General features: G+C 70.9%; 54 protein-coding genes and 1 pseudogene (1 of these 55 cut by a window edge). 20 read left to right on the forward strand and 35 right to left on the reverse strand.

Translation table 11 applies throughout. The annotated features are described in order from the left end of the window. Positions 1-2,498, forward strand: a 2,498-nt coding sequence (topA, locus tag VF139_10000; GenBank protein HEX6851722.1) for a type I DNA topoisomerase, incomplete at its 5' end; no start/stop codon positions are given. A gap of 75 nt (positions 2,499-2,573) precedes the next feature. On the opposite strand, the gene VF139_10005 is transcribed toward topA, so the two are convergent. Then, positions 2,574-2,963 (reverse strand): RNA-binding protein, encoded by a 390-nt coding sequence (locus VF139_10005; GenBank protein ID HEX6851723.1) that lies wholly within the window; start codon positions 2,961-2,963, stop codon positions 2,574-2,576. 283 nt (positions 2,964-3,246) lie between these two features. After that, positions 3,247-3,921, reverse strand: coding sequence for a response regulator transcription factor (locus VF139_10010; GenBank protein HEX6851724.1), 675 nt, complete (start codon positions 3,919-3,921; stop codon positions 3,247-3,249). Between the two features lie 132 nt (positions 3,922-4,053). On the opposite strand from VF139_10010, the gene VF139_10015 reads away from it, so the two are divergent. Continuing rightward, positions 4,054-5,667, forward strand: coding sequence for a hypothetical protein (locus VF139_10015; GenBank protein ID HEX6851725.1), 1,614 nt, complete (start codon positions 4,054-4,056; stop codon positions 5,665-5,667). Beyond that, entirely contained in the window at positions 5,667-7,646 is a 1,980-nt protein-coding gene (locus tag VF139_10020) for an LTA synthase family protein (GenBank protein ID HEX6851726.1), read from the forward strand. The genes VF139_10015 and VF139_10020 overlap by 1 nt, the downstream gene beginning before the upstream one ends. Here the strand turns inward: VF139_10020 and VF139_10025 are convergent. From VF139_10025 to VF139_10050, 6 genes are read right to left on the reverse strand one after another with little or no spacing between them, the layout of a single operon-like run. Continuing rightward, positions 7,609-8,010, reverse strand: a complete 402-nt coding sequence (locus VF139_10025) for a DUF302 domain-containing protein (protein ID HEX6851727.1) — start codon at positions 8,008-8,010, stop codon at positions 7,609-7,611. The two genes, VF139_10020 and VF139_10025, sit on opposite strands and share 38 nt — an antisense overlap. Beyond that, positions 8,007-8,207 carry a DUF2892 domain-containing protein gene (locus VF139_10030; GenBank protein ID HEX6851728.1) on the reverse strand — a complete coding sequence of 67 codons (201 nt, stop codon included), beginning with the start codon at positions 8,205-8,207 and terminating at the stop codon, positions 8,007-8,009. The genes VF139_10025 and VF139_10030 overlap by 4 nt, the downstream gene beginning before the upstream one ends. 41 nt (positions 8,208-8,248) lie before the next feature. Continuing rightward, positions 8,249-10,552, reverse strand: coding sequence for an apolipoprotein N-acyltransferase (gene lnt / locus VF139_10035; protein HEX6851729.1), 2,304 nt, complete (start codon positions 10,550-10,552; stop codon positions 8,249-8,251). A 15-nt stretch (positions 10,553-10,567) separates the two neighbouring features. Further along, entirely contained in the window at positions 10,568-11,218 is a 651-nt protein-coding gene (locus VF139_10040) for a lysophospholipid acyltransferase family protein (GenBank protein ID HEX6851730.1), read from the reverse strand. 19 nt (positions 11,219-11,237) lie between these two features. After that, entirely contained in the window at positions 11,238-11,507 is a 270-nt protein-coding gene (locus VF139_10045; GenBank protein HEX6851731.1) for a zf-HC2 domain-containing protein, read from the reverse strand. After that, positions 11,504-12,088 carry an RNA polymerase sigma factor gene (locus tag VF139_10050; GenBank protein HEX6851732.1) on the reverse strand — a complete coding sequence of 195 codons (585 nt, stop codon included), beginning with the start codon at positions 12,086-12,088 and terminating at the stop codon, positions 11,504-11,506. Before VF139_10050 ends, VF139_10045 begins: the two co-directional genes overlap by 4 nt. Positions 12,089-12,145: 57 nt before the next feature. On the opposite strand from VF139_10050, the gene VF139_10055 reads away from it, so the two are divergent. The 4 genes from VF139_10055 to VF139_10070 are packed head-to-tail and all read left to right on the forward strand — an operon-like array spanning position 12,146 to position 18,017. Further along, positions 12,146-13,465 (forward strand): TolC family protein, encoded by a 1,320-nt coding sequence (locus VF139_10055; protein ID HEX6851733.1) that lies wholly within the window; start codon positions 12,146-12,148, stop codon positions 13,463-13,465. Next, positions 13,462-14,535 carry an efflux RND transporter periplasmic adaptor subunit gene (locus VF139_10060; protein ID HEX6851734.1) on the forward strand — a complete coding sequence of 358 codons (1,074 nt, stop codon included), beginning with the start codon at positions 13,462-13,464 and terminating at the stop codon, positions 14,533-14,535. The genes VF139_10055 and VF139_10060 overlap by 4 nt, the downstream gene beginning before the upstream one ends. Beyond that, positions 14,532-17,687 (forward strand): efflux RND transporter permease subunit, encoded by a 3,156-nt coding sequence (locus VF139_10065; GenBank protein HEX6851735.1) that lies wholly within the window; start codon positions 14,532-14,534, stop codon positions 17,685-17,687. The genes VF139_10060 and VF139_10065 overlap by 4 nt, the downstream gene beginning before the upstream one ends. Before the next feature lie 15 nt (positions 17,688-17,702). Further along, positions 17,703-18,017, forward strand: a complete 315-nt coding sequence (locus VF139_10070) for a DUF971 domain-containing protein (protein HEX6851736.1) — start codon at positions 17,703-17,705, stop codon at positions 18,015-18,017. On the opposite strand, the gene VF139_10075 is transcribed toward VF139_10070, so the two are convergent. The 3 genes from VF139_10075 to VF139_10085 all read right to left on the reverse strand — a co-directional run bounded on the left by VF139_10075 (position 18,014) and on the right by VF139_10085 (position 20,833). Next, positions 18,014-18,487 (reverse strand): UPF0158 family protein, encoded by a 474-nt coding sequence (locus VF139_10075; protein ID HEX6851737.1) that lies wholly within the window; start codon positions 18,485-18,487, stop codon positions 18,014-18,016. The two genes, VF139_10070 and VF139_10075, sit on opposite strands and share 4 nt — an antisense overlap. A gap of 91 nt (positions 18,488-18,578) precedes the next feature. Further along, complete coding sequence (gene alr / locus VF139_10080) at positions 18,579-19,715, reverse strand: alanine racemase (protein HEX6851738.1); 1,137 nt, start codon at positions 19,713-19,715, stop codon at positions 18,579-18,581. 8 nt (positions 19,716-19,723) lie between these two features. Further along, the gene (locus VF139_10085) at positions 19,724-20,833 is read right to left on the reverse strand and encodes a hypothetical protein (GenBank protein ID HEX6851739.1); all 1,110 of its coding nucleotides are present in this window, start codon (positions 20,831-20,833) and stop codon (positions 19,724-19,726) included. Between the two features lie 25 nt (positions 20,834-20,858). Here VF139_10085 and VF139_10090 point away from each other — a divergent pair, with 25 nt between their 5' ends. Then, positions 20,859-21,809 (forward strand): EamA family transporter, encoded by a 951-nt coding sequence (locus VF139_10090; protein HEX6851740.1) that lies wholly within the window; start codon positions 20,859-20,861, stop codon positions 21,807-21,809. Here VF139_10090 and VF139_10095 read toward each other — a convergent pair. Continuing rightward, positions 21,806-22,192, reverse strand: coding sequence for a hypothetical protein (locus tag VF139_10095; protein HEX6851741.1), 387 nt, complete (start codon positions 22,190-22,192; stop codon positions 21,806-21,808). The genes VF139_10090 and VF139_10095 overlap by 4 nt on opposite strands. Before the next feature lie 93 nt (positions 22,193-22,285). Here VF139_10095 and VF139_10100 point away from each other — a divergent pair, with 93 nt between their 5' ends. From VF139_10100 to VF139_10110, 3 genes are read left to right on the forward strand one after another with little or no spacing between them, the layout of a single operon-like run. Then, entirely contained in the window at positions 22,286-23,758 is a 1,473-nt protein-coding gene (locus tag VF139_10100; GenBank protein HEX6851742.1) for a hypothetical protein, read from the forward strand. Continuing rightward, positions 23,755-25,293 (forward strand): cryptochrome/photolyase family protein, encoded by a 1,539-nt coding sequence (locus tag VF139_10105; protein ID HEX6851743.1) that lies wholly within the window; start codon positions 23,755-23,757, stop codon positions 25,291-25,293. The genes VF139_10100 and VF139_10105 overlap by 4 nt, the downstream gene beginning before the upstream one ends. A gap of 10 nt (positions 25,294-25,303) precedes the next feature. Then, positions 25,304-26,665 (forward strand): M23 family metallopeptidase, encoded by a 1,362-nt coding sequence (locus VF139_10110; protein HEX6851744.1) that lies wholly within the window; start codon positions 25,304-25,306, stop codon positions 26,663-26,665. Here VF139_10110 and VF139_10115 read toward each other — a convergent pair. The 12 genes from VF139_10115 to VF139_10170 all read right to left on the reverse strand — a co-directional run bounded on the left by VF139_10115 (position 26,662) and on the right by VF139_10170 (position 41,095). Next, positions 26,662-27,915, reverse strand: a complete 1,254-nt coding sequence (locus VF139_10115) for an NAD(P)/FAD-dependent oxidoreductase (protein ID HEX6851745.1) — start codon at positions 27,913-27,915, stop codon at positions 26,662-26,664. The two genes, VF139_10110 and VF139_10115, sit on opposite strands and share 4 nt — an antisense overlap. A 26-nt stretch (positions 27,916-27,941) precedes the next feature. Then, entirely contained in the window at positions 27,942-29,114 is a 1,173-nt protein-coding gene (locus VF139_10120; protein HEX6851746.1) for a hypothetical protein, read from the reverse strand. Next, complete coding sequence (locus VF139_10125) at positions 29,111-30,223, reverse strand: 5-(carboxyamino)imidazole ribonucleotide synthase (protein ID HEX6851747.1); 1,113 nt, start codon at positions 30,221-30,223, stop codon at positions 29,111-29,113. The genes VF139_10120 and VF139_10125 overlap by 4 nt, the downstream gene beginning before the upstream one ends. Next, positions 30,220-30,729: a 5-(carboxyamino)imidazole ribonucleotide mutase gene (gene purE / locus VF139_10130; protein HEX6851748.1), complete on the reverse strand. Its 510-nt coding sequence runs from the start codon at positions 30,727-30,729 to the stop codon at positions 30,220-30,222. Before purE ends, VF139_10125 begins: the two co-directional genes overlap by 4 nt. A 25-nt stretch (positions 30,730-30,754) precedes the next feature. Then, positions 30,755-31,771, reverse strand: coding sequence for an MBL fold metallo-hydrolase (locus VF139_10135; GenBank protein ID HEX6851749.1), 1,017 nt, complete (start codon positions 31,769-31,771; stop codon positions 30,755-30,757). Then, positions 31,768-33,801 carry an ATP-binding protein gene (locus VF139_10140; GenBank protein HEX6851750.1) on the reverse strand — a complete coding sequence of 678 codons (2,034 nt, stop codon included), beginning with the start codon at positions 33,799-33,801 and terminating at the stop codon, positions 31,768-31,770. Before VF139_10140 ends, VF139_10135 begins: the two co-directional genes overlap by 4 nt. A 25-nt stretch (positions 33,802-33,826) precedes the next feature. Continuing rightward, on the reverse strand, positions 33,827-34,627 hold the full coding sequence (locus VF139_10145) for a hypothetical protein (protein HEX6851751.1): 801 nt from the start codon (positions 34,625-34,627) through the stop codon (positions 33,827-33,829). Next, on the reverse strand, positions 34,621-34,920 hold the full coding sequence (locus tag VF139_10150) for a hypothetical protein (protein HEX6851752.1): 300 nt from the start codon (positions 34,918-34,920) through the stop codon (positions 34,621-34,623). The genes VF139_10145 and VF139_10150 overlap by 7 nt, the downstream gene beginning before the upstream one ends. Continuing rightward, entirely contained in the window at positions 34,917-37,742 is a 2,826-nt protein-coding gene (locus tag VF139_10155) for a response regulator (protein HEX6851753.1), read from the reverse strand. Before VF139_10155 ends, VF139_10150 begins: the two co-directional genes overlap by 4 nt. A gap of 3 nt (positions 37,743-37,745) precedes the next feature. Beyond that, positions 37,746-38,822, reverse strand: a complete 1,077-nt coding sequence (locus VF139_10160) for an AI-2E family transporter (protein HEX6851754.1) — start codon at positions 38,820-38,822, stop codon at positions 37,746-37,748. A gap of 2 nt (positions 38,823-38,824) precedes the next feature. After that, positions 38,825-39,445, reverse strand: a complete 621-nt coding sequence (locus VF139_10165; protein ID HEX6851755.1) for an inorganic pyrophosphatase — start codon at positions 39,443-39,445, stop codon at positions 38,825-38,827. A 105-nt stretch (positions 39,446-39,550) separates the two neighbouring features. Beyond that, on the reverse strand, positions 39,551-41,095 hold the full coding sequence (locus tag VF139_10170; GenBank protein ID HEX6851756.1) for a glycosyltransferase: 1,545 nt from the start codon (positions 41,093-41,095) through the stop codon (positions 39,551-39,553). Between VF139_10170 and VF139_10175 the strand changes: the two are divergent. After that, positions 41,094-41,861 (forward strand): annotated as a pseudogene (locus tag VF139_10175) (VOC family protein). The gene VF139_10170 and the pseudogene VF139_10175 overlap by 2 nt on opposite strands. Positions 41,862-41,915: 54 nt before the next feature. On the opposite strand, the gene VF139_10180 reads toward VF139_10175, so the two are convergent. The 8 genes from VF139_10180 to VF139_10215 form a co-directional block, all read right to left on the reverse strand. Further along, on the reverse strand, positions 41,916-42,470 hold the full coding sequence (locus tag VF139_10180) for a DUF1801 domain-containing protein (protein ID HEX6851757.1): 555 nt from the start codon (positions 42,468-42,470) through the stop codon (positions 41,916-41,918). 33 nt (positions 42,471-42,503) lie between these two features. Then, positions 42,504-42,710, reverse strand: coding sequence for a hypothetical protein (locus tag VF139_10185; GenBank protein HEX6851758.1), 207 nt, complete (start codon positions 42,708-42,710; stop codon positions 42,504-42,506). Further along, positions 42,707-43,120, reverse strand: a complete 414-nt coding sequence (locus tag VF139_10190; protein HEX6851759.1) for a VOC family protein — start codon at positions 43,118-43,120, stop codon at positions 42,707-42,709. Before VF139_10190 ends, VF139_10185 begins: the two co-directional genes overlap by 4 nt. Continuing rightward, positions 43,117-43,632 (reverse strand): helix-turn-helix transcriptional regulator, encoded by a 516-nt coding sequence (locus VF139_10195; GenBank protein HEX6851760.1) that lies wholly within the window; start codon positions 43,630-43,632, stop codon positions 43,117-43,119. Before VF139_10195 ends, VF139_10190 begins: the two co-directional genes overlap by 4 nt. Beyond that, positions 43,629-44,114: a VOC family protein gene (locus tag VF139_10200; GenBank protein ID HEX6851761.1), complete on the reverse strand. Its 486-nt coding sequence runs from the start codon at positions 44,112-44,114 to the stop codon at positions 43,629-43,631. Before VF139_10200 ends, VF139_10195 begins: the two co-directional genes overlap by 4 nt. 136 nt (positions 44,115-44,250) lie before the next feature. Beyond that, positions 44,251-44,640 (reverse strand): hypothetical protein, encoded by a 390-nt coding sequence (locus VF139_10205; GenBank protein HEX6851762.1) that lies wholly within the window; start codon positions 44,638-44,640, stop codon positions 44,251-44,253. 60 nt (positions 44,641-44,700) lie between these two features. After that, a complete protein-coding gene (locus VF139_10210) occupies positions 44,701-45,060 on the reverse strand; it encodes a hypothetical protein (GenBank protein HEX6851763.1) in 360 nt (119 codons plus the stop codon). A 148-nt stretch (positions 45,061-45,208) separates the two neighbouring features. Continuing rightward, positions 45,209-45,388, reverse strand: a complete 180-nt coding sequence (locus VF139_10215) for a hypothetical protein (GenBank protein HEX6851764.1) — start codon at positions 45,386-45,388, stop codon at positions 45,209-45,211. A gap of 193 nt (positions 45,389-45,581) precedes the next feature. On the opposite strand from VF139_10215, the gene VF139_10220 reads away from it, so the two are divergent. Then, positions 45,582-46,748: a Fic family protein gene (locus tag VF139_10220; protein ID HEX6851765.1), complete on the forward strand. Its 1,167-nt coding sequence runs from the start codon at positions 45,582-45,584 to the stop codon at positions 46,746-46,748. A 10-nt stretch (positions 46,749-46,758) separates the two neighbouring features. On the opposite strand, the gene lhgO is transcribed toward VF139_10220, so the two are convergent. Next, the gene (gene lhgO / locus VF139_10225; GenBank protein ID HEX6851766.1) at positions 46,759-47,970 is read right to left on the reverse strand and encodes an L-2-hydroxyglutarate oxidase; all 1,212 of its coding nucleotides are present in this window, start codon (positions 47,968-47,970) and stop codon (positions 46,759-46,761) included. A gap of 89 nt (positions 47,971-48,059) precedes the next feature. On the opposite strand from lhgO, the gene VF139_10230 reads away from it, so the two are divergent. The 6 genes from VF139_10230 to VF139_10255 all read left to right on the forward strand — a co-directional run bounded on the left by VF139_10230 (position 48,060) and on the right by VF139_10255 (position 55,246). Next, positions 48,060-50,114, forward strand: a complete 2,055-nt coding sequence (locus tag VF139_10230; GenBank protein ID HEX6851767.1) for a hypothetical protein — start codon at positions 48,060-48,062, stop codon at positions 50,112-50,114. Positions 50,115-50,116: 2 nt separating this feature from the next. Continuing rightward, positions 50,117-51,190 (forward strand): DUF444 family protein, encoded by a 1,074-nt coding sequence (locus VF139_10235; GenBank protein ID HEX6851768.1) that lies wholly within the window; start codon positions 50,117-50,119, stop codon positions 51,188-51,190. Between the two features lie 4 nt (positions 51,191-51,194). Further along, positions 51,195-52,700, forward strand: a complete 1,506-nt coding sequence (locus tag VF139_10240; GenBank protein ID HEX6851769.1) for a SpoVR family protein — start codon at positions 51,195-51,197, stop codon at positions 52,698-52,700. A 153-nt stretch (positions 52,701-52,853) separates the two neighbouring features. Next, positions 52,854-54,671: a carbamoyltransferase gene (locus VF139_10245; protein ID HEX6851770.1), complete on the forward strand. Its 1,818-nt coding sequence runs from the start codon at positions 52,854-52,856 to the stop codon at positions 54,669-54,671. Further along, positions 54,671-55,078 (forward strand): SxtJ family membrane protein, encoded by a 408-nt coding sequence (locus VF139_10250; protein ID HEX6851771.1) that lies wholly within the window; start codon positions 54,671-54,673, stop codon positions 55,076-55,078. The genes VF139_10245 and VF139_10250 overlap by 1 nt, the downstream gene beginning before the upstream one ends. A 9-nt stretch (positions 55,079-55,087) precedes the next feature. Continuing rightward, a complete protein-coding gene (locus VF139_10255) occupies positions 55,088-55,246 on the forward strand; it encodes a DUF5989 family protein (protein HEX6851772.1) in 159 nt (52 codons plus the stop codon). Here the strand turns inward: VF139_10255 and VF139_10260 are convergent. Continuing rightward, the gene (locus VF139_10260) at positions 55,243-55,749 is read right to left on the reverse strand and encodes a DUF6265 family protein (GenBank protein HEX6851773.1); all 507 of its coding nucleotides are present in this window, start codon (positions 55,747-55,749) and stop codon (positions 55,243-55,245) included. The two genes, VF139_10255 and VF139_10260, sit on opposite strands and share 4 nt — an antisense overlap. A 76-nt stretch (positions 55,750-55,825) precedes the next feature. Continuing rightward, entirely contained in the window at positions 55,826-56,383 is a 558-nt protein-coding gene (locus VF139_10265) for a thermonuclease family protein (GenBank protein ID HEX6851774.1), read from the reverse strand. 174 nt (positions 56,384-56,557) lie between these two features. Between VF139_10265 and VF139_10270 the strand changes: the two genes are divergently transcribed. Further along, positions 56,558-56,830 carry part of the coding region annotated (locus tag VF139_10270; protein ID HEX6851775.1) for a helix-turn-helix transcriptional regulator on the forward strand (this coding region is incomplete at its 3' end). Its footprint extends 836 nt past the window's final position, so 273 of the 1,109 annotated nt are shown.

Raw genomic sequence — 56,830 nt, forward strand, 5'->3', positions numbered from 1 at the left:
GATTCGTCGTGAAAGCCTCCAAGGGCCACGTGCGCGACCTTCCCAAGAGGACGCTCGGGGTCGACGAGAAGACCTTCGCGCCGACCTACACCGCCCTCCCCGAAAAGAAGAAGACGCTGATCGAGCTTCGGAAAGCCGCGAAGGACGCCGACGCGATCTTTCTGGCCGCCGACCCCGACCGCGAGGGAGAGGCGATCTGCTGGCACCTCAAGGAAGAGCTGTCCAAGGACACCGACGTCGACTTCCGCAGGGTGCTGTTCAACGAGATCACCAAGAAGGCGATTCTCGCGGCGTTCGACACGCCGCGCCCGATCGACGCGCACAAGGTCGACGCGCAGCAGACCCGCCGCATCCTCGACCGCCTCGTCGGCTACAAGATCAGCCCGCTGCTCTGGGACAAGGTGCGCCGCGGCCTCTCCGCCGGGCGCGTGCAGTCGGTCGCGCTCCGGATGATCGTGGAGCGCGAGCGCGAGATCCAGGCGTTCGTCCCCCGCGAATACTGGTCGCTCGGCGCGCAGCTCGCGGCCTCCGAGCCGCCGCCTTTCGTCGCGAAGCTCCAGGCCAAGAACGGGAAGAAACTCGAGGTCGAGTCGCGCGAGGCGATCGAAGCCGTCCTCGGCGAGCTCGGATGGAAGGTCCGCGAGGCGCGTTCCGGCGAGGAGGGGGGTGCGCTCGTCCTCGACGTCGAGGCGGCGTCGCCCAACCCCGTCCCGTTCAAGGTCGCCAAGGTCGAGTCGAAGGAAAAGAAGAAGAACCCGCCGCCGCCGTTCATCACCTCGAAGCTCCAGCAGGACGCCGCCCGCGCGCTGGGTTTCCCCGTCGCGAAGACGATGCGCGTCGCGCAGCATCTTTATGAAGGCGTGGAGCTCGGCGACCGCGGCACGGTCGGCCTCATCACCTACATGCGTACCGACTCCACGCGCATCAGCGAGGAGGCGATCGGCGCGGTGCGCGACTACATCGCCGGCGCCTACGGAAAGGACTACCTCCCCGCGGAGCCGCGGCGGTACCGGGTCGCGAAGCAGGCCCAGGAGGCGCACGAGGCGATCCGGCCGACGGGGCTCGAGAACACCCCCGACGCGGTGAAGGGGTTCCTCGGCCGCGACGAGTTCCGGCTCTACCAGCTCATCTGGAACCGCTTCGTCGCCTCGCAGATGGAAACGGCGCTGTTCGACACGACCCGCGCCGACATCGCCGCGGGCCCCTACGGGTTCCGCGCGACCGGGTCGGTCCTGAAGTTCCCCGGCTGGCTCGCCGTCTACCACGAAGGGGTGGACGAGGACGCGAAGGGGAAGGAGCAGGAGACGGAGGAGGACGGCGACGACGAGGATCGCCGGCTCCCGCCGCTTTCGGCCGGCCAGGAGCTCGACCTCCGCTCGCTCCTCCCGCGCCAGCACTTCACGCAGCCGCCGCCTCGTTACTCCGAAGCCGCCCTCGTGAAGGCGCTCGAGGAGAACGGCATCGGGCGTCCCTCGACCTACGCCGCGATCCTCGCGACGATCGTGAATCGCGACTACTGCGAGAAGGACAAGGGCCGGTTCACGCCGACCGAGCTCGGCATCCTGGTGAACGACCTTCTCGTCGCGTCGTTCGGCGACATCGTCGACATCGGCTACACGGCCCGGCTCGAGGAGGAGCTCGACGAGATCGAGGAGGGGCGCCTCGACTGGATCGACGCGCTCAAGGAGTTCCAGGGGAAGTTCGAGGCCGACCTCGCCCGCGCGAAGAAGGAAATGCGCGACGTGAAGCGCGAGGCGATCCCGACGGACCAGGTCTGCGACAAGTGCGGCAAACCCATGGTCCAGAAGTGGGGGCGCTTCGGCCCGTTCCTGGCGTGCTCGGGGTACCCCGAGTGCAAGAACACGCGGGAGGTCGGCGCGACCGCCGCCGGCGAGGACCGCTCCGAAGTTCCCGCCGCCGCGAAGGCCGCGAAGGTGAAGGCCGAACCCGATCCCATCGAGACCGAGGCCGAGCCCTGCGAGAACTGCGGGAAGCCCATGGTCCTGAGGAAGGGGCGCTTCGGCCCGTTCCTGGCGTGCTCGGGATACCCCGAGTGCAAGACCACGCGCCGCATCAAGATCAACAAGGAAGGGAAGGCCGAGGCGAAGGCCGCGGTGATGCTCGACGAGGACTGCCCGAAGTGCGGGAACAAGCTCGCGATCAAACACGGCCGCTTCGGCGAGTTCACCGCCTGCTCCAACTACCCCAAGTGCAAGTACATCAAGATGAAGGAGACGGGCGTCGGCTGCCCCGAGTGCGGCAAGGGGAACATCGTCGAGCGGAAGAGCAAGCGAGGGAAGGTCTTCTACGGCTGCGACCGGTACCCCGACTGCGAGTTCGTGTTGTGGAACAAGCCGATCGCCCGCGCCTGCCCGCAGTGCGCGACCCCCTACCTCGTCGAGAAGATCACCAAGCGCAAGGGGCACCAGATCCTGTGCGAGAAGGAAGGATGCGGGTTCGAGGAGACGGTGGAGGAGACGGCCGGCGCGACGAACTGATCTCGACCCGGTTCACCGGAACGAAAAAGGGCGCCCTTTCGGGCGCCCTTCGTGTGTGCGTTGGATCGAGAAGAACTAGTAGCGGTCGCCGCCGCGGCCCCGGCCACCGCCGCCGCCGTAACCGCCGCCGCCACCGTAGCCACCGCCGCGACCACCGCCGCCGCCGTAGCCGCCGCCACCGAAGCCGCCGCGACCACCGCCGCCGCCGCCGCCCTGGCGCTCGCGAGCCTCGTTGACCGTCAAGGCGCGGCCGCCGAACTGCGTCCCGTGCAGCTCGCGGATCGCGCCGTCGGCGTCATCCTGGCTTCCCATCTCGACGAAACCGAAGCCGCGGGGGCGGCCCGTGTCACGGTCCGTGACGAGCTTCACCTCCGTCACGTTCCGGCCGTTGCGCGCGAAGAGCTCCTGGACGTCCTGCTCGGTTGCGCTGAAGGGAAGATTGCCGACGTAGAGTCTGGTACCCATTCCGAAACCTCTATCGCTCCCCGCGGAGCGTCATCCGGGTTCCGGCCCGCCACCCGACCCTTCGGGAGGCAAGAGCGCGCCATGGCGCTTGGCTTCAGGCGCATCACACTTCGTTTCTGTACGAGAGAATGCAGCCGGAACCTGGCCGCAAGGTACACGCGTTCCGCCCGAAAGTCCACGCCGGCGCGGGTTCTTGGAGGTTCCGGGGGCCCGTGGGCGATCTCCGGGGCATGTTCATCACCCCGTCATCCCGACGCTCCACCTTCCGGGAGTGGCCGGCCCCTCATCCCTCCACGCGCAGGGCATACCCGAACCCCCGGTGGGTCCGGATGAGATCCGGCCCCCCGGCGTCCGAGATCTTCCGGCGGAGCCGGGCGATGAGGACCTCCAGGCTCGCCCCGACGGCGTCGTCCTCCGTGCCCCACACGGTCAGGAGGATCGCCGAGCGGGAGACCGCCCGCCCGGCATGGCGGGCCAGGACCTCCAGGATCTCGAACTCCTTCGCCGTGACCGCGACCTCGACCCCGTCCACGAGAACCAGGCGAGCCGACGTGCGGATCTCGACCGGCCCGATCCGGACCACCGGGTCCTCGATCTGAGGGCCGCGCCGCAGCAACGCCCTCACCCGGGCGCGCAGCTCGGCGACGGCGAACGGCTTCTTGAGGTAATCGTCCGCCCCCGCGTCGAGCCCCGCGACCCGGTCCTCGACGTCGGTCTTGGCGGTCAGGATGAGGACCGGGGTGGGGTTCCCGGACGCCCGCATCTCACGGCACAACTCCGGCCCGGCGCCGTCGGGGAGCATCCAGTCGAGGATGATCACCCCGAAGGCACCGCCGGCGAGCTTGTCCCTCGCGGACGCCAGCGACGGCGCGCTTTCGACGTGGTGCCCCTCTCCCTTGAGGGCGGACTCGACCAGGGACCGGGTCGGTGCGTGATCTTCGACGACGAGAACTCGCACGGAACGACGCCTCCAGCACCAGCATTCGGAATCGGCGCTGAACGCATTCTAAACGCGCCCAAGGAACCTGCAGCCGCGGATCCGCGACGCGGTATTGTTCTGCCATCGATTCCCCGAGCATGGTCCCTGGCCGTGGCGGCGCTCGTCGCCGCCACGGCCCACTCGCTCGCTCCCGCGGAAACGGGGTTGCCGGCATCGCCGGTCCCCGACGACGCCACGATCGAGGCCTCCGGCGCCGTAATCGGCGCGATCGAGATCCGCGCGGCGGACGTCTTCGACCTGGAGCGACCCGGCGAGGACCGGGCGGCGTTCCGGGCGGCGAACAGGATCCACCCCGTCACGCGCGACGGGACGATCCGGAACCTGCTGACGTTCCGGACCGGCGACCGGTATTCGCGTCGCGTCCTCGACGAGTCCGAGCGCGCGCTCCGCAGGAGCGGCTTCCTCTACGACGCGGCGATCGCGCCGTCCGCGTTCCACGACGGAACCGTGGACCTCGTCGTTTCCACGCGGGACGTCTGGACCCTCAAGGCCGGCGTCGGCTTCGGGAGGGCCGGCGGGGTGAACCGCGCCCATTTCGGCCTCGAGGACGCGAACTTCTTCGGGACCGGCAAGAACGTCGCGGTGAAGCGGATCAACGGCGTGGACCGAACCGAGACGATCTGGAAGTACCGCGACCCGTCGCTGTTCGGCTCCCACGTCCGAATGGAGGCGGCGTACTCGAGCAACAGCGACGGCGTGGGGGAGCGGCTCAACGTCGAGCGTCCGTTCTACGCGCTCGACACGCGCTGGGTCGCGGGAGGCGGCGGAGAGAGCTTCGAGCGGACGGACTCGCTTTACGCGGCGGGGGAGGTGGTCGCCCGTTTCGGCCACACCCAGCGGAGAGCGGGGGTCTACGGAGGAATCGGATCGACGGTGGACGACAACGTCGCCCATCGGTGGACCTTCGGCTTCGACTACATCGAGGACCGCTTCGTTCCCGATCCGCTGTTGCCTCCCTCGGTGCCTCCCGAGGATCGCACGCTCGCCTTCCCGTGGGTCGGCTTCGAGCGCGTCGTGGACGGCTTCGTCAAGACGCGGGACCTCGACAAGATCGGGCGCACGGAGGACCTCGACCTCGGGGGCTCGTACCACGCCCGACTGGGCTGGTCCGATCCGGCCTTCGGCGCCACCGTCCGCGCGGCGATCCTCGACGCCGGGGGGCACCGGGGCTTCGCGCTCGGGCGCGGCCAGACGATCGGCCTCGACGCTGCGCTCGGAGGGCGCCTGGGAAGCCGCGGAGCGGAGAACCTGCTCGCCACGTTCGCCGCTCGCTACGACAAGCGCTACGACAATGGGAACGTGCTGCACGCGGCGTTCCGCCTCGACGCCGGTCGCGAGCTCGACCCCGAGACCCAGATCGTGCTCGGCGGCGACAACGGCCTGCGCGGCTTCCCGCTCCGCTACGCGGTCGGCAGCTGGGCGTGGCTGGCGACCGTCGAGCACCGGGCCTACTGGGACAAGGAGTGGCTCAAGCTGGTTCGAGTGGGAGCCGCCGTGTTCTTGGACGTGGGGGCGGCAGGGGGATCGTCCGGGGGCATCGGCACCGATTTCGACACCCTGCGCGACGTCGGCGTGGGACTGCGGCTGGGTCAAAGCCGATCTTCGCACGCCTCGATGATCCACATCGACCTCGCCGCCCCGATCGGCGCCGGCGCCGGCGTCAAGGGCGTGCAATTGCTGATCACCACGGGAGAGACGTTCTGATGGGTCGGTTCACGGGAAGTCGGATGCGCCTCGGCGTGGGGCTGGCGGCGTTCTACCTCGCCATCGGGGTCGCGCTCCGCAGTGTATTGCTCGTCAAGTTCGGAGGCGGACCGGTCGGGGTTCTCTCGGGGGCGACCCTGCTCGCCCTGGGCGCTCTCAACGACCTCCTGACGGTCGCCGTGGCGCTGTCGCCGGTCGGGCTCCTCCTCGCGTGGTGCCCGCCCGCGATGCTGCGCTCGGCCGTGGTCCGTGGCGCCCTCGCCGTCGGCCTCGGCGGCGCGATCACCTTCGGCGCCTTCACCGAGTATTTCTTCTTCGAGGAGTTCGACGCGCGCTTCAACCACATCGCGCTCGACTACCTGCTCCACCCGAAGGAAGTCTTCGTCAACATCTGGGACAGCTACAACGTCCCGGCCTTCGTGGCCTGGGCCGCGGCGGCGGGTTTGGTGCTCGGGTTGCTGGCGTGGCGCCGCCCCCGGCGCGGCGTCGAGCGACTCGGCCTCCGGCAGCGTCTGCTGGCGTCCGCGGCGGTGTTCGGCGGCGCCTTCGCGGCCGCGATGGCGCTGCGCGCGATCCCGGACGCTCCCACCACCAACCGGGTGAGGAACGAGATCGCGACGAACGGCCTCGAATCGCTCATCCACGCCTTCCGGTCCGCACGCCTTCCCTATGACGCCTATTACCGGACGCTCCCGGCGCGCGAGGCCCACGAGCGTGCCGCGAAGGTGCTCCGCCACCGTCCCCCGCAGCCCGACCCCGACGGCGGCTTCCGGATGGACGCCGCCGTCCCCGTCCGCGTCGTGCCGGATCATGCGTGGGACGTCGTCGTCATCCTCGAGGAGAGCCTGGGGAGCGAGTTCATCTCGGCGCTCGGGAGGCCGGGCCCGGAGTTGACGCCGGGCTTCGACCGCTGGTCACGCGAAGGCACGTTGCTGACGAACCTCGTGGCGACAGGGACGCGCACGGTGCGCGGGCTCGAGGGGACGCTGGCTTCTTTCGTGCCGCTTCCCGGCGACGCCATCCTCAAGCGGGACCTCGGGCACCCCGTGGCGACGCTCGGGGCCGTGATGCGTCACGCCGGGTACCGGACCGTCTTCTACTACGGCGGGTGGGGGGCGTTCGACTCGATGAAACCGTTCTTCCTGCACGACGGCTGGGAGGAGTTCGACGAGAGGGATTCGTTCCCCGGGGACGCCTTCTCCACGATCTGGGGCGTCGCCGACGAATACGTCTTCGACGCGCTGCTCGGCCGACAGCGGCGCGCGGCGCGGGAGGGCGAGCGCCTCTTCGCGACCGTGATGTCGACGAGCAACCACAAACCTTTCGACGTCCCCGACCGTCCGGCGGCGGTGCCGTCGAGACTGCGGAATCGCGAAGCCGCCGTCGCCTACTCCGACTGGGCGCTGGCGAACTACCTCGACCGGGCCGGGGCCGAGGGGCTGCTCGACCACACGCTCGTCCTCGTCGTCGGCGATCACGGGGCGCGTGTCTACGGGAGGGAGGAGATCCCCGCGGCGAGCTACCGCATTCCCGCGCTGTTCCTCGCCCCGGGCGATGCGTGGAAGGGGAGGCGCATCGATCGCCTGGCGTCGCAGATCGACCTCGCGCCGACCCTCCTGGGGATCCTCGGGCTCGATACCGACGCGCCTTTCTTCGGCGAGGACGTCGCGAGCCTTCCGGCGGACGGGGGGCGAGCCTTCCTTCACCACAACCTGGATTTCGGGATCCTCACCGACACCGCGCTCGTGACCCTGGGCCTTCGCCGCTCGGACGCCTGCTACGAGAGGAGCGGCCGGGCCAGCGACGTGTTCACGCGCGTGGAGGACTGCGACACACGGCCCGACCTCGTCGCGCTGCGCGACGACGCCGTCGCGGTCTACCAAACGGCCTCGGACCTCCTCGAGGAGGGAGACTACGACCTTCCCGAGGACGACCCGGCGATCACACCGCCGCGATCGCCCGTTTCAGCCGATCGGTGATCTCCGCCGCGATCGGCGCGAGGGGCCGGTCGGGGAACATCGTCGCCATCAGTTCGGGATTCATCGCCTCCACGACGACCTTTCCCGCCTGCTCGCGCACGACCACGTTGCACGGCATCAGGAGCCCGACCTGCGGCTCGGCCTCGAGCGCGCGGTGCGCGAACGGCGGGTTGCACGCCCCGAGGATCACCATCGGCTCGCGGTCGATGCCGAGTTTCTCCTTGAGCGTCGCCTTCACGTCGATCCGGGTCAACACGCCGAACCCCTCGGCTTTGAGGGCCTGCTCGGCGCGGGCGATCGCCTCGTCGAAGCCCCAGGCGACCTCCCTCCCGAACCCCACCTGCGGCCCCGCAGCGGCGCTCATCGGGGGCACACGTCCGGGACCCCGACCTTCCGGAGGATCGTCATCATCGGGCACCAGCCGGTGAAGGCGGATTGGAACAGGTTCACCCCCACGAAGGCGGTGAAGGCGAAGAACCACGGGTTGACGAAGTAGCCGAGCGCCGTGGAAGCCACGACGAACAGACCGGCGATCGCGCGAAGCCATGCGTTGACGTCCATTTTTCCCTCCACCCCGGGAGATGCGCCGGGGGCGGAAACCGTCACTCCCTGCGGGGGGCCCGCCCGAGACCCGCCTCAATCCGCGCGATTTCCTCTCGGACCGCCTCAGCGTCGTCGATCCTTCCCTCCCCGAGCGCGGCCCGCACGCGCACCAGGCGCGCCTCCAGGTTCGCCGGGTCCGACTCGAGCGCCCGGCCGGCGGCCTCGAGCGCGCCGGCCGTGTCCCCGGCGTCGAAACGCAGCAAGGCGAGGGTGGACCAGGCGGGGGCGTACCGCGGCGCCCGGAGCACCAGCGTCTCCGCCTCGCGGCGCGCCCAGGCCGCGTCCCCCGCCCACCAGACCGCGCGGACGCGCTGCTCGTGGATCCGGGCATCCGACGGGTCCCGGGCGATCGCCCGCGCGAACACCTCGGCGGCCGCCGCGGGCTCCCGCCGTTTCATCAGCAACCGCCCGAGCATCGCGAGGTTGCGCGCGTTGGGCTGGACCTCGACCGATCGCCGCGCCTCGGCAAGGGCCGCCGTCGAGTCCGCCGCCTCGTCGAGGAAGTACGACCGCATCGCCCGCGCATCCCCTTCGAGGGACGGCCAGCGCTGCGCAACCGAGCCGAAGAAGTCGGCGGCCGCCTCGGGACTGCGGCGCGCGAGCCACGCCTGCATGGCGGAGGGGAGGGCCTGGCGGCAGGCCGACTCCTCCTCGCAGGCCGCGCGCGCGGCCGCGATCGCCGGGTCGGGGCCGCCGCACCCCGCGAGCGCGGGAGCGAGGATCGCGATCGCCGCGACCGGTCCGAGTCGGGCGCGGAACGAAAGGACGATCCACAGGGCCGTCGCCAGCACGCAGCCCCACCCGAAGGCATCGCGGCTCCTGGCGTACAGCGTGGTGCGGCCGTCGGAGAGCGGAACGGGCGCCGTCAGCGAGCCGGCGACCGAGATCGTGCCGCCGCGTTTCCCGCGCAGGAGCGCGGTCAGCCGTCCCGCGGGATCGATGAACCCGGAGATCCCGGTGTTCCCGCAACGCACGTACGCGATGCGGTTCTCGATGGCGCGAAGCATCGAGATGCGCAGGAGCTGCTCCTGCACCACCCCGCCGACTTCCCCTTCGCTCGTGATGTTCACGAAGAAGCGCGCGCCAAGACGGCCGGCCTCGGCGGGGACCGGCGGATACGTGTTCTCGACGCAGATGAGCACGGCGAACGGGATCGTGTCCCCCCTCCACGGGATCCGGAGCAGGCTCATCCCCCGCCCCGGCGTTCCCGTGGCCAGGTAGCCCCAAGCCTTGCGGATCAATCCGCGGTGCGCGCGCTGCAACGGTGTGGAGATCGCGCCGAGGAGCCGGTCGAGCGGCACGTACTCCGACCACGGGTAGAGCACCTGCTTGTCGTATTGACCGCGCACGGTCCCGTCCGCGTCGAGCAGGATCGCGGCGTTGGTCGTGTCCCAGGGACGACCCTCGGGGACCCCGAGCGCCCCGAGGAGCAGCCACGCCCCCTTCCGTTCGAGGAGCCACTTCAGGTCCGGCAGGTACGCCCCGGGCCGGTCGAGGCGGTCGAGGATCGCGTTCTCCGGCCAGACGATCAGATCCGCGGAGCCCGGCGGGATCGCCCGCTCGGTCTGGATCGTCTGGGCGGCGTGCGTCCCGATGGGGTTGTTGAGGGTGTGGAGGATGTTCGGCTGGATCACGGCGAGACGGGGCCCGTCCTCGAAGGTCATGGAGCCGACGCGCACGAAGCCGTAACCGAACGCGACGGCGAACGCCGCGGCGAGCACCGCGCCGGAACGGATCCTCGGCCTCCAGTCCACGGGCGCGCCGTCGAGCCGCGCGTCCCTCACGGCGAACGCGAGATCGGCGATCCAGCCGTTCACCGCCGCGACGAGGAAGGTCAGCCCCCACACCCCGGTGACGTCGGCGATCTGCGCGAGCCCGGGGGTGCGGGCCTGCGAGTATCCCAGCGCGTAGAGGTCGAAGTGCGCGAGGCAGAAGCGGGCGCGCAGCACCTCGACGGCGGTCCACAACACGGGGACCACGATCACGAGCGGAATCCCGAGGCGCTTGACCCGTGCCAGCAGCGGCGTGAACGCCCAGGCGATCGGCGTGTAGAAGAGCGCCATCACCGGCGGGACGAACCACCCGTACTTCATGACCGACGTGTACTGGGTCATCCAGGCGACGAGGGTCGCGAGGACGTAGTAGACGTGCGAAGGGGTCTCGCCCCGCCGGTCGCCGTACAGGAGGATCCAGGGAACGAGCGCGAGGTAAGGAAGGAAGGCGAGCGTGGGGAACTGCGCGTACGCGCCGAACAGGGCCGCAGAGGCGAGGGCCACCGCGAGTCGGGCCGGCACGCGCTTCATGGTCGGTCGATCCGGTCAGGCCACGAAGGATGGCTCGCCCTGATCCGCGGGCTGGCGAGCCGACAGGCGGAGGATGTCGTCGAAGATCTGCTGCTGGAACGCGACCGAGGCGGCGCGGGGCGGCGGTCCCGCGACGGGGGATCCCGGAAAGACCCGCGGCTCCCCGTAGTGGATCGTGATCTTCGTGGGCCTCGGGAACCGCCGGGTGCGGGGAAGGCTCTCGAACGATCCGCGAATGCCGATCGGTACCACGGGGACACCGGTTCTCGCGGCGACACGGGAGAGGCCCGGGCGGAAGCGGTGCACCTTGCCGTCGTAGGAGATGCGCCCCTCCGGGAAGATCCCCACGATCTTCCCGCTCTCGAGGTGCCGGCACATCAGTTCGATCGTCCCCTGCGGATCCTCCGCCTGGACCGGCAGCACCCCCTGCGCGTCGAAGAACTTCTTCCAGAACCACGAGCGGTCGTACCACTGCCTCGTGGTCAGCCAGCTGATGTCGCGGCGGTTCACCATCGTCACGAGCCACGGGTCGAGAAAACACGAGTGATTGGCCGCGATGAGGACCGGCCCCGACTTCGGGAAGGCGTCGAACGCCTCCGCCGTCGACAGACGCCAATACGCTCCGAGGAGCGGCGCGGTGGTCGTGATCAGGCGATAGAGCCACATGACCGAAGGAATATACCGCCTAGTCGCGGGATCTGGCTCTTCGGACCCTGCGCCAGGACTCGACGACCGCTCGCCGCGCCTCCTCCGGCAGGACCCCGCCGGGGTCGCTTTGCACGAGGCGTACCGTCCGGCGCAACGACTCCAGAAAATCCCGGCAGGGCGGACAGTCGGCCAGGTGGTCGTCGACGTGCGCGCAATCCGCCGCGTCGATCTCCCCGTCGAGGTACTCGCTGAGTTTCGCGAACAGCGCCTTGCACTCGGGACCGCCGTGCACGTGCGGCGTCGTCACGACAGCGCCCCCGTCCCGCTGGACGCGAGCAGCCGCCGCAGGTGCAGGCGCGCACGGTGGAGGCGCATCTTCACGGCGGACTCCCCGATGCCCAGCGCCGCGCCGACCTCCTGCGTCGAGAGCCCTTCCATGTCTCGCATGACGAGAACGATGCGAAGCCCGGGCGGAAGGTCACCGATCGCGGCGCGAACGCGCGCGACGACCTCGGCCTGGGCGAGCTCCGAATCCGGAAGCATCGCGGGATCCGGGATCTCCGCGCGGGGTCCGTCCGGACCGGTCGGCATCAACTCCTCGAGGGACAACTCGCGCTCGGGCTCGTGTCTGCCCTTGCGGCGCATCATCAGGCAGGCGTTGGACGCGACCCGGTAGATCCACGAGCGCAGCGCCTCGGGATGCTCCACCGTCTTGAGCGCCCGGTACGCCGCGATCAGCGTGTCCTGCAGGACGTCCTGTGCGTCTTCGCGATCGCCGCACATCCTCCGCCCGAACCGGTAGACGCGGTCTCCGTACGCCTCGACGAAGGCCTCGAAGGCTCCGGGGGCGTCGGCGTGGATCGACTCCAGCAGCTCGGCGTCGGTCATCGGCGCCAAGCATATCCCGCGTGTGACCCGGCGCGCCCGCGACGCATCTCCGGGGGCATGAAGATCCCTGCGTGGTTCGTTCCGGCGCTCCTCGCGGCGACCGCCTCCGCCGCGGAACCGTTGACCCCCGAGAGCGCGGTCGCGCTCGCGCTCGAACATCACCCGTCCCTCCGGGCCGCGGCGGGGGAGGTCGACGCCGCCCGCGCCGACCTCTCCCTCGCCAGGACCGGCTGGATCCCGCGGATCGAGCTCCAGGAGGACCTCGCCCGCTCCACGAACCCGGTCTTCGTGTTCGCCGGAAAGCTCGGTCAGGAGAGCTTCGGTCCCGCCGACTTCGCGATCGAGTCGCTGAACCGCCCCGATCCGTTGACCAACGCCGCCACGCGCGTCGCCCTCCGCCAGAACCTCTTCGACGCGGACCGGAGCCGCCTCGGCAGGCACGCGGCGGATGCGGGGGTCGAAGCGGCGGAACGGATGCGCTCGCGTTCCGCCGACGCCGTCGCCTTCGAGGCGACGCGGGCGTTCTGGGACGCCGTCCTCGCCGGCCGTGCGCTCGCGGCCGCCGTCGAGGGGGAGAAGGCCGCGATCGAGAACGCGCGCCTCGCGACCGCGCGCGCCGAGGAGGGGTTGACCGTTCCCTCCGACCGCCTCCAGGCGGAAGTCCGCCTGGCGGAGGTCCGCGCGCTCAAGCTGCGGGCCGAAGGGGCGGTCGCCTCCGCCCGTGCCGCCCTCCGCTACGCGCTCGGGGTCGCCGAGGACCGCGACTTCGAGTTGATGCCTCCCCCGGTCGACCCCGACGACGCCCCGGCCCCGGCCGATCCGTCCCAACGCGCGGACCTGCTCGCGCTCGACGCCCGGCTGCGCCAGGCCGAGGCCGGAGAGACGATGGCGCGGCGCGGATGGTGGCCGGTGATCGGGCTCGGCGCTCAATACGAGTGGAACGCCGACACGCCGTTCGCGAGCGACGGATCGAACTGGACCGTCGCCCTTTCGGCGAGGCTCCCGATCTTCGACGGCCTCGAGACGCGCGCGCGCGCGGCGCGGGCCCGCGCCGACCGCGACCGGCTTCAGGCGATTCGCTCCCAGGCCGCCGAAGGCGCGCTCCTGGAGACCCGCGCCGCCGAAGCCGCCCGGAGCGCCGCGTCGGGCCGGCTGATCGCCGCGCGCGGCGCCGTCGGACTCGCGGAGGAGGCGTTGCGCATCGTGAAGGACCGTTACGCCGAAGGGCTCGCGGTCATGGTGGAGCTGCTCGGCGCGGAGGCCGCGCGCACCGCCTCCCTGGCGGAGCTCGCCTCGGCCGAACACGACCTCGCCCTGGCCCGCGCGGCCCACGATTTCGCCGCCGGGCGCCCGCTCGCCCCGGAGGAGGCACGATGACCCCGCCGATCCGAACGTTCCTGCTCGCGCTGGCGGCGTCCGCGCTGGCGTGTTCCCACGCCCCCGAACGCCCTGCCGTCGCCGAGGCGGACCCGCTCGCCGCCACGGTCGTGGCCGCCGCTCCCTCGGCGGTCGCCGGCTCGACGGGCGCCACGGGACTCGTCGAGCCCTGGCGGCGCGCGATGCCGTCGACCCTTCTGATGGGTCGGGTCGAGTCCATCCTCAAGCGCGAAGGCGATCGCGTTCGCCGCGGCGAGACTCTCGCGCGCATCGACGCGCGGGACGTCGACGCGCGGAAGGCGCAGGCCGACGCCGCGCTCTCGGCCGCGCGGGCCGCGGAAGCCAACGCCCGGGCGATGCGCGAGCGGATGGAGCGCCTGGAGGCCCGACAGGCCGCCTCCCGCAAGAACGTCGAGGACGCGGTCCTGGCCCACGAGGCGGCCCTCGCGCAGCGGCGCGCCGCCGAGCAGGCGGTCGCCGCGGCCTCGATCTACAGCGGCGATGCGAAGGTGCAGGCCCCGTTCGACGGCGTCGTGACCGCGCGTCACGTCGAGGCCGGCGACATGGCCGCCCCCGGCGCGTCGCTGTTCACCCTCGAGGACCTCTCCAAGGTGAAGGTCGAGGCGACCGTCGCGGAGTCGGCGGCGGCGGCGCTCGCCCCCGGAAACCCCGTCGAGGTCCGCTTCACCACGGGCATCGCACGGACGGCGACGATCACGGAGATTCTCCCCGCGACCGATCCGCGCTCGCGCACCGTCGTCGTCCGCGTCGTGCTCGACAACGTCGACGGCGCGCTGCGTTCGGGGAGTTTCGCCAGGCTGGCGCTCCCGGGCCCGGAAGGCGGGGCGGCCGGGGCGAGCGTCCCCGAGAGCGCGGTCGTACGCCGCGGGCCGCTCACGGGGCTTTTCGTCGCGGAGGCGGGGATCGCCCGGCTCCGGTGGGTCACCCTCGGCGCCGCGCGCGAGGGATCGGTCGAGGTCCTCACGGGGCTCGCCGCGGGAGAACGCGTCGTGGCCCCCGTCCCGCCTTCGCTCGAGGACGGCCGCCGCCTGACGGAGGCGGCCCGATGAAACCCGTCGGCGCCTCGGGCGCGATCGCCCGGGCGTTCCTCACGAGCAAGCTCACGCCGCTGCTCGTCCTCGCCTCGCTCGCGCTCGGCCTGATGGCCGTGGTCGCGACCCCGCGCGAGGAGGAGCCGCAGATCGTCGTGCCGATGATCGACGTGATGGCGGCGTGGCCCGGATCGTCCGCCGCGGACGTCGAGCGCCTGGTGGTCGCCCCCCTCGAGCGCGCGATCCGCGAGATCCCCGGGGTCGAATACGTCTACGCGACCGCGCAACCTTCGGGCGCGATGCTCGTCGTGCGGTTCTTCGTGAACTCCGACCCGGAGCGCGCGATCGTGAACGTGAGGGACAAGGTCGCGAACGCGAGCGCGCTGCTCCCCGCGGGGGCCCTGCCCCCCGCGGTGATCCCGCGCGCGATCGACGACGTCCCCATTCTCGCGCTGACGTTCGCGTCGGGCACCCAGGACCCGATGGCCCTGCGACGGATGGCCGCCGAGTTCGAGGAGGAGGCCCGCCGGCTCCCCGACGTCTCGGCGACGACCCTGATCGGCGGGCTCCGACGCGAGATCCGCGTCGAGCTCGACGCCGACGCCCTCGCCTCCCGCGGGCTTCCCCCCGTGGCCGTCGTCCGGGCGCTCGCCGCCTCCGGACTCGCGATGCCCTCGGGCTCCTTCGGCTCCCCCGCCGGGGAGATCCGGGTCGAGGCCGGGGAGTTCCTCCGCCACGCCGACGAGGTCCGCGACGTCGTGGTGGCCGCCCCCGGCGGGAAGGCCGTCCGTGTGGGCGACGTGGCGCGCGTGCTGGACGGACCGGAGGAGCCCCGCGCGTACGTGATGCACGCGGAGCGCGGCCGTCCCGCCGTGTCCGCGGTCACCCTCGCGATCGCCAAGACCCGCGGAAGCAATGCGACCGAGGTCTCGTCCCGGGTTCTCGACCGGCTCGAGGAGGTGCGCGGCCGCCTGCTCCCCGCGGGAGTCGCGGTCACCGTGACGCGCGACTACGGGGAGACGGCCGAGGAGAAGTCGAACGAGCTGATCTGGCACCTGCTCCTCGCGACGGTGTCGGTCGTCGCCCTGATCGCCGTCGCGCTGGGCTGGCGCGAGGCGATCGTCGTCGCCGTCGCGGTGCCCGTCACCCTCGCGCTGACGCTTCTCGTCTACTACCTGTTCGGGTACACGCTCAACCGCGTCACCCTGTTCGCGCTGATCTTCTCGATCGGGATCCTCGTCGACGACGCGATCGTGGTGGTCGAGAACATCCACCGGCACATCGCGCACTCCGGAGACGCCCCCGAGTTGTCCTCCGTGCTCGCCGTCGACGAGGTCGGGAATCCCACGATTCTCGCGACCTTCACGGTGATCGCCGCGATCCTGCCGATGGCCTTCGTGAGCGGTCTGATGGGGCCTTACATGCGCCCGATCCCGGTCGGCGCGTCGTTCGCCATGCTCCTGTCGCTGCTGGTGGCGTTCATCGTGTCGCCGTGGCTCGCGCTCAAGCTCCTTCGTACGCAGGCCGGGCGCGGGGGGCACGAAGCCCGCGAAGGGCGGATCATCCGCGCGTACCGTGCGACGATGGCCCCGCTCCTCGACCGGCCCGCGATCCGCTGGGGAGCGCTCGCCGGCGTCGGGGCGCTGCTGCTCGCGTCGATGGCGCTCGTCCCGTGGAAGTTCGTCAAGGTCAAGATGCTCCCGTTCGACAACAAGAGCGAGGTTCAGGTCGTCGTCGACGCCCCCGAGGGAATGCCGCTCGAGACCACGCTCGCCGCCGCCCGGGCGATGGCGGACCGGCTCACGCGAGAGCCCGAGGTCCGCGACGTGCAGGTTTACGCGGGGACCTCGGCGCCGTTCAACTTCAACGGCCTCGTGCGCCACTACTTCCTGCGGCGCGGCGCCAACGTCGCCGACCTGCAGGTCAACCTCCTGCCCAAGGAGGCGCGCGACGCCTCGAGCCACGCGATCGCGCTCCGGCTGCGGCCGATCGTGCGCGAGATCGCGCAGGCGCGGGGCGTTCGCGTGAAGGTCGCCGAGATCCCGCCGGGGCCCCCGGTGCTCTCCACGCTCGTGGCCGAGGTCTACGGCGAGGACCCCGCGGTGCGCCGCGAGATCGCCCGCCGCGTCCTCGAGGTGTTCGACGGGACCGACGGGGTCGTCGACACCGACTGGTACGTCGAGCAGGCCCAGCCCGAGGTGCGTTTCTCCCTCGATCGCGAGAAGGCGACGCTCGCCGGGGTGGCCCCGGAACAGACCGCCGCGACCCTGCGCCTCGCGGTCTCCGGCCTTTCCGCCGGGGTCCTGCACGGGCAACGCGACCGCGAGCCGGTCGACGTCCGGGTGACCCTCCCGCGCGTCGACCGGACCGACCTCGCGCGGCTGGCGGCGCTCCGGGTCGTGGGGACCGGCGGCGACGCGGTTCCGATCTCCGAGATCTCCCGCGTCGAGCGCGGCGAGACCGAGCCGTTCCTGTACCGCAAGAACGGCCGGCCGGTGACCTACGTGATCGGCGAGGTCGCGGGGGGCGAGGAGTCCCCCGTCTACGCCCTGCTCGCCATGAAGGAGAAGATCGCGACGATCCAGGCGCCTTCGGGGTACGCGATCGAGGAGCGTTTCGTCGACGACCCGGCGAAGCCGGGGGCCGAGCGGCTCGTCTGGGACGGGGAGTGGCGGATCACCTACGAGGTCTTCCGCGACCTCGGGATCGCCTTCGCCGCGGTCCTCGTGCTCATCTACGTCCTCGTCGTCGCCTGGTTCCGCTCGTTCACGGTGCCCCTCGTGATCATGGCGCCGATCCCGCTGACGCTCGTCGGCATCCTCCCCGGCCACGCGGTCGCGGGGATCTTCTTCACCGCGACCTCGATGATCGGGATGATCGCGCTGGCCGGGATCATCGTGCGCAACTCGATCCTGCTCGTGGACTTCATCGAGTTGTCCATGGAGAAGGGCGTGCCGCTTCGCGAGGCGGTGATCGAGGCGGGAGCCGTCCGGATGCGGCCGATCGTCCTCACCGCCGCCGCGGTGATCGTCGGCGGGATCGTGATGGTGCTCGACCCGATCTTCCAGGGCCTCGCCGTCGCGCTGATGACCGGCGTCTTCGCCTCGACGGTGCTGACCCTCGTCGTCATCCCGATGCTGTATTACGTCGTCGCGAAGCGGACGCGCTGACCCCATAATCCGCGCATGGAGCCGAAGGACATCGTTGCGTTCCCGAGCGGGGAGATCGGCGTCGCGTGGGCCGACGGCCACGAGTCGATCTGGACGGCCAAGGCGCTCCGCTGCCTTTGCCCCTGCGCGGAGTGCGTCAACGAGCACACCGGCGAGAAGATGTTGCGCGACGAGACGATTCCCGACTGGATCCGCCCCGTCGCGATCGAGCCGGTGGGGCGCTACGGGGTCACGATCCGGTGGTCGGACGGGCACGCGACCGGGATCTACGCCTTCGAGACGCTGCGCCTTCGGTGCCCGTGCGAGGGTTGCACGAAGCCGACCCCTTAGCGCCAGGGCGGGGGCTTGACGGGGTTCACCTGGTGCTCCGCCAGCCACGCGTCGATCGCCTGGTGGAGGCAATCCGACCGGTAGCGGAACCAGGACTCGCGGGTCTCGTCCTCCGAGCGCAGGGCGTCCCGGAACGCCACCGCCGACTCCCCGTCGAGGACCGCGGACAGCTTCTCGCGAACGTCCGCGGCGAGGTCGGGAAGCTCGACGAACGCCTCCGCCCACCCGAGCTCGTCGTCGTCGGAGAAGGGAACCACGTACAGGCGCGTGTTGTCCGGGCGCATCACCGCCGGACGCATCGCCGCCTCGTCTTCGCGGGCGTCGTCGTCGTCCGCAGGGGCTTCCTCGCCCTGCCCCTCGAGCACGACCTCCCCGGTCACGAGATCGAGGTAATGCACGAGATCCTCGGAACGGTTCTCGAATGCGGCTTCGAGCTCGTCCCAGTCGATGTGGAGTGGTTTGCGCTTCATGGGGCGGGTTTTCCGGTGCGTCTCCTCGAGCCGGACGGAATCTAAACCCCGGATGGGCTCCGAATCAAGCCCTCGATCGGTGCATTTTCGTTCAAACGACGACCCGGGCGAGGCCGGGGTGGATTCGCGTCACGACCTCGTAGGCGATCGTGCCGCACCACGACGCCAGTTGCTCGGCCCCGACGACCTCGTCCCCCTGGGCCCCGAGCAGCACCACCTCGTCCTCCGGACCGACCCCGGGGATGTCCGTGACGTCGACCATGCACATGTTCATGCATACGCGCCCGCGCACCGGGGCGCGCTTGCCTTTGAGGAGCACGTGCGCCACACCCGAGAGGCCCCGGTCGTATCCCTCGTAGTACCCGACCGGAAGGACGGCCACGGTCAGGTCCCGGGTGGCGCGGTAGGTGCAACCGTACCCGACGTAGCCCCCCTCCGGGACGAGCTTGACCTGGGCGACCCGGGTCTTCCACGACAGGACCGGGCGCAACGCGAGCGACGGTTTCCCGCGCTCGAGGCACGAGACGTACGTCTCGCGCGACGACCACAACCCGTACAGCGAGATCCCCACGCGCACGAGATCGAGGTGGGTCCGATTGAAGAGCACCGTCGCCGCGGAGCAGGCGGCGTGGCGGAGAAACCCCCGAGCTCCCGAGGCGCGGGCCGTGGCGACGATGCGGTCGAACGCGGCGATCTGCGACTCGGCGAAGGTGTGGTCGGTGGTGTCCTCGATGTTGGCGAAGTGGGTGGAGACGCCGGCGAGGGAGAGCCCGTCGTTCGCGAGGATCCGCCGGACGAACGCCGGGACCCGCGACTCCTCCACCCCCTGCCGGTGCGTCCCGGTCTCCACCTTGAGGTGCACGCGCACGGGACGCCCCGCCCTTCGCCCGGCCTCGCCGAACGCGTCGGCGGAGCGGTCGTTGTAGAGCACCGGCTCGAGTCCGAGCGCCGCGACCTCCCCCGCGCCGTCCAGCGGCACGTACCCCAGGACGAGGATCCTCGCGTCGTGCCCCGCGCGGCGCAGCGCGATCCCCTCGTCGAGGTTGTTCACGCACAGGCCGTCGGCGCCCGCCTCGCGCACGATCGCCGCGCACTCGAGCATCCCGTGCCCGTAGGCGTTCGATTTCACGACCGGGAAGAACGCCGGCCCCGCGCCCAGGCGCCGGCGGAACTGGCCGACGTTGTCGCGCAGCGCCTGCGCGTCGATCTCGACCCAGTTGAGCGGCACGCGGCTTCCTACCACAACACGTACGCCGCGTCGCGGATCACCGCGATCCGCGCGCCTTCGGGGGTCACGAGATCGGCGGAGGCGACCGAGATCGGACTTCCCTTCGCGTAGACGATGTCCTGGTGGACGACGTTTTCCGGGCGGCGGAAGTCCCCGGGGCCGGTCACGCCGCCGAGATGTTCGCTCCGCCCGAACGCCCAGTGGAAGCCGGCCTTCTCGTCCTCGAGCACGTTGCCGGTGACGACGGCCCTGTCGTTGCAGCCGAAGGCGACCTCCGCGACGTTGGCGCGCGCGAGGTCGACGTCGAAATAGGACTGCCACTGGCGCGCCGCCTCGGCGGCCCCCCCGCCGTCCTCGACCGACGTGATGCGGTTCTGCGCCACGCGGAAGACCACCGTCCCACCGGGCGCCGCGACGGGGAGCTCCCCCTCGGTGCGGGAGGGATCCCCCGGCTTCTCCCCTTCGTAGGGAACGCAGAAGGTCTCCCCCGACGGAAGGTTGATCACCGGAATGTCGTCGGCCTTGTCGCGATGGAGGTAACCGTCGTCGGTCTCGCAGGTGCGATGGCGCAGGTCGAAGAAGCAGCGGTGCCCGGTCGAGAAGACGACCTCGACCCCCGTCGCGCGCCGGAAGGCGTCCCGCAGGAGCCGGCAGCGCCGGGCCACCTCCGCGTAGTCCGCCGCGAGCGAGCTTTCCTCCATCCGGCGCTCGACCCCGGGCATGCTCGCCGCGCGGAAGACGTGGGCACCGGGCCGTCGCTTGCAGACGTCCACGAGCGCGGCGGTCGGCGAGTACTCGGTGAGGGCGATCGCGAGGCTGACCCGGTCGAGGATCTCGGCGAGCTTCGCGTCGCGATCGCCGACGCGGCACCGTTCGGGGAAGTCGGCCCCGTTCGCCATCGTCGCCCGGTAGGCCACGAGGGGCAGGGTCTCGAAGCCGATGCGGCGGCCGAGTGCCTCCGCGCCGTCGCGCCACTCCGCGGCCATCCCGCGGCGCTCGGCCCAGGACGGGGTCTCGTCCTCCGGGGCGCGCGGCTCGTCGACGAGGACGGCGACGACCTCCCCCGGCTGCGGATCGAAGACGTCGACGAGGAACCTCTGCAGGTCGAAGTTGCCCATGGCCGGCATTCTAGAATGCCGCCTCATGAAGCGGCCCCCCCGCCCGTGGCTGCTCGCGGCGGTGTTCGCCCTGTTGTGCCTGATCTGGGGCACGACGTGGGCCGCGATTCGCGTCGGCCTGGAGGGGATTCCGCCGTTCACCGGCGTTGCGGCGCGATTCGCCATCGCGAGCGCGATTCTGGTCGCCCTCGCCCCCGTCTTGGGTGCCAGGCTCGGCTCCCGCGGCCCGCTCGAGCGCCGGCTCTGGGTCGCGAACGGGTTCCTGTCGTTCTTCGCCTCCTACGGGATCGTCTACTGGAGCGAGCAGTTCGTCCCGTCGGGCCTCGCCGCGGTGCTCTTCGCCACCTTCCCGCTCTTCGTCGCGCTCCTCGCGCACGCGGCGCTTCCCGGCGAGCGGCTGACCTTCGCCGGAGCGTCCGGCGTCGCGCTGGGGTTCGGCGGGGTCGCCGTGATCTTCTCGGAGGACTTCACGCGCCTGGGGGGCCCCGGCGTCGCGCTCGCCGCCGTCGTGATGCTCGGGTCGCCGATCGTCTCCGCCGTCTCGAACGTGGCGATCAAGCGTTGGGGAGCGGGCATCCACCCGGTCTCCCTCGCGGCGGTTCCCATGGGGATCGCCGCCGCAGCGATGACCCCCGTGGCGTTGATCGTCGAACGCGACCGCCCGGTCGTCCTCGACGCGGCCTCGGTCGGCGCGCTGCTCTACCTCGCGATCGCGGGCTCCGCGGTCACCTTCACCCTTTACTACTGGCTCATGTCCCACCTTCCCGCCACACGCGTCTCGCTGATCGCCTACGTCATCCCGCTGGTGGCGGTGGCGGTCGGAGCCTGGCTCGGCGAGCCGGTGACCTTCAAGACGCTCGCGGGGACCGGGCTCGTGGTGTCGGGGGTCGCGCTCGCGGCCGTGTCGAAAAAGAGCCCGGCCCCGGCGGATGCCGGGGCCGGGAGGACCGGAAAGGAGGCCGGAGGAGAGGCCTAGTGCAAACCGTCCGGCCCGGGAACGAGGAACCGGTCGTGTTCCCCGGGCACAAGGCGGGTGGAGGAGGCGGGCTTCTTGGCGGAGCGGAGGTGGTCCCGCAGGCGGTTGAGCTCGGTGGCGTGGCGCCGCAGCCCCGATTCGAGCTCGCCCATGCGCTCCCGCAGGGTCCCGAGCTGGCGTCGCGCGAGCTCGAGGTTGTCGTGCACCGCCGCCTGGCGGGCGAACGCGTCGCCGAGCGCAATCTCGAACGGCGCCGCGTCGGCCTCCAGCGAGATCCCTTTCTCGACGAACATCGCCCGGACCCGATCGACGAACGCGGCGGGGGCGCCGGTCGCGGCCGCCATCGCCTCGATCGATTCCGCCAGCGTGCGCTTCCCGCTCATGCGCTTCATGTACGGCGGCCGGTGGCGGGCGCAACGTCGAATCCCGTCAGCCTTGCGACGCACGAGCACGCCCGTCCAGAATGCCTTCAAATCATGAAGCGTGTCCCCGAGATCCGCGTGCGCGCGGCGAACGCCGCGCCGGCGCGACCCGATCGCGCGTTCGTCCTCTATTGGATGATCGCCGCACGGCGGTCGCGACGGAACTTCGCCCTGCAGCGCGCGGTCGAACATGCCGTGACCCTGGGTCGGCCGATCGTGGTGCTCGAAGCGCTGCGCACCGGATACCGCTGGGCGAGCGAGCGGCTTCATCGATTCGTCCTGGACGGAATGGCCGACAATGCCGACGCCTTCGCGCGGCGCCCGGTCCTCTACCACCCCTTCGTCGAGCGGACCGAAGGGTCCGGGTCGGGTCTGGTCGAGACGCTCGCGCGCGACGCCGCGGTGGTGGTGACCGACGAGTTTCCGTGTTTCTTCCTGCCGCGGATGGTCGAGAGGACCGCCGCGCGACTCGACGTGCTCCTGGAGACCGTCGATTCGAACGGCCTGCTGCCGCTGCGCGCGGCGTCCCAGGTCTACCCCACCGCGTACGCCTTCCGCCGCTTCCTCCAGAAAACGCTCCCCGACCATCTCGACGCATTTCCCGACGAGGATCCGCTCGAGGGAATCGATCTTCCGCGCCTCGCGCGGCTCCCGGAGGCGGTCGTCCGGCGCTGGCCCGAAGGCGCAACCGCCGACGCGGCCTCCCTTCCGGAGGAGGCCCACGTTCCCCCCGCGCCGTTCCGGGGCGGCGCGCGCGCGGGAGCGGCGGCGCTTCAGGCGTTCCTGGACCTCCGGCTCCCCCGCTACGTCGAGGCGCGCAACCGCCCCGAAGAGGAGGTGACGAGCGGGTTGTCTCCCTACCTCCACTTCGGACACGTCTCGATCCACGACGTCTTCACGCGCCTGGCCTCCCGCGAGGCGTGGTTCCCCGGGCGTCTCTCCAAGGTCGCGAAAGGGGAACGCGCGGGCTGGTGGGGGATGGGGCCGGAGGCCGAGTCGTTCCTCGACGAGGCGATCACCTGGCGCGAGGTCGGGTACAACTTCGCCCACCTGCGCCCGAGCGACCACGACCGTTTCGAATCGCTGCCGGAGTGGGCGAAGCGCTCGTTGCTCGCGCACGCCGGCGACGCGCGCGAGCCGCTCTACCGGCTCGACCGTTTCGAGAGCGCCGCGACCCACGATCCGTTGTGGAACGCCGCGCAGACGCAGCTCGTCCGCGAGGGGCGGATGCACAACTACCTGCGGATGTTGTGGGGGAAGAAGATCCTCCAGTGGGCGGAGAGCCCGCAGCAGGCCGCCGAGATCCTCGTCCACCTCAACAACAAGTACGCGCTGGACGGGCGCAACCCGAACTCCTACTCCGGGATCTTCTGGGTGCTCGGCCGCTACGACCGGCCCTGGGGACCCGAGCGCCCGGTCTTCGGGACCGTCCGCTACATGAGCAGCGAGAACACCGCGCGGAAGGTCCCGGTGAAGGCGTACCTGAAGCGCTACGTCCCCGCGGAGCCGCGGGGATTGTTTTCGTGAGCCTCTTCGCCCGCGAACTGGCCTTGCGCCAGCCCCGGGGGACGAGGCGACGGCGCTGGCTTTTCGTCCCCTACGACCAGCTCACCGACGCGATCGGGCCGCTGTCGCGCGAGCACCCGGCGGAGCTGGGAATCGTCCTCGTCGAGAGCCCGTGGAAGGCCTCGCTCCGGCCGTACCACCGCCAGAAACTCGCGCTCGTCCTCGCGAACCTCAGGCACTTCGCCCTCGAGCAGGCCGCGAAGGGAATCGCGGTACGCCACGTCGTCGCCCGCGGACCGTACCGCGAGGCACTGGCGCCGCTCGTCGCGGAGCTCGGGCCGCTGCGGACGATGCGTCCCGCGGAGCGCGAGCTGCGGGAGGACCTGGCGCCGCTCGTCGCATCGGGGGCCATCGTCGAGCTCCCTCACGAAGGCTGGATCACGACGACCGCCCAGTTCGAGGCCTCGCAACCGGGCCCGCCCTGGCGGATGGACGCCTTCTACCGGTACGTGCGCCGCGAGACGGGCCTGCTGATGCGGGACGGGAAGCCCCTCGGCGGGAAGTTCTCCCACGACGCCGCCAATCGCCGGCCCTGGAACGGCGTTCCGACCGCCGCGCAGCCGCCGCGATTCGAGTCGGACCCGATCAAGGACGAGGCCGTCGAGCTCGTGCGCACGCGTTTCGCCTCGCACCCCGGCGAGCTCGACGCGGGGGCGCTCCCCGCCACCCTCGCGGAGGCCGAAGCGACGTGGATGTGGGCCCGTCACGCGTGCCTGCCGCTTTTCGGTCCCTACGAGGATGCGATGAGCGTCCGGTCGACGACCCTGTTCCACACGCGGATCGCGCCGCTGCTGCATCTCCACCGCCTGCTGCCGCGCCGGGTCGTCGACGACGCCGCGTCGCTCGCCGTGCCGGTCGCCGGCGTCGAGGGGTTCGTGCGGCAGGTGCTCGGGTGGAGGGAGTTCGTCCGGCACGTCCACGAGGCGACCGACGGCTTCCGCGTCGGCGCCGTGCGCGAGGGCGGGCCGCTCCCCCCGGCGTACTGGGGAACGCCGTCGGGCCTCGCCTGCCTCGACACCGTGGTCGCCGACGTCTGGCGCGAGGGCTACTCGCACCACATCACGCGCCTGATGGTGCTCGCGAACGTCGCGACGCTCCTGGACGTGTCGCCGCGCGAGCTCACCGACTGGTTCTGGGTCGCCTACACCGACGCCTACGACTGGGTGGTGGAGCCGAACGTGCTCGGAATGGGGACCTTCGCCGCCGGCGCGCTGATGACGACCAAACCCTACGTCTCCGGGGCCGCCTACCTCGCGAGGATGAGCGACTACTGCCGCCACTGCGCGTTCGACCCGGGGTCCACCTGCCCGATCACGCCCCTGTACTGGGCGTGGCTCGAGCGCCACCGCGTCCGCCTCGAGGGAAACCCGCGCATGACCCTCCCGCTCGCCGCCTCCGCGAAACGCGGCCCCGAACGCGCCCGCGAGGATGCCGCCACCTTCGAGCGCGTCCGCGGGACGCTCGCGCGGGGGGAACCGCTCCGGCCCGGATGCTAGGCTTGCCGTCATGAAGAAGTTCCTGCTCGTCCTCGTGTTGCTCGCGGGCCTCGTCGCCGCCGCGCTCGGCGCCTTCCGCGCCGGTCCGGCCCCCGAGATCCGGATCGAATCGGCGGCCAAGGCGATCGGCCGCAAGGCCGCCGTGACCGTGATGGCCTCGGAGCCGTCGCGCGGCCTCAGCGCCTTGAAGGTCGAGCTCGTTCAGGGGGACAAGGTCTTCCCGCTCGCCGAGAAGTCGTACGTCGCGCGCCCGTCCTGGGCGTTCTGGGGACCCAAGACCGACGCCGAGTCGCTGACGCTGGAGATCGGCAAGGACGCCGTCAAGGACCTCCGGCAAGGGGAGGCGATCGTGCGCGCGACCGCCACGCGCGCGTCCGCGTGGCTGCGCTCCCCGGACCCCGTCGTCGTCGAGACGAAGCTCCCCGTCCGGCTGACGCCGCCGACGCTGGGCGTCGTGTCGAGCTTCCACTACGTGAACCAGGGCGGGTGCGAGGCGGTCGTTTATCGCGTGGGCGAGAGCGCGGTGCGGGACGGCGTGCGCGCCGGACGCTGGTTCTTTCGCGGCTGGCCGCTCCCGGGCGGCGGACCGCAGGACCGTTTCGCCCTGTTCGCCGTGCCGTACGACCTCGACGACGTCTCGGGCGTGAAGGTCGTCGCCGAGGACGACGCGGGGAACGAGGCGAGCGTCGGGTTCATCGACGAGTTCTTCCCGAAGCCGCTGCGGCGCGACACGATCCGGCTGAACGACGCGTTCATGCAGAAGGTGGTCGCGGAGATCCTGCCGTCCACCCCCGAGCTCCAGGACAAGGGCGACCTGCTCGAGAACTACCTCCAGATCAACCGGGACCTGCGGAAGGCCAACCGGGCGCTCCAGGCCGAGCTCGCCGCCGCGTCGAAGCCGACGTTCCTGTGGCGCGAGCCGTTCCTCCCCATGCGCAACACGGCGATCATGGCGAGCTTCGCGGACCGGCGGACCTACGACTACAACGGCAAGGGGGTGGACACGCAGGACCACCTGGGTCTCGACATGGCCTCCACGCGCGCCGACGCGGTGCCCTCCGCCAACGACGGCGTCGTCGTCCTCGCGCGGTATTTCGGCATCTACGGGAACGCCGTCGTCGTCGACCACGGCTACGGCCTGCAGAGTCTCTACGGCCACCTCTCGTCGATCGAGGTGAAGGAGGGGCAGACGGTCCGGCGCGGCGACTCGGTGGGGCGCTCCGGCGCGACCGGACTCGCCGGCGGCGACCACCTGCACTTCGAGATCGCGCTGCAGGGCCTGGCGGTGAGCCCCATCGAATGGTGGGACACGAAGTGGCTCACCGACCGCCTGAAACGCAAGCTCGGTCCTGCGCTTCCCTACGGGGGCTAGCGCCGGAGGGCCTCGACGACCGCCTGCGCCGCGCGACGACCGGACTCCATCGCCCCCTGGATCGAGGCGGTGTCGCGGTGGTCGCCGCAGACGAACAACCCGTCCTCCAGGCGCACCGGCCGGCGCGCGACGACGAGGGCCGGCGGGCGTTGCGCGGGGAGCGCGTGGGTGATGCGGTAGACCCGCAGCCGCCGCCACTTCGCGACGTCGTTCCCGAACCAGTCCGTCGCCTGCGCCGCCATCGCGGAGGTCAGCGCGGCGTCGTCGAGACCGGGGTCGCCCACGGCGACCGCGGCGATGAGGTGCGCCCCCGCCGGGGCGTAACCGGGCGCGACGTTGCTGACGACCGCCAGATTCGTGATCGGCCCGCGGTTGTCGCCGTCGAGCACGATCTCCCTCCCCTCGAAGGGGGCCCGCTCGGCGGCGAAGTAGACGCAGGTCTGGGCGCACGACTCCGGGGCGGGTGTTCGACCGGTGAGGCGCGCGGCGGCGGGCCCCTCCACCGCCACCACGACGGCGGCGGCCTCGAGCGCCTCCCCCGATTCGAGCACGACGCGACCCGGCCCCGCCTCGCGGACGGGGGTCCCGAATCGGATCGTCCCCGCGGGCAGCTTCCCGGCGAGCTGATCGGGAATCGCCGCCATCCCCGTCGCAGGGAGCGCGTTGTCCCCTTCGGACAACATCCGGAAGACGAACTCGAACATGCGGCTGGAGGTCTGGAGCTCCTTTTCGAGGAAGATCCCTCCCAGGAACGGACGGAAGAACCTCTCGATCATCGCGTCCGAGAATCCGTGGCCTCGGAGCGCGTCGAGGGTCGTCGTCTCCGGACGCGCGAAGAGGTCGTCGAGGGCGCCCTCGCGCGCCCGCTGGCGCACGCGCAGGATCGCGAGCTTGTCGCCGAGGGTCCCGATCGGGGAGAACGCCCCCGCCACGGCGTCCAGCGGCGCCCGCGTCGGATCGGCGACGCGGTAGAAGCTCCCGTCGAATCGCACGCGTGCGCCGGGGTAGAAGGGCTTGAGGTCGAGCGCCGCGTAATCGAGCATCCGCCTGCACTCGGGGTAGGCGGTGAGGAGGATCTGGAACCCGCGATCGAGGAGGAAGCCGTCGAGCCGGTCCGTGCGCACGCGACCGCCGACCGCGTCGGACGCCTCGAGCAGGCGCGTCTCCACCCCTTCGCCGACGAGCTCCCGCGCGCAACAGAGTCCGGCAAGGCCGGCGCCGACGATCAAGACGTCCGATCGAGCGCTCACGATCCCTCCCCGGGGCGGGGAGGATTCTAGCGTCCGCCGGCGGTCCCGGAGCGACGTATCGCGGCGTCGCGGAGCAGGCGGTCGACCAGCGGCAGGTAGAAGCGCCAGTAGAAGGCGTGCTCCGAAGGAGCGACCTTCAGCCCCTCGATCCAGCGGCGCACGGTGAGGTAGCCCGCGAAGGGCACCTCGGCGGTCTCGAGCGGGTTGTCCGCGAAGTCGCCGGCGAAGTAGAACGCCCGGCCCCCACCCGCGTAGCGCTTCACCGTGACCGCGGGGAACGTCTCCGGAAGGCCGCGCGCCGTCAGGCGCGCGCGCCCCGCCTCGGTCGGCTGCCAGGTGAAGGTGGCAAGCACCTCGGCGTCCCCCGCGTTCTCGACGACGTCGAACCAGTACGGGTACAGGATCCCGTCCGCCGCCCTCTCGAGGGTCGTGTCGGAGGAGGCCGCTCGATCCAGCCGGAGCCCGCGCGCGGCCACCTCGGGCCCGACGCGCAGGACCTCGACGTGCGCGTCCTCGTAGCAGAGGACGTAGCCGGGACCGGTGAACGTCCAGGGGCGCTTCCACTCGCGCTCGTAGTTGCGCCGCATCCACTGCGGCACCTCGTCGGTCGAATCGAGGTCGGTGAAGAAGCGGCCGATCCAGCGGGTCCAGTAGACCCCCATCGTGCGCTGGAGCGTCTCGCGGGGCGCGTCCTCCGTGGGGCTCCCGAGACTGTTGAACTCGCTCACGAGCAGCCCGCCGCGCCGCACGTACTCCTCGGCGGCGCGCGCCTCGACCAGCCCGAGCCCCCCGTACACCTTCGGGCTGCGCTCGAGGGCGGCGAGCATCTTCTCCCCGCTCTTCAGGTCGTCCCGGTACACGCCGTAGGTATCGGCGATGTAGAGGAGATCCGCCCGCTCGAGGTCCGCAGCGGCCAGATCACGGGTGCGCTCGGGGGGGTCTCCCGGCGTCTCGGGCGGGTACGCGCCGAGGTAGTCCTTCTCCCAGTCGTAGGGCGCCCCCGCGGCCGTCACCACGCCGAGCGCGCGCATCGCCCAGAACAACGAGCGATGCTCGAGCCAGAGCCGGAACGGAACCGTCTTGTCGAGGACGACCACGTTCAGCTCGGTCCGGTCGCGAACGTGGTAGAGCCCGCGCGGGACGAGGACCAGCGCCGCGAGGAGCAGCACCGGCCATGTCCAGCGCAGCGTGCCCTTCATCCCCGACCCAGGGCCGGCTCCCGGACGAGGGCCGCCACGCGGTCGAGCGCCGCATCGAGCGCGGCGCGGTCGGGCTCGACGAGGGTCACGTGGCCGAGCTTCCGCCCCGGGCGGGCGCTCTTCCCGTAGAGATGGACGTGCGCTCCGCTCACCCCGAGCAGCGCCTCCACCGGCGGCACCTCGCCGACGAGATTCACCATCGCCGAGACCCCCTGCGGCGCGGTCGAGCCGAGCGGCCATCCGAGGATCGCGCGAAGGTGGTTTTCGAACTGGCTGGTCGCGGCCCCCTCGATCGTCCAGTGCCCGGAGTTGTGGACGCGCGGTGCCATCTCGTTGGCGAGCAGGCGGCCTTCGTGCTGGAAGAACTCGATGGCGAGAACGCCCACGTAGCCGAGCGCGTCGAGGACGCGCCGCGCCTTCTGCTCCGCGCGGTGCTGCATCGCGTCGAAGACCCCGTTCGCCGGCGCGACGCTCAGGCGCAGGATCCCCTCGCGGTGCCGGTTCTCGACGAGGGGCCAGAACGCCGTGGCGCCGTCGCGGCCGCGGACGGCGAGCACGGACAACTCGCGCTCGAACGGCACGAACCCCTCGAGGATCGCCGGCGTCCCCGATGCCGCGGCGAGCGCCGTTTCCGCCTCGGCGGGGGTCCGCACGACCCACTGCCCCTTCCCGTCGTACCCCTCGCGCCGCGTCTTGAGGATCGCCGGGAGGCCGACCTCCGCGAGCGCGACGTCGAGCTCCTCGCGCGATCCCACGGGAGCGAACGGAGCGGTGGGGATCCCGAGCGAGCGGAAGAGCGTCTTCTCCGCGAGACGGTCCTGCGCCGTCTCGAGCGCCGGGGCGGGCGGGAAGACCGGAATCCGCTCCGCGATCCGCCGCACGGCGGCGACCGGGACGTTCTCGAACTCGTAGGTCGCGATCGACGTCGACGAGGCGAGCCGGTCGAGGGCGTCGGGGTCGTCGAACCTCGCCGCGAGGGACTCGGCGAGCTGCGCCGCGGGGGCCTCGACCGACGGATCGAGCAGGAGGAACTCGAGCCCCAGCGGATACCCCGCCAGGGCCAGCATCCTTCCGAGCTGACCCCCTCCGAGGACGCCGATGCGCGTCATGGACGCTTGGCCGGAGCCGGTGCGCGGGGGTCGGGATCGGCCAGCACCCGCGCGGTCTGTTCGGAGCGGAACTTCCGGAGCGCCTCGCGATACTCCGGGTGCCGCGCACCGACGATCGAGGCGGCGAGCAGCGCCGCGTTCATCGCGCCGGCCCGACCGATCGCCAGCGTCCCCACCGGAACGCCTCCGGGCATCTGGACGATCGACAGCAGCGAGTCGAGCCCCTTGAGCGCCTTCGACTCGACGGGGACGCCGAGCACCGGCAGGATCGTCTTCGACGAGACCATGCCGGGGAGGTGCGCGGCGCCTCCGGCGCCCGCCACGATCACCTCGATTCCCCGCGACTCCGCCGTCGACGCGTAGTCGAAGAGGAGATCGGGGGTGCGGTGCGCGGAGACGACGCGGACCTCGTGCGGAACGCCGAGCGCGTCCAGCGTCTCCGCGGCCGCGGACATCGTCTCCCAGTCCGACCGGGAGCCCATGAGGATGCCGACGAGGGGGTTCATGCCCGGCGGATTGTAACGCCTCGCTTCACTCCCGCGCCCCGGGAAGCTCCAGCAGCGTCCCCCCGAACGCCCTCGCCGCCTCCTCGACCACCTCCCGCTCCCGCCCCTGGTATCGGGGCGAGACGTGGAACGGGGCGAGTCGCCGGACTCCCGCCGCCCGCGCGATCTCCCCCGCCTGGCGGGCGGACAGATGGCCGCGGCGGGCCGCCTCGGCGACGTCCTCGTGAAGGAACGGGGTCTCGCAGACCATCAGGTCGGCGTCGCGGGCCAGGGCGACGATCCGCTCGACGTTCTCCGGCGTGAACGCGGCGTCGGTGACGTACGCGATCTTCTGACCGGGGCCCCGGCGGAGCAGGCGCCCCTCGAGCTCCGCGAGCGGGAGGACGCGGGCCCCGCCGTCGGCCGCGGCCGCCTCGACGGGCGTCGCCCCCGGCTCGCGACGGCGCGCCAGGTCCTTGAGGGTCGCAAGCCACGGCCCCGGTGCGAGGCCGAGCCGATCGAGGGCGTCCTTGTCCACGCCGAGGTGCTCGACCTCGCGAAGGGCGGCCGCGAGGACCGGGATGCCGTGGTCGAGCACCGCGACCTCGATCGTGAACAGCCGCTCCGCGTGAACCGTCCCGGAGAACGGCGCCTCCCCGGCCGGCTCCGCGAGCATCCTCCCCGCACCGCGGTGGATCGTGTCGCGCACGACGGCGCCGTCGACCTCCCGGACGCGGAGCCGAACGGGGTAGCCCTCGACGAGATTCCACGCGTATCCCGCGATGCGCGAGGCGACGTGGCCGCCGAACCCCGCCGGTCCGACGAGGACGATCTCCCGCTCGCGTCGCAGGGCCAGGCGCAAGAGCCGGTCGAACCCGCAGAAGTGGTCCATGTGGGCGTGCGTGACCACCGCGAAGTCGACGCGGGCGAGCTTGCGCGGAGCGAGCGCGTGGAGATCGCCGAGATCGAACAGCACCGCACGCCCCTCGTCGAGCAGGTCCACCCACAAGGCGGGATCGCCGTCGAGACCGTTGACGAGCGTCGGGAGGAACAGCGTCCTCACGCGAGCGCCGCGCGGACCTTCTCGACGAGCTCGGCGGGAAGGAACGGCTTCGTGAGGATGCCCCGCAGGCCGAGACTCTCGAACCGCGCGGCCGCCTCGCCCTCGGAGTACCCGGTCATGAGGACCGCGCGCACCTCCCCCCCCGCGGCCCGGATCGCGGCCAGCGCCTCGTCCCCGTGCATCCGCGGCATCGTCATGTCGGTCAGGACGAGGCCGATGTCGTCGCGGCGGTCGAAGTAGAGGGCGACCGCCTCGGTGCCGTCGGACGCCTCGAGGACGCGGAAGCCCTCGCCTTCGAGGGCCGCACGGGCGAGCTCGCGGATCGCCGGCTCGTCGTCGACGACGAGGATCGCGGCGTCGGGCCGCGCTCGGCGCGGGGCGCTCGCGGGAGCCACGGCGACGTCGGGGGTCGACGGGAGCTCCACGCGGAACGTCGTCCCGCGGCCCGGCGTCGAGTCCACGCCCACCGAGCCGCCGTGCGCGCGCACGATGCCGTGGACGGCGGCGAGCCCGAGCCCCCGCCCCGTGAACTTCGTGGTGAAGAACGGATCGAAGACCCGCGCGAGCGTCTCGGCGTCGATCCCGCTCCCGGAATCCTCGACCTCCAGCACGCAGCGTTCGCCGTCCTTCGACGCCCTCGTGCGCACGACGACGGTGCCGCCGTCGCGGTCGCACGCCTCCGCGCCGTTGGCGACGAGGTTGGCGACCACCTGGCGGATCTGCGTCGCATCCGCCTCGACCCGGGGGAGCGGCTCGCCCAGCTCCATCCGCAGGACGACCTTGCGGGGGATCGAGGCGACGAGCAGCGGCCCCATGCCCGAGACGACCGCGTTGAGGTCGACCCGCTCGCGTCGCATCCCGCTGCGGCCGACGTAGTCGAGCAGCTGGCCGGTCAGCGTCGCGGCGCGCTCGCTGGCGGCGACGACGCGCTCCAGGCAGTCGGCGGCGGGATGACCGGGGTCGAGCTTGCGACGGGCGAGATCGGCGTTCCCGAGAATGCCGGTCAGGATGTTGTTGAAGTCGTGCGCCACGCCTCCGGCGAACGTGCCGAGGCTCTCGAGCTTCTGCGTCGCGAACATCTGGCGCTCGACCGCCAGGCGCGCCTCCTCCGCGCGGCGACGTTCGGCCACCTCGCGGCGGAGGGCGGCGTTCTTGCTCTCGAGGACCACGACGATCGCGACGAAGAAGGCCGTGCCGAGAAGGCCGACGGCCAGCGACACCGCCGGCAGCGTCGAGGGGGCGGCCTGGCCGTGCACCGCGACCGTACGCACGATCCACCTTCGTCCCGCGAGAACGAAACGGTCCTCGTGACGCGGCGAAGCACCCGTCGGTTCCGCCCCACCCGACCGGCGGACGGCGATCGTCCGTTCGGTCGGGGGCTCCCCCTCGACACCCCCGTCGAGGAGCTCCACGTCGATGCCGACGTCCCGTTGCCTGCCGAGCGCGCGATCGAGGAGTTGATCCGCCAGGACGGCGCCGACGACGAATCCTCCCGGCTCCGCGGCCCCGCCGCCCCGCAGAATCGGGAGAACCGCCAGCAACCCGGAACCCGAGGACGCGTGGACGGGTCGAACGGGGCCGGTGAGCCGCTCGCGCCCCGTGGCGCGCGCCCCCTCGAACGCACGCCGGCGCTCGGGCTCGGATCCGAGATCGACCCCCAGAAGCGCCGCCTCCAGCTCGGGCGGCTCCACGAACCGGGGCTCGTAGCGCTCGCGGCCGTCCCGGAGCACCCGCGGAACCCAGGCGAGACACTCGAGGGACGCCTGACGTTCCCGGATCGCCCGAGCGAACGACGCGAACTCCGCCGCGGTCACCTCCTCGGAGGCCCGCCAGAAGGCGTCCAGCGCGACGAGACTCTGGAGCGAATCCTGCATCGCCTCGCGGACGGCGCTCACCCGCTCGGCGGACTCCTCGGCGAAGAGCCGCGCGTCGCGGTCGCTCTCGACCCGGACGGCCAGGCGCCACGCGAGAAGGGTCGAGACGGCCCCGGCGAGAACGACGACTCCGACCAGGACTACGATGCGTCGCACGACCGCCCCCCGGCGTGGCCGACCATTATGCGCGCGGTTCGTCGTCCCCGAGCCCGAGGGTGAACCTCGGCTCCTCCGCGCGACGGTTGGCGTCGGCGGCATCGAGATCGACGGCCCGCGCGAGCAGGCGGCCGCACGGACGCGACAACGCGAGCTTGAGCGCGAGATCGACGACCAGCGCGCCCCCGGCGCCCCACGCGAGCGGGCCGACCGGCTCCGTGGCAGGCAGGCGCAGCCACGCCGCGGCCGGGGCCGCCGCGGCGGCGCCGAGCGCCACGTAGGCGCCGACCCGCACGACGCTCCACACGTTCCACGCGAGCATCGCCACGACCGCCGTCCGCCGCGCCGCGCGAAGCAGGGTCGCGACGTAGGCGTTCATGTAGTTGAGGAGCACCGCCCCGAGCACGATCGAGGCGAGGTTCGCCGTGACCAGCGCGCAGGCGACGTAGACGAGGGTCTCGTGGAGGTGGCGCCGAAGCGTCGCGAACGGCGTGGACTCCGGGCCCGCGCCCGAACGCAGCCACGCGAGCATCTCCCGGCGGTACTCCTTCGCGCGGAGCACGCGGCGGTCGACCGCCTCGGCGTTGGGGACGAAGAAGTAGAGGGAGACGAGGGTCGTCGCGAGCGCCCACGTCCCCACCGTGGCGGCGGCGAGGCCGGGGGTCCCCCAGCGCCACGCATAGGCGAACGCCGTCCACCCCGCGATGCCCTGGGCCAGAGGCATCCCCCATCGGTTGCCGATGCGCCAGCCCAGACGGAACCCGACGACGCCGCAGGCTGCGCCGAGGATCAGGAAGTAGCCCTGCCCGAGGCCGAACATCAGCAAGCCCGCAGGATCCGGGCGCCCGCGCCGTCGCGGTAACGCGCGAGCACGCGCGCGGCGCTCTCCGCCCGATCGGGGTCGGCGAGCACGACGACGACCGGTCGCGCGAGACGCGCGACGTCGCCGTCGAGCGCGCGCCAGAAACGCGCCGCCTCGGGATCGCCCTCCGGCGGGATCTCGGGATCCACGAGAACGACGGCGCCGGGGGCCTCGTAATACGTGGAGACCCGCTCGCGGCCGTCCGACGCGGTCACGCTCCAGTGCCACAACCCCTCGGCCGCCTTCCAGACCTTCACGAGGCGTCGCCGAGGTGCCGCCGCAACACCGCGGCGAGCGCGTCGCGGTTCACCGGCTTCACCAGATAGTCGTCGAACCCCGCCGCGCGGGCCCGCTCCCGGTCGGGAGCCATCGCGAGGGCGGTGAAGGCGACGAGGGGGATCGCCGCGGTCGCGGGCTCGACCTTGAGCGCCCGCGCGGCGTCGAATCCCGTCAGCCCCGGCATCGCGAGGTCCATCAGGATCAGGTCGGGGGGATCGCGTCGCACCGCCTCGAGCGCCTCGGCGGCGCCGGGCGCCACGCGCGCGCGGTACCCGAGGCGCTCGACGAGGGTGCGCGCGAGCTCCCGGTTGGCGTCGTGGTCGTCGACGACGAGCACCGTCCTCGGTCCCCCCGACCCGGCGGTCGCATCGCGGTCCACGGCGCGTCGCACGAGGTCGACGAGAGCGCCGCGGGTGAGGGATCCCTTCTCGACGAGGGCGGCGACCCGCTCGCGCAGCCGCTCCCTTTCGGGGGCGCTGAGCTCCGCTCCGGTGAGGACGATCACCGGGATCCCCTGCGTCCTCGCGTCCCGCTCGAGCCGATCGAGGACGTCGAATCCGGTCATGTCGGTCAACACCAGGTCCACGACCACGAGATCGGGGCGCTGCTGGAAGGCGGCCGCCAGCCCCGCGGCCCCCGACGCGCGCCACGTGAGCCGGTACCCGACGGGCTCGAGCGTCGACCGCAGGAGATCCCCCGTGTTCGGGTCGTCGTCGATCGCCAGGATCTGCAGCCGGCGTCCCGGCGCCGGGCGCGCCGTCTCGCCGATCCGCTGCGGCGGGGCCTCGCGGGACGCGGGGGCGACGAACCTGTCGGGCGCGCCGGGGGCGTCGACCGCCGGGAGGGTGAACCAGAACGTCGCGCCCCGGCCGGGAGCGGTGTCGACCCCGACGCGGCCGCGATGTTCGTCCACCAGCGACCGGACGATCGCGAGGCCCAGGCCGGCCCCTTCGTTCTTCTTCACGAGCGGGCTCTCGCCCTGCACGAAGGGGCGGAAGACGTCCTCGACCGCCTCCGGATCGATCCCCGGCCCGTTGTCGCGCACCTCGAACCGCACGTGAGCCCCCTCGTCGCGCGCGACGAGCTCGACCACGTCTCCCGCAGGGGAGAACTTCACCGCGTTCGAGAGCAGGTTCAGCAGGATCTGCCGCAGCCGCCGCTGATCGGCGGACACGACCCGCTCGGTCTCGACGACGACCCGGAGCTCGATCCCCTTGAGGCGCGCGGCGGGCTCGAGGGTGCGCACCGCGTCGCGCGCCGCCACGAGAACGTCCACGTCCTCGAGGTCGAGCGACAACCGCCCGGCCTCGATGCGTGCGAGGTCGAGCACGTCGTTGATCAGGCCGAGCAGGTAGCGACCGCTCGCGTGGATCTCCTGCACCTGCCGCAGATGCTCCTCGGGGACCTTCCCCGCGAGGTCCTCGGCCAGCAGCTCGGAGAACCCGATCACGCTGTTGAGCGGGGTGCGCAGCTCGTGGGACATGTTCGCGAGGAACTCGGTCTTCAGGCGCGTCGCGCGCTCGATCTCGCGGTTCTTCTCCTCGAGCTGCTTCATCGCGTCGGCGAGGTCGCGCGTGCGCTCCTGCACGCGGTGCTCCATCTCGTCGCGCGAGGCGGCGAGGGCCTCGGCCATGCGGTTGAAGCCGTCCGCGAGGCGTCCGAGGGCGTCGGTGCGCTCGACGACGACGCGCGAACCGAGGTCGCCCTCGGCCACCCGGTCGAGGGCTTCCGTGAGCGGCCTCACCGGGCGGAGGATCCACCCCGACAGGAAGAGTCCCACGGCCAGCGCGAGGATCATGAGCACGACGCCGAGCGCGAGCGATCGTCCCACGAGGCGGGCGCTGGGCTGGTTCACCGACGCGAGGGGCACGAAGGTCAGAAGCGTCCACGGCTTGACCTGCAGGCGCAGCGCGACCGCGAGCACCTCCTCGCCGCTGACGGGATCGGTCTCCAGGAACGGCGTGCGGTCCGGCGGCCCCACGACGCGCCTGCGCTCCTCGGGGGCGTCGATGGGATTCTCGAGGAACTCGCGCGTGCGCTCGCCGAACCGGCGCCCCTCCACCAGCGCGTCCACCACCTCGGAGGGCAGGGGGCCGATGGGACGGTAATCCACCGGGCCGGGGGTGCTCTGGCCGATGCGCACCCCGACGCTGTCGTAGAGGACGACGCGGCTTCCGGGGCCGGCGAGGCCGTGCACCTCGCGCAGACGCCGGAGCAGCGCCTCCGTGCGGACGTAGAGGACGACGACGGCGAGGACCTCCCCTCGCGGGTCGCGCAGCGGCCCGTAGTAGGCGAGCACCTGCGTACCCCCGCCGGAGGCTTGCGTCTCGAACGGGTCGGCGGCTCCTCGTCGCCCGGCGAGGCCCTCGGAGTAATACGTCTGTCCGGCGACGCTCCGGCCGATGGCCCCGGGATCCGTGTCCAGCAGGATCACCCCGTCCCGCCCCACGAGGGCCACCCCGTGCACGTCGGCGTCGGTGTCCACGAGGTTCGCGAGGGACGCCTCGGCCCGCGACCGGCGCGAGGGCTCGTGCGGAGACTGCGCGTACTCCCGCAGCGTCACCGAACGTCCCATCCGCTCGACGGTCTCGAGATAGGCGGTGTGGAACGCCTCGATCTGCCCGCCGATCTGATCGGCGCGTGCGGCCAGCAGGCTCTCGGCGTCCTTGCGGGTCTGCTGGCGCGCCTCGCGGAACGTGAACCCCGTCGCCGCCGCGAGCGGCACCGTCGACACCAGCAGCAGCAACGCGAGGACCTTCCAGGGAAGCGGCCAGTCCGGAATGCGGAGGAACCGGGCCAACGCTCACGCCTCCGGTGGTTCGGCGGAGGACTCCCGGAGCAGGTCGCGGCGCGCGATCTCGACGAGGAACAGGAACACCGTGATGATCAGCGGTCCCACGAACAGCCCCACGAGCCCGAACGCCAGCATCCCCCCGAACAGGCCGAAGAAGATGAGCAGGGTATGCATCCGCACGCCGCGGCCGATGAACAGCGGCCGGATCAGGTTGTCGATCGACGATACGGCGACGACGCCCCAGATCAGGAGGAACGTCCCCCAACCCCACGATCCGGTCGCGAACAGGTAGATCGCCGCGGGACCCCAGACGATCGCGGTCCCGCCGGGGAGCAGCGCGCAGAAGAACATCGCCGCCCCGAAGGTCACCGGCTGCGGGAGCCCCGCGATGGCGAAGCCGATCGCGCCGACCGTCCCCTGGACGAGCGCGGTGGCGAGCACGCCGAAGAACACCGAACGCGTGACCTCCTCGAGCTCGCGGAACACCTCGTCCCGGTCGGCCTCGCTCATGGGGAGGAACCGGCGCACCGCGCCGACGACGGCCGGGCCCTCGTGGAAGAGGACCGTCATCGTGACGAGCATGACGATGAAGCTGAGGATCGTCTGGACGGCGTTGGCGACGATCTCGCTGGATTTCCCCGCGAGGGCGTTCCCCACGGTCTTCAGCGCCGAGATCGCCATCCCCTTCAGGTCGATCGACTCGACGTCGACGTAGCGACCGACGAACTCGATGGCGTCCTTCAACGCGGGGATCCGCTCGGAGAGGCTGACGCCGGCGTCCGCCTGCTCCTGCGCCGTCTCCAGCCAGTTGTATCCGTCGACGACCCCCTGGCCGACCTTGATCGCCGCGATCACCGCGGGAACCACGACGAGCGAGGCGAGCGCGACCGACAACGCCGTCGCCGCGAGCCACGCCCGTCCGCGCACCCAGCCGAGCAGGCGACGGTGCAGCGGGCTGAACGCCACGACGAGCACGGTCGCCCACGCGATCCCGGTCAGGAACGGCCGGAAGATCAGGAACATGAGGTAGAGCGTCAGCGTGAAGAGCGCGACGAAGACGCCACGGAAGACCCAGTCGCGGCGCACGCTCAGCCCTTTCGGGGGCCGAGGGTGGCGAAGTCGTCCTCGTAGTCGTCGAGCGCGGCCTGGACGACCGTGCACGCCTGCTCCCGGTCGTAGACCGCCTCGATCACCATCGCCGGCGGCTCCCCCACGACGAGCTTGTAGGTCCCGAAGTAGTGGCGCAGCCGCTCGACGAGCGCCTTGGGGAGCTCGGTGACCGAGCGGACCTCGCCCCACACCGGGTCCTTGTCGAGCACGGCGATGATCTTGTCGTCCGCCTCGCCGTGGTCGATCGCCCGGATTCCCCCGACCACGCGCGCCGTCACGAGGACCTCGGACTTGTTGATCGGGCGCTCGCTGAACACGCAGATGTCGAGGGGATCCCCGTCCCCGCGCCCTCCCTCCTTCGAAAGGGCGCCGACGCGGTCGCCGCAATAGGTCCGCGGGATGAACCCGTACAGGGTCGGCGGCGACGAGGAGGTGCGCTGCGGGCGGTCCACGCGCAGGTACCCCGTCGCCTTGTCCACCTCGTACTTGACGAGGTCGAAGGGAGTGATCTCGATCCAGGCCTGCACGATCTCGGGAGGGTTGGGACCCGCCTCGAGGCCGTGCCAGGGGTGAGGCCGCCACCGGAAGAAGGTAGTCATGGCGGAAGGGTAGCGCGGGCCACGGAATGGGGACAGCAACCTATTTCCCGGAGCCGAAGACACCGGTTACGGGTCTCGGGAACCGGGTTGCGGGCCCCTCTCGGCTCAGGCGCCCCGCAGCCCCGCCCCCAGCCGCTGCACGATCCCCGCCCGGCCGACCGCTTCGAGCCGCTTCAGGATCCGCTGCACGGCGGCAACCGGGGCCTGGCGGTCGTGGAGCAGCGACACCGAGCCGCGCGCGGCCGCGGCGAGCGCAAGGGCCGCCCGAGCCCCCTCCCCCGGGGACTCCGAGCGTCCCTCGAAGGCGCGCTCGAGCTCGGTGTACCGCTCCTCCGCCAGGAAAGCCGCGGCGAGACCTTCGTCCACCGCGTCCCAGCCCGGGGCGAGCGCGGCGGCTTTCCCGAAGGCATCGGCCGCCGTGCGGAAGTCCTCCGTCGACAGGACGAGCTCCGCGAACGCCGCCCACGCCCAGACGTCGCTCGGATCGGCCCGGAGCCCTTCCAGGTAGGCCTTCATCGCCTCGAGGGTGGACCCGCGGGCGCACTCGACCGCACCCTTCGCGACCCAGGCGCAGGCCCCCCCGCCGGGGAGGCACACCCCCTCCTCGGCGAATCGCGCCGCCCCGTCGACGTCGCCCTGCAAGAGCGCCGCCTCGGCCGCCCGCGCGCGGGCGACGGGGCCCACGAGGGCGTGCTCGTCGAAGGGGGAGGCGACGCCGTCGTCGCGGTCGAAACACGCGCGCGCCCGTTCGAGCGCGGCCTCGGCGTTCCCTTCGGCGAGGTCGGCGTCGATGCGGAGCAGCTCGAAGACGACGCCGGCCGCGAGAGGATCGGCGAGCGCCCGGCGCGCCTCATCGACCCGGCGCTTCGCGAGCAGCGCCGACACCCGCAGCCGGAGGGCGTCCGCGGCAAGGCGGGGCGCGAGGATCCCGGGGTGGTCGTACAGCCAGTCGAGGTGGACGAGCGCCTCGTCGAGGTGCGATCCGGGAACGGCGCGCCCGAGGACGACGGGGCATCGCTCGCGGGCGAGGAAGTAACGCGCGGAAGCGTCGCCGTCGGCGGCGACGACGCGTCGCCGCAACAGGTCGAGCGTGCGCTGCTCCTTCCCCTTCGCCACCCGCCGGGCGCGCAGGAAGCCGTCGTGCCCGACCTCCAGGCCGCTGGGTTCGGGATCGACGGAGCGCATCCCCAGGCGCCGCGCGATCGAAGGGACGATCTGCTCGTGGATCTCCCCCTGGAAACGGTGCTCGGGGCGGTTCCGGAACAGTCGCACCAGCGGATAACGTCGCAGACCGCCGCCGTCGACTCGATCGTGCATCGCGCCGGACAACGCCTCCGCCTCCGTCGCGTCGAGACGGAGACGAAGCGCGTCGGGAGCGGGCCCGCCTTCGATCCACTCGTCCGCGTCGAGAACGAGGATCCAGTCGCCGGTCGCCTCCGCGAGCGAGGCGTTGCGCGCGGCCGAGAAATCGCCGGTCCAGGTCCGGGTCACCAGTCGCGCGCCGGCCGCCTTCGCCTTGGCCCGCGTGTCGTCGTTCGACCCCGTGTCGACCAGCACGATCTCGTCGACGTACGGCCGGGCCGACTCCAGGCAACGCTCGACGACGTCCCCCTCGTCGCGGGCGATCAGGCAGAGACTGATCCGGGACATGACACCTCCGGGCCCCAGGTTTGCAACGAGCGGGCCACGACCGAATCGCGGAATTCCCGCCTCCGGCGCGACGGGCCTACCAAAAAAGGTCGGCCGGTTACGAGAAACGTCGTCGCATCGCAGGGGCGTGCGTCCCCCTTCGCTTCCTCCGACGACCCGCCCGGGCGTGGTCCACCTGAAGGTCGCCGACCTTCCGGGCATGGGTGCCTTCTACACGGACGCGATCGGCCTTCTCGAGCGCGCGCGCTCGCCCCGGGAGATCCGGCTGGGGACCGAGCGGGACGAGCTGCTCGTCCTGCACGCGCGCCCGTCCGGTCGTCGCGTGCGCGGGACGACCGGCCTCTTCCACGTCGCGATCCGCGTTCCGGATCGGCGCGAGCTCGCGTACGCCCTGCACCGCGTGCCGGACGCCGGCGGGCGCTTCGACGGCTTCGCCGACCACGACGTGAGCGAGGCGCTCTACCTCTCCGACCCCGAGGGGAACGGGATCGAGATCTACCGCGACCGTCCCGCCGACACCTGGGAGCGCGACGCGCGCGGCGTACGGATGGGGACGAACCCGCTCGACCTCGAGGGGCTCCGTCGCGAGGCCGGGAGCCGACGCTCGGAGTCGCTGCCTGCCGGCACCGACGTCGGCCACGTCCACCTCCACGTCCGCGATCTCGCGGAAGCGGAGCGGTTCTGGTCGGGGACGTTCGGCTTCGACGTGACCGCCCGTTACCCGGGGCAGGCGAGCTTCCTCGCCGCCGGCGGATACCACCACCACCTCGGCGCGAACGTCTGGGCCGGGGTCGGGGCGCCTGCGCCTCCGGAGGACGCCCTAGGACTGCTCCACCTCGAGTGGATCGTTCCGGCCGATGGAGCCGCGGCGCTTCGCGAGCGCCTTGCCCCGTTCGCCCGCGACGACGGCCGCTTTGCCGACCCCTCCGGAAACGCGTTCGAGATCGTCGGCGCCTGAGTCGGGCCAGCGACGCTTGGCCTCCGCCGCCGACTGGGCGATGAGGGCCTCGAGAACCTTCGCATCGAGGTCGGCCAGGCGTCTGAAGTACAGACAGGACTTTCCCATCTTGTGTTTCCCGAGCTTCGCCAGGAGCTTGTCCTGTCCGGGAGCGCCCGGGGCCAGGTAGACCACCAGGTCCCTGCCGCGGATCGCGAAGGCGGCGAGACACGACTGACCCGAGTGACCGCTCTCGTAGCGGTAGCTGTAGGAGCCGTAGCCCACGATGCTCGGGCCCCACATCTTGGGCCGTTGCTTCGTGACCCGCCTGCACATGGCCATGATGGCCTTGCAGTCCTTCAACTGCTCGGGGCTCGCGCGGGACGCGAGGTACTCGTCGATGCTGGCGCTCGTGGGTTTGGTCTTGTTTTCAGCCATCCGAGGTTCCTTGCCCGCGTGGGGCGGCTCGACTCACCGACCCGAACGATACGGCAGTACGAACAGATACAAGCCCGTGAGAAGCAGCAGGCCGAGCGGAAGCAACGGCGCGTAGGTGATCCAGGGCGGAGGCTGTTCCCCCCCTCCGATCGCCAACGCGACGAAGTTCGCGATGACGGTGAGCGTGAAGCCGATCGACACCCAGCGATGGAACTGTCGGATACCGCGGCTCCAGCTCATCGGGACTTCCTCGACTGGATCAGCTTCCATCCGTTCCCCGAGGGGTCGCGGAACCCCGCGTCCACAGTGCCGAAACGCTCCACGGGCTCCTGCGTGAACTCCACGCCCCGGGCGCGCATCCTCTCGTACGCGGCGCGGCAATCGTCCACGGAGAGGACGAGCGGGGGCATCGCGCCCTTGGCGACGATCTCGCGGACCGCCTGCGCCGTCGCCGCGTCGAGGACCGGCGGACCCGGCGCGAACAGGCCGAGCTGAAACGACGGCTGCTCGGGGTGCTGCACCGTCAGCCATCGATAGTCCCCGTTTCGCACGTCGGCGTGGACGCGGAAACCGACCTTCTCGACGTAGAACTCAAGGGCTTCGTCCTGATCCCTCACGTACAGTCCGACGACTTCGACTCCCTGGCTCATGGGGCCTCCTTGGTTCGAGGCCGTTTTGTACCCTTCGCCGCGCGGCGCCGCTTCTCCAAAACTGCGATCGTGAGGTCCGGCCGCGTGCCGGCGCTCAGGTAGCAGGCGGGGACGCTCCGCACCCCGGCCGCCTCGGCCTTCTCGCGCGCCCGGAGTTCGCCCGGGCTCTCTCCGGTGACGTCGCGGAAGGTGCGACCGAACGTCCCCAGGCTCCGCCAACCGGTCTCCCACGCGATCTCCGTGATCGACAGGTCGGTGTCGCGCAAGAGCGCCTTGGCCCGCTCGATCCGCCGCGTGAGCAGGTAGCGGTGCGGCGGAAGGCCGAAGGCCTCCTTGAACGACCGCGCGAAGTGGGCTTCGGAGACCCCACTCACTCGGGCGAGCCGCCGGATCGGCCACGCCTCATGCGATGCGCCGTCCATCCGGTCCTTCGCGCGCAACAGGCGGCGCAGGAGGTCGGGGTCCCGGGGCGTCGGGGGCGCACCCGCCTTGCCTGCCGCCGGGCCTCTCACCCCCGACGTGCCGCCTCGATGGTGGCGATGTCGATCTTCCGCATCGTCATCATCGCGTCGAACGCGCGCTTGGCGGCCGCCGGATTGGGATCGGCGATCGCCTCGGACAGGACCCGCGGCGTGATCTGCCACGACAAGCCCCACCTGTCCTTGCACCAGCCGCAGACGCTTTCCTCACCGCCGTTGCCGACGATCGCGTTCCAGTAGCGATCGGTCTCCTCCTGGGTCTCGGTCGCGACCTGGAACGAGAACGCCTCGCTGTGCTTGAACTCGGGCCCGCCGTTGAGGCCAAGGCACGGGATGCCGAGCACGGTGAACTGGACCGTCAGCACGTCCCCCGCCTTGCCGGACGGGAAGTCCCCCGGCGCGCGGTAGATCGATTGGACGGAGGAGTCGGGAAAAGTCGCGGCATAGAAGCGCGCCGCTTCTTCGGCGTCTCCGTCGTACCAGAGGCAGACCGTGTTCCTCGCCAGGGTCGTCATGGTGTTCCTCCCTTGTCGTTGCGGTCCGGCGGATCCAGGAGAGGCGTCGTTTCGGGGGCCCTGAGAACCTCCAACCGCTGCAGCCAAGGATCCGCGGCTTCTCACGCGTCACCGTGGCCCCGCACCGGCGAGACGGTCAACCCGCATCATCCGCGCACTCCGGGTCTTCCGGAAGGTGCTCGTAGACCGCGGTAATCAGGCGGTCCAGCGGACCGTTCAAGCCCGAACAACAAGCCTCGATCTCCTGGACGGACACCCGGATGGCAACGAGGAGCCGGCCCAGCTCGGCGTTGATCTCGGGCGCGGCCGGCAGATCGAGGAGCTGCGAGATCCGCTCCTGGTAGCGGAAACAGTTCGCCTCGAGATCCCCGGTGTCGACCGCGGCCGAGGCGTCCGCGGGCAGCACCGTCAGCCGCGACCGGATGGACACCAGCCGCTCCATCACGCCGTCGAAACGGCTTTTGAGTTGTTCAGGGGTGGGCATCTTCTTCGACTCGCCATCCCTGGAAATGAACTGTCGCACCATCCACTTGGCATACTCCGTCGTGCTTCCCTGCAGGTTCGTCGTGAATCTCCGGCCCATCCGTCACCGGGTGTACCCGTACATCACGCGAAACGTCTCCCGCTCCTCCGCGCGAAGTTGATTCTCGAATCGACGCAACTCGGCGGAGCCCTCGGGCCTGGCCGCGTGGATTCGCAGCCAGGCGGTCATGGCGATTCCGCCGTCCAGCTGGGAGCGCAACAGCCAGTCGTAAACCGGTGCGGGGTCATCCGTTCGCCGATACTCCCGGAGCAGCAGCTCGGTCCGGCAGTAGGCCCAGTTCGTATCGTGGCTCGAAGGCGGCGCCGCGGCCTCAGCCTGCGCGAACAGGCACAAGACCCGGCCGGGCGTCCTCCACTGCAGGACTGCGAGGCCCGTCACCACCACGACGACCGTTGCGGTCACCCTTCGCACTGACAACTTCATTCCGTCCGCCTGAAGATGCTGCCGTCAATCGGCCGCGCGAAGCCCGTTCCGACGGGACGGCGGGTTACTCCTCCTCGCCCCACCCGCCGCCGACCCGGGCCTCCAGGTCCCCGAGCACGTCCTCGATCTACGCCAGCGCCGACCTCAGGTCGTCGGCGATCTCCCGGGCCAGCAGGTGCGGCTCGGGCAGACCCGCGGAGTCCACCGGACTTTCGTCGCGCAGCCAGAAGACGTCAAGGCTCACCTTGTCGCGCGCGAGGATCTCCTCATAGGTGTCGGGTCGGAAGCGGCCGTCCGGCGTCGGCAACGCATGCCGTCCTCGAGGGGCATGCCGTCGCACGCTCCCCGGCGAAGGCGTCGAGTTGCGGCGGCGCTCGGCCCATTCGCCGGGGGATTGGGATGGAGTTTCGATCGTTCTCGTCCGGCGCCGGGCCTCCAACGGCCCGCTAGTAACGACATCTTGACTAAGCGATCTCGAAAGTAAAGACTTCGTTCCCAAGATGCCCAAGAGGAAGACCGGCCGTTACGAGCGGGTCAAGGTCGGCGGCGAGGAGGTCGCGGCGTTCGTCCCGGCCCCGCTGCCTCCCTCGAACCCGCCGCTGGTCCTCGACGCCGCCCGCGCCGAGCGCGTCCGGGTCGCCGAGCAGGCGCTCGTCCGGCTCGACCTCGCCGGGGAGATGGTCCCCTCCCTGGACTGGTTCCTCTACGCCTTCGTGCGGAAGGAGGCGGTCGTCTCGTCGCAGATCGAGGGGACACAGGCGACGCTCATCGACCTCCTCGAGTTCGAGGCCCAAGGCGAGGGCGAGCCGAACGCGGACGTGGAGGAGGTCTGCAATTACCTCGAGGCGCTGAAGTACGCGCGAGCCGAGCTTGCCGCTTCGAAGGGGCTGCCGCTCTCGATGCGCCTGCTCAACGAGACGCATCGACGCCTCCTGAGCGGCGCTCGCGGCTCCGACAAGCTCCCCGGCGAGGTCCGCCGCAGCCAGAATTGGATCGGCGGCACCCGCCCCGGGAACGCCGCGTTCGTGCCTCCCCCGCCCCACGCGCTCGGGAAGGTGCTCGCGGACTTCGAGAAGTACATCCACAGGAAGGACGCACTGCCGCCCCTCGTGCGGGCGGGCCTCCTCCACGTCCAGTTCGAGACGATTCACCCCTATCTCGACGGCAACGGACGCATCGGCCGTCTGCTCATCACCCTCGAACTGGAGCGCGCCCGGCTCCTGTCGAAGCCCCTCCTTTACTTGAGCCTCCACTTCAAGCGCAACCGCGACGACTACGATCGCCGTCTCGATGCCGTGCGCACGGAGGGGGACTGGGAGGGCTGGCTCGATTTCTTCCTCGACGGCGTGACGACCGTGGCCGACGAGGCGGTCGGCGACGCGCGGGAGTTGTTCGCCCTCGTGACCGCCGATCGAGCGCGCGTCCTGGCGCAGGAGGGTTCGTCCGTCGCGGCGCTGCGGCTGTTCGAACTGCTCCCGCGGCGGCCGGTCGTCACCGTCGCGTCGGTCATGAAGGCGATCGAGACGACGAAGCCCACGGCGGGGCGCGCGATCGAGGCGCTCGTCGGTGCAGGCGTGCTCGTCGAGACGACGGGGCGGAAGCGGGATCGGTCATACGCCTACCGGCGGTACCTGGATCGGTTGAGGGTCGGGACGGAGCTGGGTTAGCCGACCGGGCTCACGCGATCCCGAACCTCTTCGCCGCCGTCTCCGCGATGACCCGCCCGATCGCAAGGCACGCGGTCGCCGCCGGCGACGGGGCGTTGAGGACGTGGACCTGGTTCTCGGCCTCGACCAGGTGGAAGTCGTCCACCATCGTGCCGTCGCGACCGACCGCCTGGGCGCGCACTCCCGAGCCCGCGGCGACGACGTCGGCCGCCCGGACCTCGGGAACCAGCGTCTGGAGCGCTCGGACCAGCGCCGCCTTCGACAGCGAGCGCGTCCATTCGTCCACGCCCGTGCGCCAGTGCCTTGCGAACAGGCGCCACGCGCCGGGGTAGCTGAACGTGTCCCACAGGTCGCGGGCCGACACGCTGAACCGGGTGTACCCCTCGCGCTTGAAGGCGAGGACGGCGTTCGGGCCCGCCTCGATCTCCCCGGTGATGCGGCGGGTGAAATGCACCCCCAGGAAGGGGTATCGGGGATCGGGAACGGGATAGATGAGGTGCTTCACGAGGTGCGCCCGCTCGGGGGCGAGCGACCAGTACTCCCCGCGGAACGGGACGATCCGCAGGCCCGGGTCCACCCCGGCGAGCCTCGCCACGCGGTCGGAGCGCAGCCCCGCGCAGTTGACCAGGAAGCGGCAGCGGACCTCGCCGGCCGGGGTCTCGAGGACGAAACGCCCCGCTTCCCGGCGGACCGATTCGACCTCCGCCCCGGTCTCGACGGCACCGCCGCGCTCCCGGATGGCGGCGGCCAGGGCCTCGGAGACCTCCCGGTAGTCGACGATCCCGGTCTGCGGCACGTGGAGCCCCGCGAGGCCGGTCGCGTAAGGCTCGATCTCCTTCAGGGCCTGGGGGTCGAGGCGGCGGAGCCCGTCGAGGCCGTTCTCCGTCCCCCGCCGCTCGATCGCGTCCAGTCGCGGAAGCTCGTCGGGGGTGGTCGCGACGATGACCTTGCCGCATCTTTCGTGTCGGACGCCGCGCTCGGTGCAGAAGGCGTAGAGGGCCTCGCGACCCTCGACGCACAGCTTCGCCTTGAGCGAGCCGGGCTTGTAGTAGATCCCCGAGTGGATCACCCCGCTGTTGTGCCCGGTCTGATGGGCGGCGACCCGATCCTCGGCTTCCAGCACCGCCAAATCGACGCGGGCGTGTTGCAGCAGGCGCAGGGCGGTGGCGAGCCCGACGACTCCACCACCCACGACGGCGACGTCGCAAGCCGGCGTGATCATGGCCGCAGGCTAACACGCGCTTGCGCTGCGCCCTCAAGGGGACTAAACAGTTGTGCAGCGGGATGGGGCCCCGCCGGGAGGTGCCGGCCATGTCGACGGGTGAGACGATCATTCAGAAGGCCCGCCAGTCCCTCGACCTCGCGGGCTTCCGCGAGCAGAACTGGACGGGCTCGTTCGCGCAGTACCTCGACATCGTGCACCGCGACCCGCGCGTGACGCGGACGGCGTACGAGCGCATCTACGACATGATCGTGTCGGCGGGGGTGCGCGAATACGTCGACAACAAGAAGCGGATCCTGCACTACGACTTCTTCGACGACGTGCCGCATCACGGCGAAGACGCCATCTACGGGCTCGACATCCCGCTGATGAAGCTCGTCAACATCTTCAAGGCGGCGGCGCAGCGTTACGGCACCGAGCGCCGCGTGATCCTCCTGCACGGTCCCGTCGGCTCGTCCAAGTCGACGATCGCGCGGCTGCTGAAGAAGGGGCTCGAGTCGTACTCCCGCCGCCCCGACGGCGCCCTCTACACCTTCGGATGGGTGCGCGACCTCGAGAAGCCCGACGAGGTCACGCCCTGCCCCATGCACGAGGAGCCGCTCCACCTCGTGCCCCACGAGCTGCGCGCGGCGATCGTCCAGGAGATGAACGCGGGCAAGGCGCCGGGCGACCGCCACCTGCACCGCATCGAGGGGGACCTGTGCCCCTTCTGCCGGCAGGAGTTCCGTGATCTGGCGATGAAATACGGCGGCGACTGGACGCGCGTGCTCAACCACGTGAGCGTGCGCCGGCTGCTGCTCAGCGCGCAGGACCGGATCGGGATCGGGACCTTCCAGCCCAAGGACGAGAAGAACCAGGACTCCACCGAGCTCACCGGCGACATCAACTACCGGAAGATCGCGGAGTACGGGTCGGACTCCGATCCCCGCGCGTTCAACTTCGACGGCGAGTTCAACATCGCCAACCGCGGCATGATCGAGTTCATCGAGGTGCTCAAGCTCGACGTCGCGTTCCTGTACGAGCTGCTCGGCGCGAGCCAGGAGCACCTCATCAAGCCGAAGAAGTTCCCGCAGACGTGGATCGACGAGGTCATCCTCGGCCACACCAACGAGCCCGAGTACCGGCGCCTGCAGAACAACGAATACATGGAGGCGCTGCGCGACCGCACGGTGAAGGTGGACGTCCCGTACATCACCCGGCTCACCGAGGAGATCAAGATCTACGAGAAGGACTACAACCTCGCCAAGATCCGCGGGAAGCACATCGCGCCGCACACCATCGAGATGGCCGCGATGTGGGCGGTGCTTACGCGCCTCGAGGAGCCCAAGAAGCACAACCTCACGATCATGCAGAAGCTCAAGCTTTACAACGGCAAGACGCTTCCCGGATACACCGAGGACAACGTCAAGGAGCTGCGCAAGGAGGCGCAGCGCGAGGGGATGGAGGGGATCTCCCCGCGTTACGTCCAGGACAAGATCTCCAACGCGCTCGTCTCCGAGCTCGACCAGCGCTGCGTGAACCCGTTCATGGTGCTCAACGAGCTCGAGGCGGGGCTGCGCTCCCATTCGCTGATCACGAGCGAGGAGCAGCGCCAGCGCTTCCGCGAGCTGCTCGACGAGGTGCGCCGCGAATACGAGGACGTCGTCAAGAACGAGGTCCAGCGGGCGATCGCCGCCGACGAGGCCGCCATCTCGCGCCTGTGCGCCAACTACATCGACAACATCAAGGCGTACACCCAGAAGGAGAAGGTCCGGAACCCGTACACCGGCCAGGACGAGGAGCCCGACGAGAGGCTGATGCGCTCGATCGAGGAGAAGATCGACATCCCCGAGGCGCGCAAGGACGACTTCCGCCGCGAGATCATGAACTACATCGGCGCGCTCGCCCTCGACGGCCGGCGGTTCGACTACAAGACCAACGAGCGGCTGCACAAGGCCCTCGAGCTGAAGCTGTTCGAGGACCAGAAGGACTTCATCAAGCTGACGAGCCTCGTCTCCTCGGTGATCGACAAGGAGACGCAGGAGAAGATCGACATCGTGAGGGGTCGCCTGGTGCGCGACTACGGCTACTGCGAGTCGTGCGCGGGGGACGTGCTCCACTTCGTCGCCAGCATCTTCGCGCGGGGTGACGTGAAGGAGCGCTGACCGTGGCCCGCATCGAGACCGATCTCTCCCGCTTCCGGCAGATCGTCCGCGGCCGGGTCCGCGACGAGCTGCGCAAGCACCTCGGCCGCCAGGAGATGATCGGCCGCCAGGGGCGTCAGGTCGTCTCGATCCCGGTCCCGCATCTCGAGCTCCCCCACTTCGCGCACGACCACGGCGGGAAGGGGGTCGGCCAGGGGGAGGGCGACGAGGGCGGCTCCGGCTCGAAGGCGGGCGACAAGCCGGGGGCGCACATCCTCGAGGCGGAGTTCTCCGTCGAGGAGCTCGCGCGGCTCCTCGGCGAAGCGCTCGAGCTGCCGCGGATCCAGCCCAAGGGGATCGACGAGACCGATTCCCCCGCCGGGCGTTACACCGGCGTCCACACGGTCGGGCCCGACTCCCTCCGGCACTTCAAACGCTCCTACCGGCAGGCGTTGCGGCGCATGGTGGCGTCGGGGGTCTACGACCCCGAGCGGCCGCGCGTGGTGATCGACCGCGCCGACCGTCGCTTCCGCGTGCGCGAGCCCAGGCCGCAGCCCAAGGCGAACGCCGCGATCGTGTACGTGATGGACGTGTCGGGGTCGATGGGGGACGAGCAGAAGGAGATCGTCCGCACCGAGAGCTTCTGGATCGACGCGTGGATCCGCCTCCACTACCACGGCGTCCGCAACGTCTACATCGTGCACGACGCCGCGGCGAAGGAAGTGGACCGCGACACCTTCTTCCGGATCCGCGAATCCGGAGGCACCGTGATCTCGACCGCCTACGACCTCGCGATCCGCATCCTCGACGAGCGGTTCCCCGTCGCCGACTGGAACCTCTACCTCTTCCACTTCTCCGACGGCGAGAACTACTCCCGCCAGGACAACGAGAAGTGCCTCACGATGCTCTCCGACCGCCTGCTCCCGGCCGTGAACCTGTTCGGCTACGGCCAGGTCGAGGCCCTCGGAGCGCGCGGGGACTTCCACGAGTTCCTGGAGCGGCGCTTCGGGTCCGAGCCCAAGGTCGCCCTCTCGCGCATCCCCGACCGGGACAAGATCGTCGATTCGATCCGGACCTTCCTCGGGAAGGGGCGCTGACGCCGTGAGTCGGTCCCTCCCCCTGGAGCTCGCGCGCGAGCAGGAGCGCATCGAGCGGATGGCCGACGGATTCGGCCTGACCTTCTTCACGACCGTCTTCGAGATCGTGGACTACCAGCAGATGAACGCGCTGGCGGCCTACCAGGGGTTCCCCACGCGTTACCCGCACTGGCGCTGGGGGATGGAGTACCAGCAGCTCTCGAAGAGCTACGAGTACGGCCTGCACAAGATCTACGAGATGGTCATCAACAACGACCCCACCTACGCGTACCTGCTCGAGGGAAACCCGCTCGTCGACCAGAAGCTCGTGATGGCCCACGTCTACGGCCACGCCGACTTCTTCAGGAACAACGTCTACTTCGCCCACACCAACCGGAAGATGGTCGACGCGATGGCCAACCACGCCACGCGCGTGCGACGGATCCACGACGCGGTGGGCGTCGAGAAGGCGGAGCGGTTCCTGGACGCGTGCCTGTCGATCGAGGACCTCATCGACCCGGGCGCCGTGTTCCGGCCCGCGCGCAAGGCGGAGCCCGAGTCCGCGCGCTCCGCCGAGCCGGACGGCCGGATGCCCGCGAAGACCTACCTCGACCGCTACGTCAACCCTCCCGAGTACCTCGAGGAGCGGCGGCGGCGGCGGGAACAGGCGCGCGAGGACGCCCGGCGCTTCCCGCCGTCGCCCGAGCGCGACGCGCTGGGCTTCCTGCTGCAGCACGCTCCGCTCGAGGACTGGGAGCGCGACCTCCTCGAGATCGTGCGCGACGAGAGCTACTACTTCCTCCCGCAGCGGCAGACCAAGGTGATGAACGAGGGCTGGGCCTCGTACTGGCACAGCCGGATGATGACGCGCGGCCTGCTCGACGACTCCGAGGTGATCGACTACGCCGACCACCACTCGGGAACGGTCGCCACGCAGCCCGGTCGCCTCAACCCCTACAAGCTCGGGCTCGAGCTGTTCCGCGACATCGAGCGGCGCTGGGACAAGGGGCAGTTCGGCCCCGAATGGGAGTCCTGCGACTCCATGGCCGAGCGCGCCGGGTGGGACACCGGCGCGGGCCAGGGACGCGAGAAGATCTTCGAGGTCCGGCGCCTGCACGCCGACGCCACCTTCCTCGATTCCTTCCTGACCCGGGATTTCTGCGAGCGCGAGGGGCTGTTCGTCTCGAAGACCGACGCCCGCTCCGGGAAGACCGAGGTGGACAGCCGCGAGTTCGACGAGGTCAAGCAGGCGCTGCTCCTCCACTTCACCAACGGCGGGCGGCCGATGATCGACGTCGTGGACGCGAACTACGCCAATCGCGGCGAGCTGCTCCTACGCCACCGCCACCTCGGCGTGGATCTGAAGATGGACTGGGCCAAGGAGGTCCTCGAGAACCTCGTCCGCGTGTGGAAGCGCCCGGTGCGCCTCGAGACCCGCCTCGGACCCAAGGCGCTTCGCCTGGCCCACGACGGCACGGCCCCCTCCGAGGAGGAGCCCGGCGGCGGGAAGCCGGCGCCCGCGCGTTCCTGACGGCGGGAGACCTCCCGGTCCGCCGTCCGCCCCCGCCGGGCGGCACACCCTCGGGACCGGCTCCTCCTTGATTTTGCGGAGGCATCGTCGGATATTGGCGAGTCGGCCCCCGGCAATTCGCCCATGGGGTTGCCGGCACGACCTCGGAGAACGATGAAGATCCTAGGAATCTCCGCGTATTACCACGACAGCGCCGCGTGTCTCGTGGCGGATGGTCGGGTCGTCGCGGCCGCTCAGGAAGAGCGTTTCACCCGGAAAAAGCACGACCACGAGTTCCCGTCGCGCGCCGTGGAGTACTGCCTGCGCGAGGGCGGGCTCTCCTCCGCCTCCGAGCTCGACGTCGTCGCCTTCTACGACAAGCCGATCGTCAAGTTCGAGCGGCTGCTCGAGACCTACCTCCGCTACGCCCCCCACGGCATCCGCTCCTGGCTCAAGGCGATGCCGCTCTGGCTCAAGAAGAAGCTCTGGATGAAGGAGAACATCCGCGAGGAGCTCGACTACGAGGGCCGGATCGTCTTCACCGAGCACCACGAGTCGCACGCGGCGAGCGCCTTTTTCCCCTCCCCCTTCGAGCGCGCCGCCATCCTCACGATCGACGGCGTCGGGGAGTGGGCGACGGCGAGCCTGGGACTGGGAGAGGGGAACCGGATCCGCGTCCTGAAGGAGATCCACTTCCCCCACTCCCTCGGGCTGCTGTACTCCGCCTTCACCTACTTCACCGGGTTCAAGGTGAACAGCGGCGAATACAAGCTGATGGGCCTCGCCCCGTACGGAACCCCGAAGTACGCCGACCTCATCCTCGACGAGCTGATCGACCTGAAGGAGGACGGCTCCTTCAAGCTCAACATGCGCTACTTCGACTTCGCCGCGGGCCTGCGGATGACCAACGGCCGTTTCGCGAAGCGGTTCGGCGGCCCCGAGCGTTCGGCCGAGTCGAAGCTGACCCAGCGCGAGATGGACCTTGCCGCCTCGATCCAGGTCGTCACCGAGAAGGTGATGCTCGCGATGGCGCGCCACGCCCACGAGCAGACCGGCGCCGACAACCTCTGTCTCGCGGGGGGCGTCGCCCTGAACTGCGTGGGGAACGGGAAGATCCTCCGGACCGGCCCGTTCCGGAACGTCTGGATCCAGCCCGCCGCCGGCGACGCGGGGGGCGCGCTCGGCGCGGCGATCTTCGTCCACCACCAGCTCGCCGACGGCGAGCGACGCGTGGACGGACGCCGCGACTCGCAGCGCGCCTCGCTGCTCGGCCCGTCCTTCGACGATGCGACGATCGGGGCGTTCCTGCAGGCCAAGGGCGTCGTCGCCACCCGCTGCGAGAGCGACGAGGCGCTCGTGGAGAAGGTCGCCGACCTGATCGCTTCGGAGCACGTCGTCGGCTGGTTCCAGGGCCGGATGGAGTTCGGCCCCCGGGCGCTGGGCTCGCGGTCGATCCTCGGCGACGCCCGCAGCCGCGAGATGCAGACGCGGATGAACCTCGCGATCAAGTTCCGGGAGTCGTTCCGTCCGTTCGCCCCCTCGGTGCTGCGTGAATCCGTGAGCGAGTGGTTCCAGGTCGACGCCGACAGCCCGTACATGCTGCTCACCGTTCCGGTGAAGGACGAGCGGCGCCTGGACCCCGGCGATCCGACGGCGCAGGGGCTCGACAAGCTCAAGCAGATCCGCTCGACGATCCCCGCCGTGACCCACGTGGACTGGTCGGCCCGCGTCCAGACCGTGCGGAAGGAAGACAACCCGATCTACCACGCCCTCATCGACAGGTTCCGGCAGAAGACCGGCTGCCCGGTGATCGTGAACACCTCGTTCAACGTCCGCGGGGAGCCGATCGTCTGCACCCCCGAGGACGCCTTCCGCTGCTTCACGCGGACGAACATGGACGCCCTCGTCCTCGGCCGGTTCGTCGTGGAAAAGAAACACAACACCATCCCGCCCCCGGACACGGGCTGGATGAAGGAATTCGAGCTCGACTGATGGCGCGAAGAAAACACGACACGACGAAGCAAGCGGTCCGGTTCGCCTGGATCCTGTTCGTGCTGCTCGGCGCTTTGGCCAGCTTTTCCGCGTGGCGCGAGCACTGGGTCCGCGCCGGAATCGTCGCGGCCCTCGCCGTCGTCGGGCCGGCCCTCGCCCATCTCGCCCGGCCGGCGTGGATGGCCTTCTTCGCCCGGTGGATGAAGTTCGCCGAGGTTCTGGGCCTGATCTCGACGACGATCATCCTGTCGCTCTTCTTCTTCCTGATCCTGACCCCGGTGGGACTCGTGGCGCGCCTGTTCCGCAAGGACCCGCTCGATCTCGACTGGAAGCACCGCCGTCGGACCTACTGGGTCGACCGGGAGCCGGTCGAGCCGACGTTCGAGCGCTACGAGAAGCAGTACTAGGAGAGCCTCATGTCCTACGTCGGTGTTTTCAGGGAGCTCTGGGAGTTCCTCCGGCAGCGGAAGAAGTTCTGGCTCCTCCCGCTCGTCATCGTGCTCGTTCTCCTGGGCCTGCTCGTCGCGCTGACCGCGAAGAGCGCCCTCGCGCCGTTCATCTACACCGTCTTCTAGCCGGGGCGCTTCGCGAACCGGAACGGCTCTTCGCGCACGACGCCGTCCTTGCCGCGGATGGCGACGACGCAGAGCAGCCCGTCCTCCGTGCGTGTGTAGGAGATGCCTCCGAACCGCAGCTTGCCCTCCGACTTCTCGGAGAGCGGGAAGGCGAGGACCTTGTCCTTCTCCTCCCAGCCCGTCAGGTCGGCGTTGAAGTGCTTGAGCCGAAGCTCGAGGCTCCCGTCCTTCTCCACGATCGACAGGATCTCGTAGAAGGCGACGCTCCCGTCCTTCACGAGTCGGAACATCCCCGGCATCGCCCCGGCCCTGGGCTCGCCCCAGACGTCCTCGACCCATCCCCCGAGCCCTTCTCCCTGCCACGTCCCCGCGAGCCACGCGGCATCGGCGAGCGTCGCGGGCGGGGGCGTCGCAGACGGGGACGTCGCGGGCGGGGACGTCGCGGAGGCGTTCAGGCAGAGAACCGGGAGCAGGAGCACGAACACGATCCACGGCTTGCGCATGGCGAATCCTCCAAGGGTTCGTCGAACGGGCGAACGGAATTTCGACCGGGATCCGAGGCGCCAAGTCTTCGGCGCGTCAGGGCCGGCTCCCACCCCCGCGCCGCCGGCCGGCGCACGGATCCGGGTCGGGTCGTCGGCCCCTCGCCTGCCTCTCGGCTTCCAGGAAGGCGGGTTTGAGCGCGAAGTCGAACTTCCGGTAGACGCAGGCATACCCCTCTCGGACCAGGCTTTCGTTGTGGCTTCGCGTCCCGTCCCCCACCAGCACGTAACGAAGCAGGCGGCCGTACCGGTCCCGGTCGTCGGACCCGGGATCGGAGAGCAACTCGACCTCCTCCCCGACCAGCGCGAGCTCGGTGAACGACTTGGCCGCCTTGGCCCAGGCCCGGACCACCGGGTCGTCGGCGCCGAGCTCGCCGGTGTCCACCCCGAGCAGGCGCACGCGCGCCTTCCGCGACCCGATCCGCACGTCGATCGTGTCGCCGTCTCCGGCCCGCACCACCCGTGCCTTCACCCGCGGTGCGGACGCGAGGTCGGGGCTGAAACCCGAGCCCGCGGCATCCGCTTCGCGCGAGCACGCGAGCGCGGGCCCCAGCATCGCCGCCAGGACGAACACGAGACCGATCCGCCGTCGCATGGCCGCGCGAGTATAACGACGCGCGCCGCCGCGCCTCGCTCCCGCCCACCGAGGCCCTTGCGCCGCGCCCCCGACCGGGTGTTGCATATATGCAACCCTGACCGTGCGCCCCGCCTCTTACGCGATCGCGCGGCTTCGTGCAGGGTAGTCGTCAGTCCGAGTGGGGGACGAACCGTGGCGGAACGCGCCCTCGTGGCCTTCGGCCGCTACCTGCGGATGCTCCGAGACCGCAAGGGCCTCTCGCTCGAGGAGGCGGTAACCCTCACGCGCGTCTACCCGAGCCCGTTGAGCAAGGGTTATCTCTCGCGCCTGGAGAACGGCGCCACGCGCGCGGGCTTCGAGAAGATCGTCGCCCTCGCGAAGGCGTACGGCGTTCCGGTGGACGTTCTTGCCGAACGGCTGTGGCTCGATCTCGAGCTCGAGAAGAACGATCCGCCGGAGACGGAG

The organism is Candidatus Polarisedimenticolaceae bacterium, from assembly GCA_036376135.1.
Classification (GTDB): domain Bacteria; phylum Acidobacteriota; class Polarisedimenticolia; order Polarisedimenticolales; family DASRJG01; genus DASVAW01.

What these genes read in the sequence shown, in the direction of transcription:
- VF139_10005 (HEX6851723.1), bottom strand. Translation starts at nt 2,963, where the DNA reads ATGGGTACCAGACTCTACGTCGGCAATCTTCCCTTCAGCGCAACCGAG.
- VF139_10020 (HEX6851726.1), top strand. Translation starts at nt 5,667, where the DNA reads ATGGGTCGGTTCACGGGAAGTCGGATGCGCCTCGGCGTGGGGCTGGCG.
- VF139_10025 (HEX6851727.1), bottom strand. Translation starts at nt 8,010, where the DNA reads ATGAGCGCCGCTGCGGGGCCGCAGGTGGGGTTCGGGAGGGAGGTCGCC.
- VF139_10030 (HEX6851728.1), bottom strand. Translation starts at nt 8,207, where the DNA reads ATGGACGTCAACGCATGGCTTCGCGCGATCGCCGGTCTGTTCGTCGTG.
- lnt (HEX6851729.1), bottom strand. Translation starts at nt 10,552, where the DNA reads ATGAAGCGCGTGCCGGCCCGACTCGCGGTGGCCCTCGCCTCTGCGGCC.
- VF139_10040 (HEX6851730.1), bottom strand. Translation starts at nt 11,218, where the DNA reads ATGTGGCTCTATCGCCTGATCACGACCACCGCGCCGCTCCTCGGAGCG.
- VF139_10050 (HEX6851732.1), bottom strand. Translation starts at nt 12,088, where the DNA reads ATGACCGACGCCGAGCTGCTGGAGTCGATCCACGCCGACGCCCCCGGA.
- VF139_10055 (HEX6851733.1), top strand. Translation starts at nt 12,146, where the DNA reads ATGAAGATCCCTGCGTGGTTCGTTCCGGCGCTCCTCGCGGCGACCGCC.
- VF139_10060 (HEX6851734.1), top strand. Translation starts at nt 13,462, where the DNA reads ATGACCCCGCCGATCCGAACGTTCCTGCTCGCGCTGGCGGCGTCCGCG.
- VF139_10065 (HEX6851735.1), top strand. Translation starts at nt 14,532, where the DNA reads ATGAAACCCGTCGGCGCCTCGGGCGCGATCGCCCGGGCGTTCCTCACG.
- VF139_10070 (HEX6851736.1), top strand. Translation starts at nt 17,703, where the DNA reads ATGGAGCCGAAGGACATCGTTGCGTTCCCGAGCGGGGAGATCGGCGTC.
- VF139_10075 (HEX6851737.1), bottom strand. Translation starts at nt 18,487, where the DNA reads ATGAAGCGCAAACCACTCCACATCGACTGGGACGAGCTCGAAGCCGCA.
- VF139_10085 (HEX6851739.1), bottom strand. Translation starts at nt 20,833, where the DNA reads ATGGGCAACTTCGACCTGCAGAGGTTCCTCGTCGACGTCTTCGATCCG.
- VF139_10090 (HEX6851740.1), top strand. Translation starts at nt 20,859, where the DNA reads ATGAAGCGGCCCCCCCGCCCGTGGCTGCTCGCGGCGGTGTTCGCCCTG.
- VF139_10095 (HEX6851741.1), bottom strand. Translation starts at nt 22,192, where the DNA reads ATGAGCGGGAAGCGCACGCTGGCGGAATCGATCGAGGCGATGGCGGCC.
- VF139_10100 (HEX6851742.1), top strand. Translation starts at nt 22,286, where the DNA reads ATGAAGCGTGTCCCCGAGATCCGCGTGCGCGCGGCGAACGCCGCGCCG.
- VF139_10110 (HEX6851744.1), top strand. Translation starts at nt 25,304, where the DNA reads ATGAAGAAGTTCCTGCTCGTCCTCGTGTTGCTCGCGGGCCTCGTCGCC.
- VF139_10120 (HEX6851746.1), bottom strand. Translation starts at nt 29,114, where the DNA reads ATGAAGGGCACGCTGCGCTGGACATGGCCGGTGCTGCTCCTCGCGGCG.
- VF139_10125 (HEX6851747.1), bottom strand. Translation starts at nt 30,223, where the DNA reads ATGACGCGCATCGGCGTCCTCGGAGGGGGTCAGCTCGGAAGGATGCTG.
- purE (HEX6851748.1), bottom strand. Translation starts at nt 30,729, where the DNA reads ATGAACCCCCTCGTCGGCATCCTCATGGGCTCCCGGTCGGACTGGGAG.
- VF139_10165 (HEX6851755.1), bottom strand. Translation starts at nt 39,445, where the DNA reads ATGACTACCTTCTTCCGGTGGCGGCCTCACCCCTGGCACGGCCTCGAG.
- VF139_10170 (HEX6851756.1), bottom strand. Translation starts at nt 41,095, where the DNA reads ATGTCCCGGATCAGTCTCTGCCTGATCGCCCGCGACGAGGGGGACGTC.
- VF139_10180 (HEX6851757.1), bottom strand. Translation starts at nt 42,470, where the DNA reads ATGGCTGAAAACAAGACCAAACCCACGAGCGCCAGCATCGACGAGTAC.
- VF139_10185 (HEX6851758.1), bottom strand. Translation starts at nt 42,710, where the DNA reads ATGAGCTGGAGCCGCGGTATCCGACAGTTCCATCGCTGGGTGTCGATC.
- VF139_10190 (HEX6851759.1), bottom strand. Translation starts at nt 43,120, where the DNA reads ATGAGCCAGGGAGTCGAAGTCGTCGGACTGTACGTGAGGGATCAGGAC.
- VF139_10200 (HEX6851761.1), bottom strand. Translation starts at nt 44,114, where the DNA reads ATGACGACCCTGGCGAGGAACACGGTCTGCCTCTGGTACGACGGAGAC.
- VF139_10205 (HEX6851762.1), bottom strand. Translation starts at nt 44,640, where the DNA reads ATGGTGCGACAGTTCATTTCCAGGGATGGCGAGTCGAAGAAGATGCCC.
- VF139_10220 (HEX6851765.1), top strand. Translation starts at nt 45,582, where the DNA reads ATGCCCAAGAGGAAGACCGGCCGTTACGAGCGGGTCAAGGTCGGCGGC.
- lhgO (HEX6851766.1), bottom strand. Translation starts at nt 47,970, where the DNA reads ATGATCACGCCGGCTTGCGACGTCGCCGTCGTGGGTGGTGGAGTCGTC.
- VF139_10230 (HEX6851767.1), top strand. Translation starts at nt 48,060, where the DNA reads ATGTCGACGGGTGAGACGATCATTCAGAAGGCCCGCCAGTCCCTCGAC.
- VF139_10245 (HEX6851770.1), top strand. Translation starts at nt 52,854, where the DNA reads ATGAAGATCCTAGGAATCTCCGCGTATTACCACGACAGCGCCGCGTGT.
- VF139_10250 (HEX6851771.1), top strand. Translation starts at nt 54,671, where the DNA reads ATGGCGCGAAGAAAACACGACACGACGAAGCAAGCGGTCCGGTTCGCC.
- VF139_10255 (HEX6851772.1), top strand. Translation starts at nt 55,088, where the DNA reads ATGTCCTACGTCGGTGTTTTCAGGGAGCTCTGGGAGTTCCTCCGGCAG.
- VF139_10260 (HEX6851773.1), bottom strand. Translation starts at nt 55,749, where the DNA reads ATGCGCAAGCCGTGGATCGTGTTCGTGCTCCTGCTCCCGGTTCTCTGC.
- VF139_10265 (HEX6851774.1), bottom strand. Translation starts at nt 56,383, where the DNA reads ATGCGACGGCGGATCGGTCTCGTGTTCGTCCTGGCGGCGATGCTGGGG.